Genomic DNA, 57,671 nt, shown 5'->3' on the forward strand with positions numbered 1-57,671 from the left:
GCGGAACCGCCGAGCGGTGACCTGCCCGCGCTGCTGGTGCGCGACAACGGGGCCGCGCTGCTGGTGGTGGCCACCGATCTGGTCAACCGCGAAGAGCTGGTGGCCGGTCCGGGCACCGCGCTGATGCTGCACGGCGCCGAGCACGCCGACAACGCACACGACCGGGTCGCGTGCGGAGTGATCGAGGAGCAGTAACGACCGAACGGGAGGCCCGCCGTGGAGATCCGCCGCACACCCGAAGAGCGTTTCGAGAACCTGGCGGGCTACCCGTTCGCGCCGCACTACCTCTCGGTGGCGGCCGCGGACACCGCGGCGCTGCGAATGCACTACGTCGACGAGGGCCCGCCGGATGGCCCGCCGATCGTGTTGCTGCACGGCGAGCCGACCTGGAGTTACCTCTACCGCACCATGATTCCGCCGCTGGCCGCGGCCGGGTACCGGGTGCTCGCCCCGGATCTGATCGGGTTCGGCCGCTCGGACAAACCGGCCCGCATCGGCGACTACACCTACCTGCGGCATGTGGAGTGGGTGAGCGCGTGGCTGCGGGAGTTGGATCTGCGCGAGGCCACCGTGGTCGGGCAGGACTGGGGATCGCTGATCGGGTTGCGGATCGCCGCCGAGCAGGGCGAGCGGGTGGCGAAGCTGGTTATCGCCAACGGGTTTCTGCCGACCGCGCAGCAGCGCACCCCGCCGGCGTTCTACGCCTGGCGGGCGTTCGCCCGCTACTCGCCGGTGCTGCCGGCCGGGCGGCTGGTGTCGGTGGGCACCGTGCACCCGGTGTCGCCGCAGGTGCGCGCCGGCTACGACGCGCCGTTTCCGGGGCGCGGGTATCAGGCGGGGGCGCGGGCGTTTCCGCGTCTGGTGCCGGTCTCCCCGCGCGACCCGGCGATCCCGGCCAACCGGGCCGCGTGGGCGGCGTTGGGCCGGTGGGAGAAGCCGTTTTTGGCGGTCTTCGGGGACCGGGATCCGATTCTGGGGCGCGGCGACCGGCCGCTGATCGCCCACATTCCGGGCGCGGCCGGGCAGCCGCATGCCCGCATCACCGCCGGGCATTTCATCCAGGAAGACGCCGGGCCCGAACTCGCCCGGCGGATCATCGACTGGCAGCCGCGCTGAGCGCGTTGTTGCCGAAGGGCGAGCCGCCGCGGGCGGTCCGCCACCGCAGGCGCCCCTCGTCGCTTCGGTGGCCGGACCCGCCCACGGCGGTTCGGTGCGAGACCCTGCGGTACTAGGGCTGCGGCGCCTCGCTGATCTTGCTGTCCTCGTTGCCCAGTGTCTGGCAGTAGCCGGACACCGCGGCGCGTGCCACGGACACCTTCGCGCCGCTGGGGTCGTCGTCGCCGCGGTCCTTGAGCATCGCGGTGATGGCGTCGTTCTGCTTGTCGTCGTCCTGGGTCAGGAACGTCTTGCAGGTGGTGTCCCCGCCCTGGTTGACCACACTCGAGCAGCCCGGCAACGCCAGCATGCTCAGCGCGGCGATCGCGGCGACGGTCTTGATGGGGTGCATGTCAGCCGCGTCCCCGTCCGGTGACGAGTTTGACCAGGAACAGCAGCAGGCTCGCCCCGGCCAGTGCAGTGACGAACGTGAGGATCCAGCCGAAGTCGGCCGTGGCCACACCGAGCGCCCGCAGGATGAACCCGCCGAGCAACCCGCCGATCACACCGACGACGATGTTGAGCAGCACCCCCTGCTGCTCGTCGGTGCCCATGAATTTGCTGGCGATCCAACCGGCGAGCCCGCCGATGATGATCCAGGCGATCCAGCCGATCTTGTCGAATCCGCCGGCGTGCGAGTCGGCGAGATGGGTGACGAGTTGGGTGACCATGTCCTCTGCTTCCTATTCGGGTCGGTGACTAACGGGCGGTGACGGTGGCCGCACCCGCAGCGCGTGCTTGCGGTCCACGGGTGCGGCCGGCGCCAGTTGGTTACTGCTCGGCCTGCTCGCGTGCCTCGTGGGCGGCGGCTTGGGCGCGCGCCTTCTCGGCTTCGGCTTCCTTGGCGGCCACGTCGCGCTGCGCGTCGGCCTTGTCCTGCTGGGCCTCGCCCTCGCGCTGCAGCGACTCGTTGCCGACGGCCTTGCCGGCTACCTCTTTGACCTTGCCCTTGACGCCTTCGACGACGCCCTTGATACCGGCCTCGGGGCCACTGTCCTTGTCGTTCTCGGCCATGCGATTCCTTTCGGTCATGAGACGTGCGGCGCCGCGTTGTGCGGCGAAGCGTTTCTCGGCAACGTCTCGCTAGTACCCTAACCACACCGTGTTTATGCTGTAAACTACTTCGTAAGCCGTGCTGGTGAGGCGCGATTTGAGCGTAGACCGGATGAGCTAAGCTGGCGGGCGGATTTGCCGGAAAATTCGTCGACTTGTGACGGTTTGCCGCGGCGCGGCAGGAGTAAGCAATTGGGCAAAGCAGACGCCTCCGGCGAATCGAGCGCGGCGCCGGAGAGCCGACGACCCCGTTCGCTGACCCGCGCCGAAATCCTCAAGACCGCGATCGCACTGGTGGACCGCGACGGGCTCGAGCAGCTGACCATGCGGCGGCTCGGCGCGGCCTGCGGGGTGGAGGCCATGGCGCTGTACCGCCACGTCCACGGCCGCAACGACCTGCTCGGCGGGATCGTCGATCACGTCGTCGACCAGCTCTACGACGACCAGCTCGCCGCCCGCCGGCAGGAGGACGGCTGGCAGGATTTTTTGGTCCGGCTGGCCCACGGCGTGCGTGCGATCGCCGTCGACCACCCCAACCTCTTCCCCACCCTGGCCACCCGCCCACCCGAGGCGCCGTGGGTGCGTCCGCCGCTGCGCAGCCTGCGCTGGATGGAGACGTTTCTGGACACCCTGATCGGCTACGGGTTCAGCGACACGGCCGCGGTCGCGGCCTACCGCAGCTACACCACGTTTTTGCTGGGGCACCTGCTGCTGGAGGTCTCGGCGCGCGGCGCCTCGCTCAGCCCGGTCGAAGACGACCTGCCGGCCAAGCCGGCGCGCGACCTCTCCGGCTACCCGCACCTGGAGCGGCTGCAAGGCCAGCTCAGCGAGGACCACAGCGCCGTCGAGTTCGAGGAGGCGCTGGAGGCGCTGATCGACCGGCTGGAGGGGACGGTTTAGCGGTCAGACGACCAGCGTCTGGGTGGCCAACCCCGCATCCCCCGCGGCATCGAACACCGTAGTTCGGGTCAGCGCGCCCTGCCCCGGCGTGACCAGGGTGTGGGAGTCCAGACCGACCCACTGCCCGACCGGGTCGCGGTGCAGGGTGGCCGCGACATCACAGTTGATCGCCGGGTGCCGATCCGGCGGGGCGCACATGCTGATGCCGCTGCCGGAGTCGACGACGGCGAGCACCCGCTGCCACGGGGTCATCTCCTCGCCTTTAACCAGCTGCGGCCGCGGGCGCGCCCAGGCCCGCGCCGGGCCGTATTCGGCGAAGCTGCCGGAGACGAAACACCAGTCGATCGCCGACAGGTAGCCCTCGGTGTGCATCCCGTTCGGAACCGGCACGTCGTGCGGGGTGATCTCGTGCTCCGTGTCCCGAGCTTGGTCGGCTTCGACCGGGAAATCCTCGGTCGCGGCGATCACCCGCCAGGCCCGCGCGATCGCGACCGTGCGGTCCTGCGCTTGAGCGGTGGCCTGCAGCAACTCGACCCGCTTGCCGGTGCGCAGGGATTCCACGCCGATGTGCAGGCGCCCGACCGGCACCGGAGTGAGCAGGTCGATGCTGACCCGCGCCAGCCGGTGCCCGGGCCGCGGGTTGTGGTTTTCCAGCTGGCGGGCCAGCAGTGCGGAGGGCGGGCCGCCGTGCTGGGTTTGCGGGCTCCACGGCCCGGCGGTCAGCGCGGAGCTGTCGAAGACGCCGTCGTCGATCTGGGTGTAAAACGCGCCCTGGTCCACAGGGGTCAGGTTACGGCGTTCCCGGGCCGCCTACGCTTGACCACCATGGCGAACGAGGAGCAGCAGCAGGCGTGGGCGAAGCAGGGCGTCGACTGGGTGGAGCACGCGGCGATCTTCGAGGCGGTGCTGGCGCCGTTCGCCGATGCGGTGCTGGCGGCTGCGGATCTGGGATCCGGCAACCGGGTGCTCGACATCGGCTGTGGCACCGGCGCTTTATTGGAACGGGCGGTGGAGCGCGGCGCCGATGCGGTCGGGGTGGACATCTCCGAACCGATGGTGCAGGCGGCGCAGCGCCGGGTGCCGCCGGCCACCGTGGCGCTCGGTGACGCCCAGACCCTGGATCTTGGTTCGCTCGGCTCTTTCGACCGGGTGGTGTCGCGGTTCGGGGTGATGTTCTTCGAGGACCCGGTGGCCGCGTTCACCAACATCCGCGCCGCGGCGTCTCCCGGCGCGCGGTTGACGTTCGTGTGCTGGCGTGAGGGCGACAACCCGATGTTCTCCGCCGGGGTCGACGTGCTCGCCGCGCGGCTGGAGTCACCGCCGCCGGCTCCCGAACCCGGCGAGCCGGGGCCGCTGGCGTTCGGCAACGCCGACTATGTGCGGGGGGTGCTGAACTCCTCCGGCTGGGAGGAGGTCGGTGTCGAACCCTTCGACGGGATCTGTGATTTCAGCTCGGCGGACAGCGATGGGGTCGAGGAGCGGCTGACGATGCTGTTGGCCAACCGGACCGGGCAGGCGGCGCGGGGTGAGCTGGTCGAGAGGCTCGGGGAGGATGGTTGGGCCGAGGTGGTCGAGGAGCTGCGCGTGGAGTTGGACCGGCACCGGGTGGACGGGGTGATGAAGTTTCCGGGGCGGACGTGGGTGGTGACGGGGGTTAATCCCTGATCAAGCCCTTGCTGATCCTTGCGGTTATCCCGGGAGCCCGGCTGGCCCCATCAGCACCATGGGCACCGCCCCGGGGAACTATTGCCTTCTCGATTGCGATATCACCGGTGCCATCACAGTGGCGCCGGTTGCGGTGCCTGGCTTTCCGCTAAGCCGTCGCACGCCGTAACGAACCGGCCCCACTCCTTCGCCGTCGGCCGAACCCGGCCGCCGGCCACTGCGTCGCTGCTGACGGTCAACCCGGGCGCCAGCGGGTCCGTGCTCGCCGCTAGCCGGGCGCTTCCTCGAGCGCCGAACGGATGCCGGTGGCGGTGAAGTCGTCACCTTTCCACAGCAGCGGTTCGCGGGTATCGACTGCAAGCGCGTAGGACAGGCAGTCGCCGAAATTCAATCCGGCGGCGTGGCCGCTACCTTTGCCGAAATCGGCATAGGCCTGTCGGGCCAGTCGTGCCTGCCGCTCGGTGACTGGCTCGATGACGAAACCGGCTTCCTCGACCAGCTCGTCGAGTGCGCGGCTGATGACCGGATCACGTTGGGAATCCAGGACGATTCCGCATTCGAGGTAGCTGGCCGCCGAAAGTTTCCGAGTCTCGGCGCTGACGATGGCACGGGCATAGAGCGCGGCGTCGTCTTCGGCCCGCAAGATCGCGACGATGGCCGACGTATCGGCGATCACGCCGGCAAACCCTGGTCGTCATAGAGCAGGGCCGCATGATCGAGCCGCTTGGTTTCGTCACTCATTCTGGCTGCGGCCCGACGGCCGATGGCAAGAAGCCGGTCCTGCAGCTCGTCGCGCTGCAGTCGGGCGAGCCGTTCGTGCACGGCGATCGCCACCGCCTGGGCTTGAGACTCGCCGGTGATCGCCGCGAGCTGTTTGACGGCGGCATGGGTGTTCGAGTCTTTGATGTTCAACGCCATCTTGGTACCTTTCTACCGTCATGATGGTACCAACGTTTACACCTGGTTGAATCATGTCGACGCACCCACCGGCGGCCCTACAGTGGTGGCCGTGGCGCCACACCCCGACCCGGAGAAGACCCTGGCGGCGATCCTGACCGAACACGGGCCGCTGAGCGACGGGCAGATCGCGACCCAACTGGGTCAATCCGGGGTGGCCAACCCCGAAGACGTCATCGTCGACCTACTGGAGAACTACAACGCGCCGGCCGGTCAGTTGCCCGATGAGCGCTGGGTGTGGTTGCCGACCCTGTTGGCCGGGCGGGTGTTCACCCATCGGCTCTCCGCCGACGAGATCGCCCACGATCTGCTGCCGGTCACCCCTGATCTGGACCCGGTCACCGAACTCTGCGAGCACGACGGCTACCAGCAGTTGACGAACGGCTCGCCGGTGCAGGTGGTCCTGCCAGAATTCGACGCGGCGTTGCTGGACCAGCGCGGCGTTCCGGCCGAGTTGCTCGGGTCCGGGGCCGGGCTGCTGCTGGAACCCCGGACTCTGGCAACGCTCGGGGTTGGCCCGGGGGATCTGGTCGGGGTTCGGTTGAGCGTCGACGGGCTGGTGCTGGAGCCGGTCACCGCGATCGCGCCGGCAAGCGCTGCCGAGGCGTTGGCCGCGGTGCTCGACGCCGAGGAACCGGTGGATTTCGATGCGGCGGTCTGGACGGTCTGCGCCGCCGATGCGGCGCTGTTCACCGCGGCGCAGCCGCCGCTGAGCGAGATCGCCGAGGCCCACGGGCTGGCCCGCTACGACGACAAGCTCGCGCCCGGCGGGTTCGACTTCGACCGGTGGCGTTTCGAACGCGACTGCCTGCGGTTGGCCCGCCGGCACGGCATCGATTCCGACGATGCGGTCTTGCTGAATACCCTCATCGTGGTGCACACCCAGATGGCGGCGCTGATGGAGTCGGCCGATGAGCAAGGCGGCGCCGAGCCGGCCGGTTCGATCGAATTCGATTCCCCGGACGTTCGATTCGGCGAGATGCTCCGAACGGCGGGCGCCGCCCTGACCGATCCGGTGTTGGCGGAGATCCTGGTGCAGGAGACCACCGGCGGCGCCCGACGCGACGTCGCGGCGTTGGGCATGCTCGCGGAGACCCTGGAGCCCCAGGTGCCGCGGTCGGCACGAGTGGCCGCCCGCTGGCTGCACGCGGCGGCACTGGAGCGACTCGGCGACACCGCCGGATCCGAGCGGGAGCTGCAGGCAGCGGAGTCGATGGATCCGGATTGGCCGCTGCCCCTGCTCGATCTGGCGCGCTTGGCTTCTGACCGCGGCGACGTCGAGGCGGGACTGGGCCTGCTACATCGCGCCGGGGTTGGCGCCGATCATCCGCTGGTGGACCTGCTACAACGGCATCGCGGCACACCGCGCTCCGATATCGGCCGCAATGAGCCGTGCTGGTGCGGGTCTGGCCGCAAATACAAGAAGTGTCACCTCGGCAACGAACAGCTGTCATTGCCCGAGCGAGCGAGCTGGCTGTATGCCAAGGCCATTCAGCAAGTCCTCACCGCCGACTGGCGGCCTCTGCGCATGTTGGCCGCACTGGAGCGGTATCGCTACGACGAGCAGTTCCCCGACGATCTGGCGGAAGCCGCGCTAGCCGACCCGCTGGTGGTCGATGCCCTGCTGTTCGAAGGCGGGGCGCTGGAGGAGTTCCTGGATTGTCGCGGCTATCTGCTTCCCGACGACGAGCGGCTGCTGGCCGAGCAGTGGCTGCTGACGGAGCGGTCGTTGTTCGACGTGCACGACGTCGCCGCCGGCCGCAGTGTCACGGTGCGCGACGTGCGCACCGGCGATATCGTCGAGGTCCCCGAGCGGCTGGCCAGTCGGACACTGCGGCCCGGGCAGTTGATCTGTGCGCGGGTGTTGCCGGTCGGCGACGGCGTGCGGTTCTTCGGTGGCATCGAACCGATCGCCCTGCACGAACGTGACCTCTTGGTCGACCTGCTCGACGAGGGCGCCGACCCGGTGGAACTGGTGGCGTTTCTGAGCCGGCGATTCGCCCCACCGACGGTGCTCGATGCGTTCGGTGATCCGTTCGTGGTCTGCGAGGCGCGGGTGCGGTTCAGTGATCTTGCCGCGGCGTGCGCTGATCTCGATGCCTGCTACCAGCGGAGCGATGATGACCCGCCCGGCTGGACCGACTTCTTCGACGGCGACACGCAGCGGGTGCGGGCCACCCTGAGCCTCGACGAGGACACTCTGCGGGTGGAGACGATCAGTGAGAACCGGTTGGACGGCGTGCTGGCCGTACTGCGCGGCATCGACCCCGACATGGCGGTGCTCGAGGACACCCGCACCCCGGCCAGTGAGCTGGTGGCGTCGGCCGGGTCCGAGAGCCCGCGGCCTGCTGCCGCCGAGCCAGAGGACCCGGAGTTAGCGGCCTACATGGAGCAGATGATCCTCGACTACGAGCGGCGCTGGCTCGACGAGTCGATCCCGGCGCTGAGCGGGTTGACCCCACGGCAGGCTGCCGCCGACCCGACCCGCCGCGACGACCTGATCCGGCTGCTCGCCGGGTTCCCGTCCGGCGCAGCGGCCGGGCGCGGGATGAACGCTGACCGGCTGCGGGAAGCGCTGGGACTGGACTGAGCCGCCTGAGCCGATTCGTCCGGTCGGCGGCCACGACGGTGACGGCCTCCGATGTTCAGCGGCCCTCGGCGGCGCGGTCCAGCACGGTGAACGCGGCGTCGAGGCGCCGCTGCCGTGACGGGCTGGGTTCGTGGTTGGCCTCGGCGGCAACGGCGTTGATCAGGTCGTCCAACTCATCCGGGCTTGCCACCAGCACCACACCGCTTTGGCCGGCGCGCATGGCGAAAACCAGCCGTTCACACTCGGGGTCCAGCAGTTGTAGGTCGCGCAGCGCCGCGGCGGTGTCGTCGCCGAGCGCGATCTCGCGGACCTCGGCGGCGAGGCTCAATTCGCCGCGGGGACGAAGGTCGTAGAGCGAGCCGACCCAGTTGGTGACAGTGCCAGCATCACCGCAGGCGTCGCAGTTCCAACCGATCGGCGCATCCGGTGCGGTGCGAGTGACCATGATCCGCCCCGGGCATGCCGTGCGGTTGGGGCGTCGTCGGCACCGCAGCGCGCTGCGCCACGGTTGACCGGCATCACCGGCGGTCGCCGCCCGGACAATGTCGATGATGTGCGCGGGCGGGGCCGGCGCACCAAGGGTCAGCCGGTGCAGGTCGCTCAGGTCGGTGACGCTCATCGTCGATCAGGCTACTCACAGCGCGTCGGTTCTGGCAGCCGCCAAGGGGGGTCCACGGCGCATGCGCCCGCCTTCGTGTTAGTGCCGGGCGGAACTTTGCGCTCGCCCTACGCGTCGTCGCCTACCCCCAGCGCTCAGCGATCGCCTGCGAAGACGGGTTGACTTGGCCGTAGCCGACGAGCCGGATATCCAGCCCGGCATACTCCACGATCGCCAATGCGCGCTCGATCGCCGCATCGATCCAGCCCGGGGCGTTGCCGAACACGCCGCCACCGACGCGGGTCAACAGCACAATGGGTGACCCGTCGGCGAGTGCTTGCTCGGCGGCGGCCAGCAGCGTCGCCTCATAGGAGGCCTCCAACACCAGCCGGGCGAAGGACTCCCACGCCAGCGCGGGAAGGTGCGAGTACGCCACCGGCAGCGCTGAACAAAACGCTTGAGACACATACCGGCGCGGTTCACCACGCACGTCGGTGACCTGTACGTTGCGATGCAAGCCGATCGCCAGCTGCGCCCGCAGCCGGTCGCGCAACTCCTCGTCGGCACCGGCCAGCAGGTCGCTGATCGCTGCCAGTCCGTCGGCGGTGCCCAGCGCGTAGCCATTGCGCATCTCCCATAGGTCGCCCACCGGCCGGTCCAGCTCCGCCGAGAGCGCCGCTCCCATCGGGGCCAGCGCATCGAGTTGGCGGTCGCGGGCCTGGCCGGCCTGACCGTCGACGGGCACCAGGTAGTTGCGGTAGATGGTGGCCGCCCCGGCCGCCAGCGCGCACGCCGGCCCCTGGGTGTGGTCGCCGGCGTAACCGGTGACGCCCTGCTCCGGGGTGACACCTGGCGACACCATCTCCAACACGTTGAACTGCGACGCGACCTGAAACAGCGCCCCGGCCAACTCGGGTTCGGAATGCATCGCGCGGGCATCACCGGCCACCGCGCTGACCGTGCTGCGCGACCGCCCGGTCGGATCCACCCGCGCACGCAGCTCGGCCAGGGTGGGCAAGGTCAACTCACCGATGCCGTAACGCGCCCCGGTGACCGTGGAGACCAGCTCATCGCCGTCCACGGCCAAGCGACTCCGGGTGCTCTCGTAGCCGTCCTCGCCGAACCCCATCAGATCGGCAAACCAGCTGGCGCCCATCAGGACACCACCCGCCGCGCCGCCAGCCGGCGGAGAACGCCACATTGTTCGTCGTTCTCCGGGGCCGGGTCGCCGGCTTTTCTGGTCCCGGCGCGCAACTCGCCGATGCGGTGCAGCGCGGCGTCGGCGTCGAGCCCCTCCTCGGCGATCAGCCACGCCCCAACGACGGTGGCGGTACGCCCCTTGCCGCCCCAGCAGTGCACGTACACGACCCGGCCGGCGTCGAGTTCGGCGCGGATGTGTTCGACGATCCGGTCGTAGCCGTCGTCGGCGATCGTTGACTGGTCCCGGATCGGGAGCCGCACACAGTTCGGCCGCGCGAGCCCGAGGTCATCGGCAGCTCTATTGAGGGCACCCCGGTAATCCTCGAGAACGGCTCCGCCCCAGGAGCGTTCACCGACCTCGGTCAGATCCACGATCGAGTCGACGCCGGCTTCCAACAGGACCCGACGTTTCTGAACGCCTTTCGCCTTATCAAGCGAGGCCGGGTACTCCCCGGCAAGTAGGCGGCCCGGCTGCACCCACCAGCCGTGCAGGATGTCGTCGTGCGACCAGGATGGCGTCATGGCACTCCCCCTCGGAGTATTTCCGTCGACCGACAGTATGCGCCGCCCCTCTGACATGACCCGGTGAAAGCGTGACGAGAACCGATGCAGCGCCGGTTGGGTCGCGACGGCGGGGGTGCGCGCGACGGCGCGGCCGAAACCGACGAACCGGCGCACCATGTCGGCGCCTTGGCCTATAACTAGAGGAGCTTTTAGGGGATCGGGGCGGGCACGGTGGGTGGTATAGCGGCACAGTCGGTGGATCGTCGTCGTGGGCGGTCGATGATCTGTACGCGGGGCTGGAGTGTCCGATGAGTGCCGATCGACTGCTCACCCCGTCAAAGATCACCGCCTGGCTGGACTGTCCGCACTATCTGACGTTGCGGCACGAAGTCGACGCCGGGACACGAACCGAGCCGCAGTCCACCTTCGGCGCGTTTGCTCAGTTGCTGGTGAACAAGGGCCTCGGCCACGAAGATCAGTGCCTGGCCGAATACCGGGCGCAGGGTAAGTCCGTTCTGCCGGTTCCCGAGAAACGCCCGGACGAGTCGTTCGAGGCGTGGGTGGGCCGGGTCGGTAACCCGCTGGACGGCCGATACGACGTCGTCTACCAGATGCCGTTCATCCATGATGGGGTCCGCGGGGTCGCGGACTTCCTGGAACGGGTCATCGACGGCGACGGCTGCGTGTCCTACGAGCCGGTTGATGCGAAACTGGCACGCGCTGAGGCCAAGCCGGGGCATGTGCTGCAGCTGTGTTTTTACGCCGATGCGATCGCCTCGCTCACCGGGGCACGACCGAAACACATCCATCTCTGGCTGGGATCGGGTGAGCGGGAGAGTCTGCGGGCCGACGATTTCGCACCGTACTGGCGGCGGCTGCGTACCCAACTGGTCACGGTGTTGGCCGCCGGGCCGGGCGCCGACACGGTTCCGCGTCCGAATGCGCATTGCGATTTCTGCGAGTTCCGGCCGGTCTGCGATCAGCACTGGCGGGAACACAAAGTCCTGGATCTGGTGGCAGGCATTCGGCGGCCTGAGGTTACGACGCTGGAGGACGCCGGCACCCTCACCATGGCGCAGTTGGCGGCGTTGTCCGAACCGGTCGACGGGCTGCGTCCGCTGCGGATCGAGCGGCTGGCCGGGCAGGCAGCGTTGCAGGTTCAGGCGGCCGCACAGCCCGATGATCCCCCGCCGTTCACCATGATTGCCCCGGGCGAGGATCCGACTTGGGGTCGCGGTTTCGAGCAACTCCCCTACCCCGACGCCGGTGATGTGTTCCTCGATTTCGAGGGGCACCCGTTTTGGCGGGTCGAGACCGGGTTGTTCTTTTTGTTCGGCCTGCTCGAACGTGGCGACGACGGGGCGTGGTCTTACCGGAGTTGGTGGGCACACGATCTCGATGCGGAGGCCGACGCGGTTGCTTCGCTCATCGACTACCTGCATCAGCGCCGTGAACGGTTTCCGGCGATGCACGTCTACCACTACAACCACACCGAACGCTCCCAGTTGGTGTCGCTGAGCCAAAAGCATGGTGTGGCCCAGGACAAGCTGGTTGAGCTGATCGAGACCGGGATGTTCATCGACCTGCTGGTGGTGGCTCGCAACGCCATCCAGGTCGGCACCGAGTCCTACGGGCTGAAATCCTTGGAGCGATTGACCGACTTTCAGCGCAGCCACGCCATCGACAAGGGCGCGGGTGCAGTGCTGGCCTATGAGCACTACATGGCCGACGGGGATCAGGCGGATCTGGATCGCATCGAGGTCTACAACGAGGACGACGTGCGGGCGACGATGGCGTTGCGGGACTGGTTGGTGGAGCAGCGTCCCGCTGGGTCGCCGTGGCGGGATGCATATCTTGAGCCGGAACCCGAGCTGCCCGAACTCGATGAACGAATCGCCGAGCTGCACACGTTTGATGTGCACACCCCGCAGTACCTTCTCGGTGACCTGCTCGGCTACTGGCTCCGCGAATGGCTCGTATACCGGGAGCGGACAAAGGCTCGACTCGACGACGAGTCCTCTAACCTGTTCGACGACCAGGACGCATTGGACGAGCTTCGATTTGTCGGTGCTATCGAGAAGCAGGGCAAACAACGGTATCCGGCAATGCGGTTCAGCTATCCGAGGCAGGAAGCCGGTGATTTCCGCGGCGACAGGCTCAGCGTGTGGTTCCTCGCCTCCGATGCCAATCTGCTCAACCCATCCGTCCGAGATCTCGACGCCGGTACAGGCACGGTCGACCTGGTCTGGAACAACAAAGCGCAGGAAGCGGGCGTGCTGCCGAAGCGGGTGGTGCTCAAGAGTTGGGTCTCGACTGCGACCAAATTGGCGGCACTCTCCGATTTCGCGGACCGGTTGCTCGCCAGCGGCGACATCAACTCGGCGACGTGGGCGTTGTTGAACCGCGAGACCCCCCGGTTCACTGACGGCGGCGGCCCGGCCGCCGGCGCGTTCACCGACGATCTGGACGACATGACCCGCTGGGTAACCAAGCTCGACTCCAGCTACGCAGCGGTCCAGGGCCCACCGGGAACCGGGAAGACCTACAGCGCCGCACACCTCATCCACGCGCTGGTGACGGCGAATCCTGGCCGCCGCGTCGGCATCACCGCGACGACCCACCTCGCCATCGACAACGTGCTCGAAGAGACTGTGGCGGTATTCGCGGCGAACGGCGACGCCGATTCGCTCCGTGCCGTGCGACGGGTTTCGTCGGAGCCGGCGAACCCTCTCCCCGGGGTCACCTACGCCATGAGCAACCCAGACAGCGCGGACAAGGGCTTCAATGTTGTTGCGGGGACCACCTGGCTCTTCGCCTCGAAGGAGATGCAAAAGGCAGCCGTCGATGTGCTCCTCGTTGACGAGGCCGGCCAACTCTCCCTGGCCGATGCGCTCGCCGCGTCATGCGCAGCGAGCAACCTCGTCCTACTCGGCGACCCGCTGCAGCTGCCGCAGGTTGCCCAGGCCGATCACCCCCGGAACAGCGGCCGAAGCGTGCTGGAGCACGTCCTCGACGGAAACGTCACGATTCCCGACGACCGGGGCGTGTTCCTGTCCCAAACGCGCCGCATGCATCCTGACGTGTGCAACTTCGTCTCGGCGGAGATCTACGACGGTCGGCTCACCAGCCACCCCGACTGCGCCCGGCAGTCGACGGTCGCCGGGACCGGTCTGCGCTGGCTACGCGCCGAACATCAGGGCAATAGCACCGCTTCGCCGGAGGAGGCTGAGCTGATCGCCGCCGAGATCACTCGCCTTATCGGAACGCCTTGGACCGATCAGGCCGGTATCGAAAAGCCGTTGACGGTCCACGATTTCATGGTGGTCGCCCCATACAACGACCAAGTGCGCGCAATCCGCGAGCGACTCAACGCCGATGCGGCCACGCGCGGCGTCCCGGTCGGCACCGTCGACAAGTTCCAAGGCCGTGAGGCGGCAGTGGTGTTTTTCTCCATGACGACCTCCACCGGCGCGGAGTTGCCGCGCGGCGTGGAGTTCCTCTTCTCGCGCAACAGACTCAATGTCGCAATCAGCCGGGCACGGTGTCTGGCGTATCTGGTGTGCACCGAGGAGTTGTTGAACACGCGGGCGCGCGATGTTGAAGACATGCGGTTGATTGCGACGCTGAATGCGGTCGTCGAGTATGCGTTGAGCCAAACCGGGGAGCGCGATTAGAGGTAACCAAGCCAGGGCCGCCCTGCGAGGCAGCAATCGAAACGCCCTGTGCGGTTCATTGCGGCGTTGAACCGATCGTTGCCGGCGGCTTGGGATCGGACTGATCGGCCCTGGATCGCCCTAATGAGTTGGCGCGTCGACAATGCCCAGTTTGCGCGCCAGGGCGGGTCCGCCGACCTCAGCGATGAAGGTTGGGTCACCGCAAACAACCAGCCGGTCACGCGCCCGCGACAGCCCGACGTAGAGACGCTCACGCGCCCGCTCGACCGGGCCCTTGGAGTCCACGACGAGCACCACGGCCCGGCGCTCGAGGCCTTTGAAGCCGAGGACATGGCCGTAGAAGACCTGCTCGACGTCCCAGAAGCTGTCCCAGTAGGCGTCGTTGCCTTCGGCCTGCCGGGCCTTCTGCTCGGGGTGGCGGCTGCCGGTAGCCAGCAACGCGATGTCCTCGGGCCGCCAACCCTCATCCAGCAGTGCTTCCACTTGATCGTCGCCGGCGTCCATCGCCTCGTCGGCGCTGCACGCCACGAACGTCACCTCCGCGCCGTCGGCGCCGAGGAAGCGGATCGGGTGGTCGACCAGCGGCTGGAAGGTGGTGGCGATCTGGCGGGTGTTGCGCAGGTTGCGGTCGAGCACCAGCGACACCAGCGGGACCGGCGGGATGCCTTGTCGGTCGAAGACCCGCTGGCCCTCATCGCTGAACACGAACAACCCGCCGTCTTCCGGGTCGCGGAGCGCGGTGATCAGCGGATCCCACCAGGTGTCGGCGAAGTCCTGGGCCTCATCGACCACGACCGCGTCGAAACGCTGCCCCTCAGGCAGGTCCTCGGCCAGCTCGGCCATCTGGCGGGGCAGATCGCGTTCCCAGAACACCGGTTCGGCCACCGACCCGTCCGGGGCATCCGGGGCGCCCCACTGTGCGCCGAGGCCGTGGAATTCCCCGACGTAGGCGGGGCGTTGGCGTCGCGGCCAGTTCGCGGTGATGCGTTTGAGGTAGGAGGCCAGCCCCCGGGAGTAGCACAGGAGCGCGACTCGTTGGCCGGCGTCGGCGAGCCGGCGGGCCTGCGCCATCGCGAGGAAGGTCTTGCCGCTGCCGGCGCTGCCGCGTACCTGCACCCGGTTGAGTAACCGAATGGCTCCCAAGATGACGGCCTGCTCTTCGGTCAGCGCGTCGGCGGTGTCGTCGTTGGCCAGGGCGCGCGCGACCACGTCGCGTTGCGGCAGCCCCCGCCCGCCGAGCGTGGTGCGCAGCTGGTCGATGCCGGTGGCATCCAGCAGCGGGCGATCCAGCTCCTGGTCGATGAGCACCTGCCGCAGCCGCGACACCAGCTGCGGTAGCTCGGTGCGGTCGATGACCTTCCAGCGCGGGCAGTCCGGGAGCGCGAACTCGTCGGACAGTTCGGTATGCGGTAACACCACCACGTGATCCCAGCGCAGCCGCCGAACGGTCCAGCGCGGATCGCCCTCGACGAATCTGCGCAGTGCATAGCAGGCCTCGCGAGCTTGGCGGACGGGTTCGATGCGGTACTCGGTGCCGCGGCGGCGCTACCACCATCCGGTGCCGTCATGCCAGACGTCGCCGCCCTTGACCTCCAGGCAGACGATGCCCGCGCCTTCGATGGCGACGACGAAGTCGATCTCGTGGTCTTTGAGGTGATCGGTGACCCGCTGGCCGGCGATGATCAGGTCGTGCTCGCCCAACTGGGCGAGCAGGGCGTCGTGGACGTGGCGTTCGGCGCCGCTGCCGAAGCGGGGGTTGCCGGGGAGGGTGGTGGGCATGGGTTCAGGGTGACATGGGGGTGGGACAGGGAGGTGAATTTGAGCGGGGCACTCAGCGTCTTGAGTTCGATGGCGTCGACTTGCAAAGCACTGCCGCGGTTAAGCAATAACGAAAATCTTCGATGTCCCTGGCTTGGCAGCGTTGCGGGTGTCCGCAACGCGGCGGCGACCCTGCAGCAAGTGGCGTCCAAGGAGATCGGGGCTCCTGGCTCCCTCAGATCCTCCCGTACCTGTCGGGGAGTGGGGTTATTGTCGAGGTCTCGGGCAGTACTTAAGCCTCAAAAATGATGAGCGAGGTGATTCGCCGTGGCTGACGCTTCGGCTGCATTTTTGGACAGTCTGTTCCAAAAGATGATGATCGACCAGGAGTGGTCGGTGCGGCGCCCGAACGGGTTTACCTGGTGGGGGTATCGGCTGGCCCAACACGTGGAAGTCGATCCTCCAGTTTCCCACCACGGGGTGGAAACCTCTACCGTCCGGGTCTGGACCGATGTGGTCCGGGATATCGATCCGTCGTCTGATCCCACCGAGGTCCTTGGTGCATTCAATATGCAACAGACCATGGGCGCTTACGTTTGGAATCAAGACGCGGGCACCATCAGCGAGTGCTGCACCGCATTCGTAGCCGAAGACAATGTCGGGCACATCGCGAATCTGATGACGATGGCGGCGACGCTGCAGAACGCCAGCGCGCACACGCGGGCACACACGCTTGCCGAAATATGCGGAGGTATTCCGAATACTTCCGGTCATCCGGAACATGGCGAGCGTCCGACGATGGATGATCTGCTCAATGTTCCCGAGCAGGTGATCATTCCGGCAGGCCAGCAACCGTCGAAGTTCGCCGGGCCGGCGATGGAGAACCTGCTGGACTTTCTGACCCGTAACGGGATCGTGGGCAACACGTCGCAGACTGCACTGAACTGCGCCGTGCCTTTCGCCGACCCGGACACGGCAGCAGCGATGTTTGCTGCAGCGCTGTCCGGCAGCGACGACGGACCGCCGATGTCGCGCATCGAGCTGCTCGCGGACGTTTCCCACCCTGGTGTCGGCAACGGGTTGCTGGTTTTGATGTGGCTGCCGGTCTCCGATGAGCGGGAGACGATCAGACGGGTCGCTAATGCGCTCAACCGAAGTGAAGCGGCCGGGGAGTCTTTGACCCCACTGCTGGGCGCTTGGTGCCCCGCCCCCACTGATAAAGAGGGCCGCCGCTTGGCCTACTGCAGTTTCATTCCGAACCTGTTCGCCAGACACGGCGTCATCGGCGACCAAATTCTCTATCTGCGGAACCGTTCGGCGTACGCAGCAGAGTGGTTCGCCGCCCACCTTGCTGGCTAGTCGAGGTCGATAAGCGGTGTGCAGGTGCCGGATCGTTCGCTGACTCCGCCGAGGGTAGAGCGTAGCCATACTGCCCGCGCCAACTGTGGCTATCTAAACACTGTGGATCTGAGCCGCTAAACTCGGCGGTCCTCACCGGTAATATTCGACCACACTGGTCACTAGTTAGTCATCGCCGTATCCAAATTTGACATCGGAGAAAGGATAGACATGGACCTCGTCTACCACGTCCATCGAGACCACAATGGTCCCATCGTGGTCTTCGCTGAGCGCGGGCGGGCCGAGTACATCTGGTCAATACATCGGGCGATCAACGAGTCCGAAACGTGGGGTCAGTTTCGTGCAGCGCTGCCCACAGGGGAATGGGAAAGTCACTTCCTGCCACACTTTGAGGACTGGGAGGAAGAAGTCCCAGCTGACGATGAGCCATTCAATTCGGGAGACGTTCCCGGGTACGACGATGGGGACTACCCAGGGTGGCCAGCACAAGAACAACTTGACTGGTTTCCCAAGCAGCTGATCGAGAAGTACGCTGGCAGAAAGGCGAATTCAGTCCATAGCGGCGAGTTCCTCGAACTGCCCGGCGAGCGGGCCGATGAAATTGCCGCCGAACTACGAGCTATGGGGCATACCGTCGAACGCACCGACCAGGATCTGTAGCTGGCGCCCCGATGACTGTCCAGGCGTGTTGTTGAGCCGCAACCGGATTCGCCACCGGGCCGGGAGATTGGCCGAACGGAACCTCGCTCGCTGGATCAGTCGTGATCACCGCTGCAGCGCCATGGGCGACCTCTTCGACAGTCGGTGGCACGGTCACAGGCCAGTAGCGACCACGGCCTCGCCGCTACCCGACAACTGCGGCCTGCCCGAATCAAGTTCCCAAGCCGGCGAACGGAAGCCTCATCGAGGCCGCACACCGATCTGACCCTCCTCGCGGTAGCTGCCGTTCAGATCGGGCAATAGCCCGGATCGTGGCGCCGCATCGTTGATTGGTTCGGACTGCATGAGCGCCGCGGTCTGACATCGACAGCAGGTTAGCGTTTGGTCTTCTCGAACCCCGAAGGTAACTCTCGCTGGCGGAGAGCTAGACGCCCTTGTCATTAAAACTTCGTTCCTAGACAGTCAAGACTCTGACGTTTTGAGTCCTTCCCTGAAGCATGCCAGCTGCACCGCGGCGCACTGCGCTCGCACCTCTGCAACCGTCGGTGACAGTTGGTATGCGTGCTGATGACAAAAGCCCGTCAGCTGGTGCCAGGCATCGATAAGGACCCCGCCGGCGGGTGTGGTGTCGAGGGATTTAAGTACCGCCAGCTTCGCTTTCGTCGTCCCCTCCACCGCCGCGACATCACACAGCAGTGCGCAGCGAACATCGATCAGCTCCTCCACCGCCTGACGTGCGAGGAATGCGGCCAGACGCGCCGAGTTGCCGACCGCCGCCTTGTTCGGGCGGTCGAGAAGCGCACCTGCGTGCGCGAGCAGTCGTTCGGCTGCGGTACTCACCGGTTCTCCACGATGTCGCGGACCGTGTTCCGCAGATCCGCGATAGTGCCGGCATCGAGCAAGGCGCCGTTGTGAACCCCCGAGGCGCAGATTGCCATTGTCGGAAAACGGTGGACACGGTACGACTTCCAGCCGGACAAATCCGCCGAGGAATCTCCGGTGAGGGCGAGCGCCACCCGCCTTTGAGTCGTCCTCGCCTCCTGCCACGCCGCCTCGGACTCGTGGTAGGCGGCGCCCGATTTGGCTCGGTCGCTGAAGAAACGTTGGTGCGCTGCGGCCTCGACCGCCATCCGGAATAGGCCAGGCGTCGCCCTCCGCTTGATCAGATCGTCCATGCCCTCATCGCGGATCACCGCTTCGGCATCGGCGACGTATCGGTCTGCCGGCAGGTCGTTCTCCTTCACCACAACGACAGACCCCTGCTCGCGAGTGACGTCGAGCAACTGCGCGGGCACCGAGCGAGCACGGATAGCCGCCGGCAGTCGATCGTCATGGGAGAAGACAATCACTTGACGGGTCTTCGCCAGCTCGACCAGCACGTCAAGAAACCCGCCGATCTTCGCCGGGTCCATCGCCTGGATCGGGTCATCAAGCACGATGAACCGAAACGGGCTCGCCGGAGTAGTCGCGCGTGGGATGAACAGTGCTAACGCGAGTGCGTGCAGCTCGCCCTGGCTCATCACCGATAGAGCTCCTGTAGGCACCCCGTCCACGGACCCATCGATGACCGCGCGACGACGGGTGGCCGATCCCTCCAAGGTGATGCCGCCGAGGTCGACGTTGCTCTCGTGCCGCATGCGGCCCCAAATCTGCTGGGCCTGGTCGACCATCGGGGCGAGACGGCGCTTCCGGAGCGTGTCGGAATTGGCGCGCAACCACGTCAACGCCGCTTTTACTGTGTTCAGACGATCGTCGTCTTTCCGCGCCGACCTCTCCAATTCAATCCACGATGCGATCGCCCCGGCGATCGGCGCCCAGGCGTCTTCCAACTCGGTGGCACGCTGGGCTGCCTCGTCCCGCAGCGCAGCCGCGGCTTCCGCCAGATCCGACGCGGCTACCTCGACGTGGGTCGGCAGATCGGACAGGTTGTCCGGCGCGGCCTGCGCCCTTGTTAATGCGTCATTGAAGACGGGCAGCGAGGCCAGGTCGATACCTTCGATCGGCTGCTGGCTCATGGTGGTTCCGAAGAAACCGTCAGCAGCCGAGCGAGCGCGCGCCAACCGTCGGGCCGCGACCTGGTGTTTGGCGGTGGTCACCTCGGACTCGTTGAGCCGTTCCTGTGCCGCCACCCGCCATGCGGCGTCGAATTGCCCGGTCTCGCAAACCGGGCACGGCCCGTCGCCGATGTCGGCATGCAGGTGCAGCGCCTCGCGCAACAGCAACGCGCGTGCCGCCATCGCCTTCACCGCGGAATCCGTCCCCGCCACATGGTCATCGATCGCTGCGCGCAGCTCATTCGCCACCTCGATGGCCTTCGCCAGGTTCGGGACGGCGAGCTCGGCCAGTCCCCGAAGTCGTGCGATGGCGCCCGCCTGGTCGGTGGTGGAGCCAAGCGTGGTCGCCGTGACCGCATCGAGGTCATAGGGCACACGGGCAGTGAGGTTTTTGACCTGCAAAGCACGCGGGTCGGCAGCGCGGTCCAGGGCGCGACGTAGCTGGGTCCGGCTGTCGTTGGCAGTCTTGCGTCGCGCACCCAGCTCCTTCTCGGCGTTTTTGAGCCGGGCGTCAGCGTCGGCGATCAAGTCGAGGCCGAGAAGGCGATTGAGCGCGTCGTATAGCGCTGACGGTGGATCCTCGAGTCGCCCGCCGAGCTCGTCGTACGACATGAGCGGGCGGTGTGTCTCCAACGCGTGATCCCAACCCAGCGCGGCGACCGGCGCACGTTTTTGCCCGCTGATCTGTGACCATCGTTGAGCGGCATCGAGCTCTGCACCTGCTTCCCAGTCGACGCCGACGGCGGCCGCGGAGCCGGCGCGGTCATCGTCGGGTTCCATGGCGAAGTCGATGGTGATCGCCGCCGGTTCACCCTCGTGGAGGTTGCGCCACGAGGCCTCCCAGTGTTTCGCCTTCTTGTTGGCCCACCGATAGCTGGAGCCGGTCAATGCGTACTCCAGCGCTTCGGCGAAGCTGGACTTTCCCGATCCGTTGCGGCCGCTAATCACCGTGATCCCGTAGTACGGGTTCAGCTCCAGGGTTGTGCGCGGGCCGATGCCGCGAAACCCCGACACTGTGATCGAACGCAGAAACGCGCGCAATGGTGCCGGGTCGTCGGTGGGCTCCGCCTCGGGGCGATTCGGTGCCGGAGCCTCGCCACCGAGCTGCTCGGCGAGTTCGTCGTCACCGTGCAGTGCCGCAACGACAAGGTAGGCAGCCTCTTCAGCCACTGCTTCGTCCGCGTCCAGGAGTTCCCAGACTTCCGGCTCGACCGAACCGCCAAGTTCTGCACCGTCCACCTTGACGCCCTTTCCCCGATGTACCGGCAGCTTTGCACACGGGTCCGACCAGCGGGGTGGCGCTCGGGTGTGTTGCCCTCGCTCATCCGCAACGCTGTCGGTGCAGGTCGGCATAATGCATTCATCCCCCACCCGGCGGCCAGACCCGACCCGAAAGCAAGTGATGACCTCCCCGGAGTCCCCGTTCTTTGACGTCCCGCGCGCCGAGTGGATCGCCTCCAACCGCTCAGCATTCGCCGTGTGGGACGCCTTTCCCGTCAACCCGGGCCACGCATTGGTCGTTTCACGCCGCCAGATCAGCGACTGGTGGGCGGCGACACTCGAAGAGCGCACCGACCTGATAAGCCTGGTCGACGAGGTGCGCGATCGCATTGCCGCACACCACCATCCGGATGGCTTCAACGTGGGATTCAATGCCGGAAGCGCCGCCGGCCAAACTGTCGATCATCTGCACATCCACGTTATCCCCCGCTACCTTGGCGACGTCGCCGATCCACGCGGCGGTGTGCGACATGTGATCCCCTCCCGCGGCAATTACCTGACCACGCCCACTGACACAGAGCAGAACCCGGCTCTGACATCGAGAACTCCACTGCTAGTTGATGGACAGGCGCGGGTGCTATTACCCGAGTTGGTGCGACACCTCGGCGACATCGACTACGACCGCGTTGACATCGTCGTCAGCTTCATCAAGATGTCGGGGCTGAATCTGCTGATCGGACGACTCCAGGACGCCCTGGACCGCGGCGTCCACGTGCGCATACTCACCACCGACTACCTGCACCTGACCGAACTGGCAGCACTTGCTCGGCTACACGACTTGACCGAAGACCACCCGGGCCGATTGAGTGTCCGCGTCTTTCACGATCCCGACACCAGCTTCCATCCCAAGGCGTATCAGTTCTACTCATCGCACGGCCGCGCCAAGGCCGCATTCGTGGGCAGCAGCAACCTGAGCAAAGCGGGCCTGGACGGCGGCATCGAATGGAATCTGCTCGTGGATGCCACAGATGAGTTGAAGCAGCGATTCCAGACGTTGTGGTGCGACCGGCGCAGCTTGACGCTGACCGACAAATTGATCGCCGCGTACCAACCGGCTCCCCCGTATGTTCCCGAGGTCGTCGAAATCATCGACCATCCCGAAGAGCTGCCGGAGCCTCGCCCAATCCAAGCCGAAGCACTCAAAGCGTTAACCCAGACCCGCGCCGAAGGTTTCGGGGCAGGGATGGTCACGATGGCAACCGGCTTGGGCAAGACCTGGCTGGCCGCCTTCGACGTCGCCCGTACCGAGGTGGGGCGGGCGCTGTTCGTCGCGCACCGTGAAGAGATCCTCAAGCAGAGCCGCGACGTATTCCGCCGGGTGATCCCGGACGCCTCGCTGGGCCTGTACTACGGCGGCGAAAAGCAGCCCGGTGCCGACATCGTGTTCGCCTCGGTGCAAACCCTCTCACGCAGCCTGGATGCCTTTCCAGCAGACGCCTTCGACTACGTCGTGGTCGACGAGTTTCATCACGCCGCGGCCGCGACCTACCGTCGCGTGCTCAACCACTTCACGCCGGATTTCTTGCTGGGGTTGACCGCAACGCCGGATCGGCTGGATGGCGCCGACCTGCTCGCCTTATGCGCTGACAACCTGGTGTTCGAATGTGACCTGGTCGAGGGCATACGGCGTCGCGAGCTAGTGCCGTTTCACTACTGGGGCGTGCCGGACCCGGTCGACTTCGAACCGATCCCCTGGCGCAACGGCAAGTTCGATCCGGCAGCGCTGGAAGCGGCCGTGGAGACCCAAGAGCGCGCGCAGTCGGCTTTCGACGAGTGGCAGTCGCGGCGGAGCACCCGCACGTTAGCGTTCTGCGTGTCCAAGCATCACGCGGACTTCATGAGCGAGTTCTTCGCCGCGCGCGGGGTTCGCTGCGCGTCGGTGCACAGCGGCGGCACGAGTGCACCGCGGCATGCGTCGATCGACGCGCTGCGGGAAGGAGAGCTTGAGGTTATCTTCGCCGTCGACCTGTTCAACGAGGGCCTCGACGTGCCGGATATCGATACCGTGCTGATGCTGCGACCCACCGAGTCGCCGGTGGTATTCCTGCAGCAGCTGGGCCGCGGCCTGCGGATCCTGGACGGCAAGGACGCGCTGACGGTGATCGACTTCATCGGCAACCATCGATCATTCCTGCTGAAACCGCGCACGTTGTTGACCTTTGGCCGCCGCGAGGCGCCGACGACGCTCCAGGTGTTGCAGGCACTCGAGGCGGGCGAGTTCGACCTGCCCGATGGCTGCTCGGTCGACTATGACCTCACCGTGGTGGAGATGCTGCGTGCGCTGTCGCGTACCACCGCCGGTGATGCGGTCGAGGATTACTGTCGCTCCTATCTGGCGGAAGAAGGGTTGCGGCCGACCGCGGCGCAAGCGTTTCGGGCCGGCCACGATCCAGCGATCGTGACAGTGAAGCACGGCAGTTGGTTCGCCTTCCTGCGCGCCACCGGCCTGCTGGACGAGCGGGAAGCAGCCGCCGTCGATGCGCACGGCGACACGCTGCGTGGATTTCAGATCGAGAGCATCACCAAGAGCTACAAGCTGGTGGCTATCCACGCGCTGTTACACGACGGTGCGCTTCGCACCGGAAGCGAGATTGCCCGCAACGCACACACCTCACGCGGGCTGCTGCTGGCCGATCCACGACTAGCCCGCGAAGTGCCCGCCACAGAGTTCCCCGACTTGGCCGGCGCGGCGGCCGACAAATGGACTCGGTACTGGCGCAAATGGCCGATCGCGCACCTCGCGGGCACCGGGTCGGGCGCCGCCCGACCAAACGCGTTGTTCCGCCTGGAAGGCGAGTGGATCGTGCCAACATTCGTCATAGACGACGAGCTCGGCGAGGTTTTCGACGCCATGGTCGCAGAGCTCATCGAGTACCGGCTGGCCAGTTACCTGCTCAACAAAGAGATGTCGGTTACCCGCTCCTGGACCTGCCGGTTGGCCTACGCAAACGGCCGTCCCATCATTCGCCTGGACCGCCGCCAACATCCGGATTTGCCGTCGGGCCACGTCTCGATCATCGCGGACGGCGTCGCCTACAACGCCTCGTTCGCCAAGGGCGCGATCGCCCTGGCCGCCCGGGAAGGCGTCGCCGGAAACGCGCTGCCGGGGCTGCTGCGCGGCTGGTTTGGTCCTTCGGCGGGTCATCCGGGAACGTCGCACAGCGTTGAGCTCGACCAGGTCGACGGCGGGTTCGTGTTGCGCGCCGGAGCCGCGGATTCTGCCCGGCTTGGCGTTGACCACGTGCCGCTGTTCAGCGACTACACCGTGGCGTGCGGGCCCGATGTAGCGACATCGTGGAGTGATCACGCCGCCACCGAGATCGCCATCAGGCGGCGGCAGGCCGATCAACAACTTGCACCGTCGCGTCACTTCGTGTGCTTCGCTCACGGGGATTCAATGGACGGCGGTGTGGATCCCATCCGGCACGGCGACCCGCTGCTGTTCGAGTGGATCACCGGCGGGTCAGCCCGTGACTACGTGGACCAACCGGTGCTGGTCGAAACGACCGGAAAAACAGGCGTCGCCGGCAGGCTCAAAATTCTGCGCCGGCAAGGCTCTGGCTATCTCTTGGAGTCGCCCAACCCCGCTGTGCCACCGATTGAGGGGCGCTCCGATATGCGACCTGTTGCCCGGCTGGTGTCCAAGCTGGACCAGCATGACGTCAACCCGCTGGCGTCGCAGGTCGGCGAGCAGTTCAAGAGGGGCGACGTTCCGGCGCTCTACGGTGACGTCTTCAACCCCGGTAACTGGCAGTCCGGGCATGTGTCGCTGCCACAGCATGCGATTCTCTTCGTCACGTTGGTGAAGCGTGCCGAGCGCACCCAGTACGTCGAACACTTCGAGGCTCCCGACATTTTCGTGTGGAGTTCGCAATCGTCCACAAAGCCGGAGGGCAAGAAGGGCCGGGAGATTCTCTACGCGCTGCAGACCGGCAAGTCGATCGAGTTGTGGATGCGCCGCAAATCCACCGACGGCGCGTTCACCTACCTAGGTCGGGTGGTGCCGCAAAGCCACGAGGGGTCACAGCCGATGCTGGTGACGTTCCGGCTGCTGACGCCGCTATCCGGTGAGTTGCAATCGCGGCTGGGGGTTCAGCTGCCGCCCGACGGGGCGACGGAATGACGCGGCAGGCTGCGTGCGTGATGGGGAGGACGTCATGGACCGCGACGAGCTGATTGATCGCTACCTCGCCGCGGCGCCGCACTCACGCAGCGAGGTTCTCATCCGACCCAGCCCGATTCCAGCGCAACCCGGCGTCTACGGGTGGTGGATTCGCCGGCTACCGGCCGCCATCGACGTCTCCCGCTGCGAACGTCATGGTGATCTGACGTTGCTCTACGCCGGCATCAGCCCCAGCCGGCCGCCTGCGAACGGAAAGCCAGCCAGCCGGCAGAACATACGGAAGCGGATTACGCAGCACTTCCGCGGGAATGCGAAAAGCTCGACCCTGCGCAAGACACTGGGTTGCCTGCTGGCCGACGAGCTCGGCATCGAGCTACGCCGCGTCGGATCGGGAACGCGACGCACCTTCGGCACCGGCGAGGCCGCACTCAGCCAATGGATGGCCGACAATGCGCTGGTCTCCTGGATCACGGTGGCGGAGCCGTGGGTGTTGGAGCGGGAGCTGTTTCACGCGTTGGACCTGCCGTTGAATCTTCAGGGCAACGGCCATAACCCGTTTCACGAAGTGCTTACCGGCATACGCGCCGCTGCCGAAGAGAGTGCGCGGGCGTTGCCGGTGGTTGACACCCCAGCCCGAGTCAGACACCGCTCAACCCGTGCCCGGATTGAGTAAGTTGGACTCCAACCCACCGCGAGACAAGGAGCATCCCCGGTGAAGGACGGCCGCTGGGTCACGATCGCCGACTCGCAGTTCGATCATGAAAAGGCGGGTCTAGAAGCCGTCAAGCAGATTCTGCCCGATGCTCCCCCGTTCCGCGCCTGGGCCAACTTCGAGTTCCGCGACAACCGCGGCCGCTGGCACGAGGTAGACCTGCTGGTGTTAGCCCGCGACACGCTGTACCTGATCGAGCTCAAGTACTACAGCGGCATCCTGCGCGGCAACGACCACGTCTGGCAGCGCGCCGGCCACCGCGCCGAGGACTCCCCGCTGCTGCTGGCACGCCGCAAAGCCCAATACTTCGCCTCGCTGCTCAAGGATGCGATGTACCAAGTCGGCGGCGTCGAGGCCAGACGGCGTGTGCCCTTCGTGCAGGAATTAGTCTTACTGCACCACCCGCACTTCAAATGTGAACTGTCGCCGACATCCGCGATCAACCTTTACGGCCTCGACGGCCACCGCAAAGCCACCAACCTGCCCGGAATCTCCGAGCGCCTCCTCGCGCCCGCCCACCATGAGCCCATCACCGAGCACAACAGCCAACTCATCGCCGGGCTGATGCGCAAGATCGGCCTGGCTCCCCGCCGCCAGCGCGAAATCGGCTCTTGGATTATCGACGAAGAACCCCTGTCCGACGGCGACGGCTGGCAAGACTGGCCGGCGTTTCACCACGCCAGCTCCATACCGGCACGCATCCGCTTCTACACCCTGTCGCCGGGCGCGCCCTCATCAGAGCAGCACGCCCGCACCCAAGCCGTCACCCACGAGTTTCAGCTCCTCAACCGGCTGCGCTACGACGGACTGCAAACCCCCATCGACCTGGTCCACGACGCCGAACTCGGCATCGGCCTGGTGTTCCCGCAACCCAAGGGCGACACCCCACTAGATTTATGGCTCACCGACCACAAGGACAACCTCACCCTGAAAGATCAACTCGACTTGGTCCAGGGCATCGCGGAGGTGCTGCACTACGCCCACCGACACCGCGTGGTGCACCGCAGCCTCAACCCGCGCGCCATCGCCATCCGCGAACGTGGCAACAACCTGGAACCCCAGGTCACCGACTGGGATAGCGCCGGGGTGCTACCCGCCAACCCCGACACCGCGGTCAGTCGCCTCTCGGCGGGGTCGCTGACACTGATGGCGGCCTCCCCCAGCGAAACCGCCCGGCTGTATGCCGCCCCGGAAGGCCAGCACCCCACCGATCCGGCCCGCATCGACGTTTTCGGGCTGGGTGCGCTGGCGTTCTACATCCTCACCGGCGGCAAAGCACCGGCCACCGAACCCGGCGAGTTGTTCGACCGGCTGCGCCGCGACCGCGGCCTGGATTTGGCTGCCGAGCTTCCGCAGGTGCGGAGCTGCCTGCGCCAACTGGTCCTCGACGCCACCGACCCCCGCCCGGATGAGCGCATCGGCGACATCGGCGAATTCCTCGACCGGCTGGCCGAAGCCCGCGACGACGTGCTGGGCAAAGCCACCGAAACCGACCCGCTGGAAGCCGGTCCCGGCGCGGAGCTGGCTGGCGGGCACTTCACCTACCAACGCCGGCTGGGTGCCGGTTCCACCGCGGTGGGCATCCTGGTCACCGATCACCAGGTCGGCGACGCGCAGCGGGTGCTCAAAGTGGCCAAGGACGGCGCGGCTGCCGAACGGCTCAACGCCGAAGCCGACATCCTGGGCCGGTTCGAAGCCGAAGAACGCATCGTCACCCTGCACGGAGTCGTCGACGTCGGAGGACGCACCGCGCTGCTGCTGCAGTACGCCGGGCGCGCCACGCTGGCCGAGGAACTCAACGCCCGCGGCCGGCTCTCGGTTGATGTACTGCAACGTTGGGGCACCGACCTCCTGGACGCCGTGTGCGCGTTGGAACGCAGCGGCGTGACTCATCGCGACATCAAACCCTCCAACCTCGGTGTGTACCAGCCGAATACCCGGGTGGATTCGCACCTGTTGATGTTTGACTTCTCGATGGCCGGGGTCGATCCCGGCGACATCCAAGCAGGCACACCGCCATACCTCGACCCGTTCCTGGGCACCGGTACCCGACGCCGCTACGACACCGCCGCCGAGCGCTACAGCGCCGCAGTGGTGCTCTTTGAGATGGCAACCGGGACCGTGCCCCAGTACGGTCCAGACCGTAACGCCAACCCGGCCACGGTTGACGACGACGTCACCGTCGATCAGTCGAGCTTCGAACCCGCGGTGGCCCAAAGCCTTGCCGACTTCTTCACCGCGGCGCTGTCGCGAGACGTGGCTAACCGCCCCGACACCGCCGAAGAGATGCTGCGTGCCTGGACGCGGGTGTTCGATGAGCTCGACAGGCCCGCCACCGAAACCACCGTGCAGGCAAGCGCCGCCGCCGCCGCCGAGGCTGCCGATGCCAGCACCCCCCTGGCCGCTGCCGGCTTGAGCCTGCGCGCAGTGTCGGCGTTGGAGTCCGCACAGGTGGCAACGGTCGGTGAGTTGCTGGCGCTGGACTCCACCCCGCTTAACCGGCTCGTGGCCCGGGAAGCCAAAGACACCCGAGCCGAGATCAAGGCCCGGTATCGGGCCTGGTCGAAGCGGCTCGGCAAGCAACGACCTGCGGCGGCGGCCGGACAGTTCATCAATCTCGATGATGCGGTGGCCCAACTGGTGGCGGCGGTGTCGACGCAACGCGGGTCGGCCACCCGCCGGCAGGCCGCTGAGCTGCTGTTGGGCATCACGCCCGGCCTGGATGCGTTCGCCAGCAGCACCGAGCTCGCCGAAAAACTCGGCAAAGCCCCGCAGCGCGGCACCCAGTTGATCAAGGAACTGCAGGATGACTGGTCGCAGCAGCCCGCCACCCGTGAGCTGCTCGACGCTATCGCCGAGGCCGCCCAGCGGGTGATCACTGATTTCGGTGGGGTGGCCGCGGTAGCGACACTGACCGATGAGATTCGCTCCCGGCTGGCCGAGCCCACCGCCACAACACTGAGCAGCAGCACGCACCAACGCGCCGAGCGAGCCGCCGGCGGGTTGTTGCGGGTCGGCCTGGACCGACTGACTGAGCACGAGATGCTGGAGGGCACCAAACGGCTGGTGCGCCGACGCCACGGCCGCCGCCTTGCCCTGCTGGCCACCGACGAGCTGCTACTCGCTGCCGCCGAATCAGCAGCCAAACGCGCCGACGAACTGGTATCGGCCGACCCCGAGGCGGTGATTCCAGCATCAACCGCGACACGCGAACTCGCCAGAGCATTCACCGCCGGGTATCGCGCCGTCAGCAGCACCGCGGCTAACGACAGCGCGGTAGCACTGCCAGCCGATTCCCGCCTGGTGCGCCTCGGTGCGGCAACAGCCAAACACGCCGGTGTATCCGGGCGCGGCGAGTTGCACAATCTTGAAATGTCCCCGACGACAGCGGTCGCGGTGGCGCTGCGTGGGCTGTCGCAGACCGAAACCCTGTCGCCGTCGCAGATTCGTGCGCGGGTGGCCGCACGCTTCCCGCAACTGGACAAGACGCCGACGCGCCCACAACTCGATGCGCTGCTGGAACGCACTGGCTTGCAGTTGACGTGGGACGACGCGGCTCAGGCCTACCGGTTTCGCCAGCAGCAGCCGGCCAGCGCCACCACCATGCACACCCGCCAACCCACCGCGGTGCCCCGTCCGCCAGCTACCGAGGTCGCATCTGCTGCGGCGCAGCGATCCCATCTGGTTGCTGCGCTGCGTCGCTCGGTCGATGAATGCGGCTTTCTGGTCATCGGTGTGCCGATCCCGCCGGACCGGCCCGGCGAGCATGAGCGGGTGGCTCATGAGTTGGCCGATGGCTACGACGGGCAGCTCATCGACGTCACCACTGAGTTGATCACCGCGATGCGCCAGTTGGCGGCCGAGCAGGGCGTGTCCTGGGATTTGGTACGCAGCGCCGACGCCGCCCAGCCGGGCAGCCGCGATGCCCGCGGACTACACGCAGTGATCGAGCGAGTGGTGCCGAAACTCTCGGCGCGACTGCTCGAGACGGTGTTCGACGGCCAACGCAGCGAGCGGCCGCTGATCTTGACCGAGGTGTCGCCACTAGCGCGCTACAACCATCTCGATGTGCTGGCCAAGCTCAGCGACCTGGCGGCGCCACGACGACGGCCGGTGTGGGTCGTGCTGCCGCAGTTGCGCGGCCAGACCGGGGCGCTGGTAGACCGCAAGCCGATTCAGTTGAGTTCGCCGAGTGGGCAGTTCGTGAGGTGGACGGTGAGTGCTGAGGCCGCGGCAGTCGAACACTGATGATCCAGCCACGACCCACCTGGTCACCCGATCGTGCGGCAACGCATGGATTCGGGTCGCGAGTTTCTAGTCCAGAGTCCCTAGCCTCACGCCGCTGTAGGATTCTGATCGCAGCAACACGAAGTGCCGAATGTTCTAATTTACATCGACACTTAGTTCAATGAACATAAGGGAACCGATGAGTGAACTTGTTAGAAACATTCGCGTCCAACGATTCAAAGGATTAAAGGACGTAGATTTGCCGCTCGGCACTGAACTGACTATACTCGTCGGGCCAAATAATTCGGGTAAAAGCAGTCTACTTCAGGCGATTCAATTTAGCGTATCGGTTGTCCAAAGCTTAGGCATGGACGGGATTGCGCGTTGGAACAACGAAAAGTTGACGGGGACGCTCTCGACAGATCAATTAGTGTACACCCCGCTGCGGGACATCCAGATGCTTGCGCACGGCGGGACGCTCCGACAAAATAAAGAAACAGCGATTATCGTCGCAATAAACTCCGATATTGGATCAACCGAAATATCGGTCAGCCGAGGAAAGAATAAAAACATATCAATTCAGTGCACAGGGAAGATGCTCGGACAGCGTTTAAAACAACTAAATAATCCCTTCAGCGTTATCGCCCCAGGCCTCGCGGGGATTCCTTCATACGAAGAATTCAAGTCTGAAGGGATTGTTCGGCGTGCAGCAGCACGCGGAGACGCAAACAACGTCTTTCGAAATGTTCTATGGATTCTGCGTAATGATCCCCATGGATGGGACTGGTTTCAACGCCGGCTCCATGATGTTTTCCCTGATGTCGATATTGATGTAATTTTTGATGCTGCTAACGATGAACATATCCGTGCCACAATCACACGTTCCGGAGCTATCCTGCCGATCGACGCCAGCGGAACTGGGGTTCTTCAGTTAGCCCAGGTTCTGGCCTATATTGGTGTCTACTCTCCTCAGCTTCTGATTCTGGACGAACCCGACGCGCACCTTCACCCTGATAATCAGCGAAAGCTAGTCCGACTCTTACATGATGTTGCCCGTGAAGGCCACGTCCAGGTGCTCATATCAACACACTCTCGACACATGCTCGACGCTGCTATCCCGACTGGCGCTACAGTTCACTGGGTACACTCCGGTCATATCTCCGATGCGCCCTTTGATGTAGTAAGTTCTTTGATGAACCTGGGCGCATTAGATGTCGGAGATCGACTGCGTCATGGCGATATTGGCACAGTAGTATTAACGGAAGACTCGAGGCTAGAACCAATTAGAGCTTTGCTCGCAGCTAATGGATTAACTGAACCCGAAATAGACATTTGGAGTTATGGCTCATGTACTAAAATTGACGCCGCAACTGCACTCGGACGCTTCATCTCCGAACATGCCCCAGGGACTAATATTTTGGTACACCGCGACCGGGATTATCTGTCCGATGATGACCTAAATGCAGTAATACAAAAAATATCGAATGTTGGATTATCGATGTTCACAACGCCCGGGACTGACATTGAATCTTATTTCTTGCAACAAGACCATATATTAAATATTTATTCAGATATTGATTCAGATGAAATGATCAGTCTGATTCGCCAGGCAACCGAAGATACAAGGAACGACTCCCTAGAGAGGCTGATCAACGCGAGAGTCGAGAATGCCCATCGTAATCGAAAAAATGGACAGAAGCCACCCAATACGGGAAAAATCGCGACGCAAGCTCAGATCGATCTTGATGAACATCCGGAGCGTTATCGCCATGGAAAGAGCGTTTTAAGGCGATTTAATGCGCTCGTACAGGAGCGCCTTGGACGCGTTCGAAATATTTTTACAACATCAAACTCGCTAAAGTTTGTCGGCTACACAGATGCGCGTGACAATTCAATTGCGTGATACGCAAAACGACAAAGAAATCAAAACCATGACTACGTACTCGTCACCGGTCAGTGACGTTCGAGGTGTCAGCTGGGCTGCATCGCGGATACGGCGACGCGCCTCGGCGTAGCTGATGCGGAGCCGGTCGGCGATCGCCTTGTGCGGCATATCGCCAAGCCGATCTGCGCCCTCGGCGGCGATGCTGTTCGCGACACGGTGGCTGATGGCAACTTGGCGTCGCAGCGCCGTCTCCAACTTCTCCAAAACGTCTAGCCGGGCCGCTGGGGTCAGCGCCGCGATGTCGAGGTCAGCAAGCTCGGCGACTGCGGTGTCGAGTGCACCGAGTTCACTGGTCGCCACCGAATCCATACATCGAACAATAGTGGCGCTCCTAGAGTTTTAGTCGGCGCCTTCTTGCTGTTCAGCGAAATTTCCTGTTGAGGTTCAACTACTTCGGTGTTTCGTCGGGGTAATTGAGGGACGCGCACGCGGTGTGCCTCTAGGTTTCGGGGTTACCACACCAACCTCAACCGCAAGGAACGATCCGCGTGCGCGTCAGTACTGCATTTAACCGTCTTCTGCAGATCCCCGGGGCCACGGTCACCGATGTCGTCATCGACGCCGGTGAGAGAGCGTGTCAAGTTTTCTGTGTAAGTCGTCTGCCTGGATAGTTCGGTTGTGGTGCTTATAGGTACGGCTCGATGCGGTCTGGGTAGACCAGCGTGAGCTGTTCGAGGGGCTTCTTCCAGTTGGTGACCACCTGGCCTTCCACGAGTCGTCCGGGGGCTGTTCGGCAACGTTTCTGGCCGCGTTCCTTGGCCCGCTCAGCGGCTCGTTTGTCCTCGATGTTGCAGATCGTCAGCCACAGCAACTTCACCACGGCGGCGTCGTTAGGGAACTGACCGCGAGTTTTGATGACTTTGCGCATCTGGTAGTTCAGCGACTCGATGGAGTTCGTCGTGTAGATCACCCGTCGCAGTTCCGGCGGGAACGCCAAAAACGGAATGAACTGCTGCCAGGATCGATCGAAAGCCCTGGTCACCGTCGGGTTCTTGGAGCCCAATTCCGATGCGGCGAAAGCATCGAGCTCGGCGCGAGCAGCTTCAGCGTCAACCGCGGTGTAGACCGGTTTGAGGGCGTTAGCCACGGCCTTGCGGTCGCTGTAGGAGACGAACCGCAGCGCGTTGCGGATCAGGTGCACCACGCACGTTTGCACGGTGGCTTGTGACCAGGTGGCCGCGATCGCCTCGGGGAAGCCGGTCAACCCGTCGCAGCAGACGATCAGCACATCGCGGATCCCGCGGTTGGCCAGGTCAGCACAGACCGACGCCCAAAACGCCGCGCCTTCGTTGTTTTGAACCCAGATGCCCAGGACGTGCTTGATCCCGGCCATATCGACCCCTACGGCGATGTGAGCGGCCTTGTTGCGGGTGTGGCCGCCGTCTTTGACCTTCACGATCATCGCGTCGAGGTAGATCACCGGATACAGCGGCTCCAGCGGCCGGCGCTGCCAGGCAAGGACCTCATCGGAGATCTCGTCGACGATCTTGGAGATCGTCTCATGTGAGACTTCGGTGCCGATCGTGGACGCCAGGTGAAATTGAATATCCCGCAACGTCATTCCGCCGGCATAAAGCGAGATGATCATGTCGTCGAGGCCCCCGATGCGGCGTTGGCCCTTGGGCACCAGGCGCGGGGTGAACGAACCATCCCGATCTCGAGGTACCTCCAAAGGCACCGGGCCCGCCTCTGTCAGCACCGTCTTGGGCGAAGAGCCGTTACGGGCATTGGGCAGCTCCCGCCCGATCGGATCACCCTTCTCATATCCCAGGTGATCCGTCAGCTCGGCCGTCAGCCCCCGCTCCAAGGCGAGCTTGATCAGGCCGGGCAACAAGCCGCCCTCACCAGTCAGGGCAACCTCACCAGTATCAATCTGAGCCAGCAGTTCATCCACTGCGCCAGAGGCCCGAAGCGCCTCGGCCATCTCCACCGTGGAACCAGCCTCAACCAGCTGCGGATCCACATCCTTGTCTGTCGTCACGTCCTGAGATCCTTCCGTTTCCCGGACCTACACAGACCATCTGACACCCCCCGGTGAGATCGAAGTCAGCCTCCGACCCAAGGCTCGGCTGCTGCGCTGCCCGTGCGGCAAACGCTCCCGCTCGCTTTATGACCGACGCCGCCGGCGGTGGCGCCATCTAGATCTTTCCCGTGCCCGACTGTGGCTGGTCTACGACATCCGCCGCATCGATTGCCCCAACTGCGGGGTGACCACCGAGGAATTACCCTGGGCCCGGCCCGGCGCCCGCCATACACGCGACTTCGAGGACATGGTGCTATGGCTGGCCCAACGCACCGACCGCACCTCGGTGGCCACGTTGATGCGCTGCGCCTGGGAAACCGTCACTGCAATCATCAACCGCGGCGTGGCCGAGCTGCTTGACCAGCGCCGCCTACAGACGCTCTACCGCATCGGGGTCGATGAGATCTGCTACCGCCATCCCCACCGGTACCTGACCATCGTCGGCGATCACGACAACGGCACCGTCGTCGACATCCAGCCCGGGCGCAGCGAGCAATCTCTGACCAACTTCTATGCCACCCAAACCGATTCAGCGCTCGCCCAGATCGAAGCGGTCAGCATGGACGTCTCCCGCGCCTACACCAGTGCCACCACCGCAGCGGTCCCACACGCGGTCATCTGCTACGACGGTTTCCACATCATGCAATGGGTCAACCGCGCTCTTGACCGCGTCTTCGCCGAATCGATTCGCCTCCCCGGGCACGCCACAGCCGATTGGAGAGCCGCCCGCTGGGCGCTGCGCACCGGCGAAGACAAGCTCACCGACGACAAACGCGCCCTAATCAATCAGATCGCACGTTCCAACCGTCGTATAGGCCGTGCCTGGACGCTTAAAGAACAAGCGCGTGACCTCTATCGCTACGACCACGAACCCGGCGCCGCCCGCAGACTGCTCAAAGCCTGGATCACCGCGGCCAAGCGTTCCCGCATCCCCGCCTTCGTCGCGCTGGGCAAACGCTTTGAGGTCTACTTCGACCCCATCTTGGCGGCCATCGAACTTCGCATCTCCAACGCCCTCATCGAAGGCATCAACAGCAAGATCCGCCTCATCAACGCCCGCGGCTACGGACACCACTCCGCACAAACCCTGACCTCAATGATCTACCTCTGCCTAGGAGGACTGCAGGTCACACTCCCCACAAGAACCTGAGGAGCCGCACAATAGTTCGAACACCTGTCGAGAATCCGACACTGGCCGTTCGAGACCAGGGGTTATTCACAGTCCGAGATTGCTCCACAGGCTGCCGGTCGCGGGCGGCGTGGTTTCGGCGCACGCGCCCCGATCAACGTCGGTCACGCCAAGTGTCTGCGTTGATCGGTAAGTTCGTCGCAAACTGTCAAGTCAGGTAACCGCCGGGCCAGTCGGCCTCGGCGAGTCAGCCGAGCGAACCAACGAGGAGTGCATGGTGGCGCAGTGGACCGGCGATGACCTGGTAGCAGCGCTGCGGCGGCTGGTCGGTGATGTGGAGGCCGATCTGCGTGCCCGGGTCGATGGCGTCGACGCCGATACCCGTGACGCAGGGGTGCTGGAGGCATGGCGGGCCGACTACGACGCCGCAGTGGCCGCCGAGCGGAGCGCGGCCTCCTGGCAGGCGTGGCGTGACGAGCGGGTGACCCAGGCTGCGGTGGCGTGGGTGTTGCTGACGGTGTTCGCCCGCTACTGCGAAGACAACGCCTTGGTCTCCCCTCGTTGGATCGCCGGCGCCAACGCTGATGAGCGCGGCCAGGCGCTAGATGCGCGCCGCGCCTATTTTCAGGACCACCCCGAGCACACCGACCGGGAGTGGCTGGGCCAGATCATCGAGCATTTCGACGGCTACCCTGCCACCGCCGGGCTGGTCGATGCCTACTCACCGCTGCATTTGGTCGCCCCGTCCGGGGATGCGGCGCGGGCGGTGTTGGAGTTCTGGTGGCAACAAGACGACGACGGCAACCCCCGCTACAGCTTCGCCGGTGTTGACACCCGTTTCCTCGGCGACATCTACCAAGACCTCTCCGAGCACGCCAAGAAAACCTACGCGCTGCTGCAGACCCCGGAGTTCGTCGAAGAGTTCATCCTCGACCAGACGATGGAGCCCGCCCTGGCTGACCGGCCGCTGGCTGGGTTCACCGTGATCGACCCGACCTGCGGATCCGGGCACTTCCTACTCGGGGCTTTTCACCGGCTCCACGCCCGCTGGCAAGCACACGCTCCCGGGCTGGGTGCACGCGAGTTGGTGGCCAAGGCCCTGGATGGGGTGTACGGGGTGGACGTCAACCCCTTCGCAGTCGCGATCGCCCGCTTCCGGCTGATGGTAGCGGCCCTGCACGCGGCAGGTGACACCAGCATCGAGCAACGCATCGGCTACAAGCCGCACCTTGCAGCCGGCGACAGCTTGTTGTGGGGGGCGCCGCAGCAGCTGCTGCCTGAAGACCTGTTGGCAGGACCACGGGTGCGTGCCCATAGAACCGAAGACGCCACTGTACTGACCGCGATATTGCAGCGCGAGCACGATGTGGTGGTGGGCAACCCGCCGTACATCACCGTCAAAGATGCCGCTCTCAACGCCACCTACCGCACCCTGTACAGCTCGTGTCACCGGCAGTACGCGCTGACGGTGCCGTTCATGGAACTGTTCTACCGGCTGGCCCACCCGGCTGATGGTGAGCGGCCGGCGGGCTGGGTCGGCCAGATCACCTCGAACTCTTTCATGAAACGCGAATTCGGATTGAAGTTGATTGAGCAGTTCTTGCCGACGGTCGATCTGCGGACGGTCGTCGACACTTCCGGCGCGTATATCCCCGGACATGGGACTCCGACGATGATTCTGGTTGGGCGGAATAGAGCGCCGTCGGGTGAGACCCTGCGGGCAGTGCTGGGGGTTCGCGGGGAACCTGGTCGGCCGGACAACCCGACGAAGGGGCTGGTGTGGGTCAGCATTGTCGATCACATTGACGAGCCAGGATTTGAAAACGATTACATCGGCGTAGCCGATCTACCGCGTACTAACCTCAATGCGCACCCGTGGAGCCTCAGCGGTGGCGGAGCAGTAGAACTCATCAATCGTGTCGAAGCCCAAGGTAGCGATCGCTTAGTCGACCATGTGTGCCGTATTGGTTTCCAGGCGATGAGTCATGCCGATGAGGAGTTCACTCGACCGTTGGCGTGGAAGACACGATACAAGTGCGACAGCGCTTTCTGGCCACCTCTGGGCGTCGGTACAAATGTACGTGACTACAGCGTCAAGTTCCCCGACGTTACGTGGTTTCCCTATACAGAAGGCCACCTCATCGACGGGGTATCGGCAGAACATGCTGCAACTGCGCTGTGGGCATATCGAGCAAGCCTCGAATCGCGTGCTACGTTCGGCGGACAGACATATCGATCGGCCGGGCGCCGCTGGTACGAGTGGCATCAAGTACCTGAGGACCGAGGCACATCAACATTGTCCATCGGATTTCCATCTATCGCTACGCATAACCATTTCGTGCTGAATTCCGGTGAGCAAGTGTTCAAGCAGTCGGCGCCGGTAATCAAACTGGCGGCCAGCGCGACGGTGGAAGATCATCTGCGGTTGTTGAGCGTGTTGAATTCATCCGTAGCCTGCTTCTGGCTCAAACAACACAGTCAGAAGAAGGGGGGCGGTGGTCATGGCGGCGGGTCAGCGGCCAACGCCTGGTCCCACACTTACGATTTCAACGGGACTACTCTCAAAGATTTCCCTCTCCCCGCCACCACACCCGCCGAGCGCGCCGAGCTACTCGACAACCTCGCCCACGAGCTGCAGCACCAGTCGCCCGCCGAGGTGGTAGCCCGTCAGGTGCCCACTGCCGCCGTCCTGGAAGCCGCCCGCACCGAGACGGAGCGGTTGCGCGGGTTGATGATCGCCCATCAGGAAGAACTCGACTGGGACTACTACCGCATCTACGGGCTGATCGACGAAGACCTCACCTACTCCGGCGAGCTACCCGCGATCACATCGTCCGAGCGGGTGTTCGCCATTGTGCTAGGCCGAAAACTCGCGGCCGGCGAGTCAGACACCACCTGGTTCACCCACCACAACCACCGTTTCACCCCGCACACGGACATCCCCGCGCACCTGCCGGCTGACTACCGCGAGCTGCTACAGCGCCGCCTGGACGTCATCGCCACCAACAAGCACATCCGGCTGCTGGAGCGCCCCGAGTACAAGCGCCGCTGGTCAACCGAACCGTGGGACAAACAAGTCACCGCCGCGCTGCGCCAGTGGCTGCTCGACCGGGTGGAAAACCGCGAGCTGTGGTCCGACCGCGACGGCCGGCCCACTCCGCAGTCGGTGGCGCAGTTGGCTGATCGGCTTGACCGCGGTGAGGACTTCCGCAAAACCCTGCGGCTGTGGGCCGGTGATGCCAGTGCGGCGACCGGCACCGCGCTGGCGAAGCTGCTGGCCGATGAGGCGGTGCCGTTCCTGGCGGCCTACCGCTACAAGCCGGCCGGGCTGGATAAGCGCGCCGTCTGGGAGCACACCTGGGCGTTGCAGCGCCGCGAAGACGCCGGTGAAAAACTCGACACTCCGATCCCGGTGCCCCCGAAATACAAGTCCAGCGACTTCACCAAAACCGCCTATTGGTCGCATCGCGGCAAACTCGATGTGCCCAAAGAACGATTCATCTCCTACCCCAATGCCGGACGGGACAGCGACCCCACCGGGCTACTCGGCTGGGCCGGCTGGGACCACGCCCAGCAAGCCCTCGCGTTAGCCGGGCTGATCAGTACCCGCATTGATGAAGGCTGGGACACCGCAAAACTGGTTCCGCTGCTGGCCGGGCTACACGAACTGGCACCCTGGGTACACCAGTGGCACCACCAGATCGACCCCGACTACGGCGAATCCGTAGCCGACGTCATCGACGCCGAACTCACCGCACGCCTAGCCGAACACCACCTGACCGTCACCGACTTGACCACCTGGCGGCCCGAACCGACCCGACGCGGACGAAGGAGTAAAACATGAGCACGTTGCTGCGCGATGTCATCGACATCCCGGAGCGGGTCGGCGCCGACGACTACGTGCTGCGGCTCACCGACTCCACCGACGACGACGCCCACATCCGAGCCACGCTCGACGAGTACGTGCTTACCGAGTCGCTGACCGAGAATTTCACCCAAGCAATGGATCTGGTGGCCGATGCGCTCAACCGCAACACATCACGGGCGGCGTATCTCACCGGTTCGTTCGGCTCCGGTAAGAGCCACTACATGGCGGTGCTCTACGCGCTGCTCGGTAACCACCCCGCCGCGCGCACCGCGAAGTTCACCGAGCTCACCGGCTACTACGACGGGCAGCTAGCCGGCAAGAAGATTCTGCGACTCACCTACCATCTACTCGGTGCCAAAAGCCTTGAGCAGGCGATTCTGAGCGGCTACGTCGATCAGATCAAACGGCTGCATCCCGAGGCGCAACTGCCCGCAGTGCACGTCTCGGATGCGCTGCTCGATGACGCCGAGAACTGGCGCGCCCGGATGGGCGACGACGAATTCCTCGCTGGATTGGGAGCGGGTTCCGGTGCCGGCTCAGGCGCAGGTCCCGCTGACGGCTTGCGTGGTGACGACGGCGGCTGGGGTGGGCTGCTCGGCGCGGGCTGGGACCTGCCCCGCTATCAAGCTGCACGCACCGCAGCACCGGAAGACCCGGAACGTCGGGAACTGGTCTCAGCACTCGTCGGCAGCTACTTCGGGTCGTTCGTGGAGACCGCCGACTACATCGACCTAGACCGTGGCCTGGTGGTGATCTCCGAACACGCCAAGGACCTCGGCTACGACGCGGTGGTGCTGTTCCTCGATGAGCTGGTGTTGTGGTTGGCGTTCTCGATGCGCGACACCGAGTTCTTCTCCCGCGAGTCGCAGAAGATCACCAAACTGGTCGAATCGGCCGGGCGGCACCGGGCGATCCCGCTGCTGTCGTTTATTGCTCGGCAGATGGATCTGCGCAAATGGTTTGCCGACGCCGGGGCGTCGGGCGCTGAGCAGGATGCACTGGATCGGGCGTTTCAGTACCAGCAGGCGCGGTTCGCCGAGATCGCCCTGGGTGACAGCAATCTTGCCCAGGTCGCTAAGGCTCGGCTACTCAAAGCTAAAGACACCGCCGCGCAGGAAATCCTGGACAAAGCCTTCGCGGAGCTGACCCGCACCACCGAGGTGTGGGATGTGCTGCGTGACAGTCTCAACGTCGACGAGAAACATCGCGGCGCCTCCGAGGCCGAGTTCCGACTGACCTATCCGTTCTCCCCGGTGCTGGTGTCCACGCTGCGCAACCTGTCGTCGGTGATGCAGCGCGAACGTACCGCGCTGAAGGTGATGCAACGCATGTTGGTGGATCGCCGCGACACCCTCACCGTCGATGATCTAATCCCGGTCGGTGATGCCTTCGACTACATCGTCGAGGGCGGCGAACCGATTGACTCGCACGCCGGGGCGATGTTTAAGGCCGCCAATGACCTCTACACCAACCGGCTGCTGCCTGCGCTGCTGGAAAAACACTCGGTCAGCCGCGACCAGCTCACCGAGGACCCGACATCGGTGCCGTCGGGCTTCCGCGCGCAGGAGCGCATCGCGAAAACGCTGCTGCTCTCCGCGATCGCTCCCAACGTGCCGGCCCTGCGCGACATCACCGCCTCGCGGCTGGCTGCGCTGAACCACGGCTCGATCAAAACGATGGTCGCCGGGGGCGAGGCCCGCGTCGTGCTTGGCGTGGTCCGAGAGTGGGCGTCCAAAGAGGTTCCGGAGATCACCGTCTCCGAGGGCGCCAATCCCGTAATCCGAGTTCAACTGGCCGACGTCGACTACCAGTCGATCCTGGACCGGGTGCGCGGTGAAGACAACGCCGGGCGTCGCCGCGTGTTGCTGCGTACCCTGATCCACCAGGCACTCGGAGTCACCGACGGACGCGACGACCTGACCGGGGCGGTGGCCCGCACCGTGACTTGGCGAGGTTCGCGTCGCGAGGTTGACGTGGTATTCGGCAACGTCCGCGATGCCACGTCGCTACCCGAGCAGTCCTTCGACAACCGGCCCGGCACCTTCCGGGTGGTGGTCGACTACCCGTTCGATGAGGCCGGGCACACCAGTGCTGATGACATCAGCCGGATCGACCGGCTGCTGGCCAGCGGTGACCGGCACACCATCGTGTGGTTACCGCGGTTTTTCACCGAGGCCGCCAACGACGATCTGGCGCTGCTGGTGAAGTTGGATTGGCTGTTCACCGGCAGCGGTGACCGGTGGAAAGAGAACTCCAACCACCTTTCGGCCACCGATCAGGCCCAAGCTCGCGGCATCCTGGAGAACCTGCTGCGGGGCACTATGACCAGCTTTCAAAACATGCTTAAACAGGCCTACGGCATCGAGCGGGCCGACCCGAAGCACATCGTGGCCGATTCCGAACAGTTCGAGGTGCTGACGTCGCTCAGCCGCGATTTCACTCCGTCGCTGCCACCGGCGGCCAGCCTGGAAGACGCCTTCCTGAGCGTGATCGACCAGGCGTTCTCGGCGATCTACCCGGCCCATCCGAAGTTCGAACCGTCAGAGGACGAAGTCACCGCCCGCAATTTCGAAACGCTGCGCGAGTACGTCGAAAAAGCCACCGCCCACCGCGACGGACGGGTGCCCACCAGCCCCGGAACGGACCGCAAGACGGTGCGCCGCATCGCCGGGCCTCTTCGGGTAGGTAAGGCCACCGAAGACCACTACCTGTTCGCCGAGGATTCGTTCGCCTACTGGGCCGGTGAACTTGACCGAACCGCCGCAACCACCGACCCGGTGACGGTCGGGGCGCTGCAGGACCACATCGATGCCATCACCCCGGCGTGGGGGCTACGCCCCGAGGCACGGGATCTGGTGATCAGCGCCTGGGCGTTGCTGCGCAAACGTGCTTGGTTTGAGGCCGGCAGTGCTGCGGCAGCCCCGGCGTTAGGCCGGATGCGTCCCAACATCGAGCTGCGTGCCGAGGAGCTGCCAGACCAGCAAGCCTGGGATACTGCCCGAGCCAACGCAGCCAAGCTGTTCGGCTACACCAGCCCCCGGACCTATTTGACTGGAGCCAATGTGGCCGAGTTCGCCACCGAGGTGCGTGCGCTGGCCAACGCCAGCATCAGTGACTTGGGTTCGCTGATCACCGAGTTGGAGTCTGCGCATCACCGGTTGGCTGCCGAGCCCGGCGATGACGACCGGCTCGGTATCGCCCGCGCATTGCACAGCTTCGTAGAGAAGCTGTATGCGACGTCGGGCAATGTGGCCGTTATCAACGCGATGGCCGACGTGACGTTGCCGGTGGCCGTGCAGACCGCTGGGACGATCCGAAACGACGCTGCCGCCGATGCCCGGTCGCTACGGAATTTTCAGTGGAGGCTGCTGTCGAACCTGCGAGAAGGGGCAGAGCGCTCTGGTGCGTCCGGTGACGATGCGCGCAGCATTTGGCGATCGCTGCAGGGCGCGATTTCCGTGCCGGGCCGTAACCTCAGCGATGAGCTTGCCGCCGGGCTGAATAGGGTCGTCGAGTGGGTTGCGTCGGGCAAACCCGGCCCGCCGCCGAAGCCCAAGGGCCCGTCCGGAAGTGTTGTGCTGTCCAGGCCGACCGACCTCACTGAATTGAAGGATTCGCTATCGCAGGCCAGCATTGAACCCGGCCAGCAGGTCCACGTGCACTGGTGGGTCGAGTGAGCACCCCAAGCGCCGTGAGCGCCCTGGTAGCCACCGAGCCGATCATCCGTGCGCGCTTGCACAAAGCGCACAGCAAGCACTACCGGAACGGTGTCCTCGGGTTGCGGGCCGAGCCCGTCTGGGGCGGTGGTGATTTCACTTTCGAAGGCACCGCCGTGCGGGTCGTGGCCTGCCCGTCGGTGTTGGCGCTGTGGGAGGCTATCGATGGCCGTGACCCGGACGCCTGGACAGTGGTGCTGACCGATGTCGACGACGACGAGCTCGGCGACACGGTGCTGGCCCATCTGCTCGACGGCCGGCTACTCACCCCGGATCCGTGGGAGGCATTGCGCGGCAATTTCTCGGCAACCACTATCGAGCCGGCCTTGTATCGGTCACCCAATGACCGCGCAGTGGCCAACGGGTTGCTTGCCTTGTTGTCAGGGGGCGACTATCGGCCAGCACCCGGCGGGGTACTAACACTCGATCACGCGATGGCTATCCTTTCGCGGGCGGTGCTCGGCATTGTCAAAGACACCGACGTCGAGATCGACGCCCTGGCCATTCTGGAGTGGAGCCGCTCCCAAGAGGCCGTCGACGGTCTGGTTCGGTTGAGTGCCGATGGCGGCGCCGATCTGGCCGTGGTGTTTCGCGCCTGGCTGGCCGGACGGGCCGGCCGCCTGGCCACGCCGCTCGCCGCGCTGCTGGAAGCCGGGCGCATCGCCGAACTGGTTCCACTGGGAGTGGTTGCGGGGCTGTTCGGTGCCGACAGCGTGGCCGCGAATGGCGTCGGGCTGGGGTTTTTCTTGAGTCGCTGCAGCTTGACCAGTCTCGACCAGGACGTCCTGGATGCCTGGTACACCGCAACACGGGGGCTGGTCATCAACTCGCTGGGCGAGCCGCAGCAACAGGCCGTCGTCGACGCTGCGGCCGGTATCGTCACCAGCCTCAATCTCACCGAGGTTGCCGCCGTGTCGGATCTGCTGCCGCAGGGCCTGCACGCCAGGCTCGATGTCCTCGCCGAGGCACTGACCGCGGCGGTACCGGCACCGCCGCCCCGGAATGCCGACCGCATCTTGGTCTCCGAGACGGCGCTGCGGCTCGTCGAGGACCGCTGGGCCGAGGTGCAACGGCATGTCTTTGCCCCGAAATCGACCGCGGTTGACGCCTGCGACGGCGGGGTGCGGTTGGTTCGCTGGCTCGGCACGGCGGATGGGTCCGCAACTGATTTGGCCGCTGCAGCCAACGCTTACGTGCGCTCGGGGTCCTGGGTCGATTCGGCGTTAACCAAGGCGCGCCGCGGAGCAGCCCGCCCGAGCGTGGCGGCGGGGCTGCGTGCGGTAATCGATGCTGCTCTGGCGCGACGAGGCCGCGACGATCGGCAGTTCGCCACCCTGCTAGCCGAAGCACCTGTCCCGGCGACGCCGGTCGTGGAGACTGTGCTGCCCGAATCGGTGATCCCGGTTGCCCGCAACACCCCCAGCTTGCTGATCGTTGTCGATGCCTTGTCGCTGGCGGCCGCCAACGACCTGGTAGCCGCGATCGAGCAGCACGGCTGGCTGGAGGTCACCACCAACCCCGAAGCGCGTCGCTCGTTTGCTCTGGCCGCCTTGCCGACACTGACCGGGCGCAGTCGCTGCTCACTGTTGTGCGGCGAGCTGCGCGAAGGTTCGGATAGCGCGGAGCGCTCCGGCTTCCTTGCGCTGATCAAATCGGCGGGTCTACAAGCACCCGGCGGAGTACCTGATCCGATCTTTCACAAAGCCGCCCTCGATGCAGTCACCAGCGGAGCGTCATTAGCCACCGATGTCCGCAACGCCATCGCCGACACCGAACACCAACGGTTAATCGCGGTGGTACTCAACTACGTCGACGACACCCTGCACCACACCGATCCGGGCCGCACCGACTGGAACTTGGACACCATCACCCACCTGCAGGCGGTCCTCGACGCAGCGAAAGATGCCGGCCGCGCGGTTATCCTTACCTCCGATCACGGCCACATCATCGATTACAAAACTGGTACCAAACTCGACCGCGCCGGCACTCTCGGCCAGCGAGCTCATCGCGACTTCGCCGTTGTCGACACCGAGCGTGAAGTGGTGGTCGAGGGGCCGCGGGTGCTCACCGACGACAACCGGGTAGTGCTCGCCGTCGATGAGAAGGTGCGATACGGCGCCCGCAACGCGGGGTATCACGGTGGGGCGACACCAGCGGAAGCGTTGGTTCCAGTCGTGGTGCTGGTTGCTGGTCCGGTGCCCGATTGGGCAGTTCCCGTCGTCGGGGTTGAACCGCCATGGTGGCACGCTGCCGTCGCCGCCGACGTTCTGCCGTCGCCGCCTGCGGTGCCTGCGGCTCAGGACAAAGCAAAAGCACCCCTCCCGCAGCCGAGCCTGTTCGACACCGCAGAGCCGACCAAACTTGAGCCGGCCGCCCGCCCGCTGACGCAACAGGTGCTTGCCAGCCGCGTGTACCGCAACCAACGTCAGTTGGCAGGCCGGATTGTCGTTACCGACGGGCAGATCGGCGCATTGCTTGCCGCGCTACTGGCGGCACCGGAGTTGACCACGTCGCAAGCGGCCGCAGCGCTGGCGGTACCGGTCGGCAGCGTCAACGGTGCCCTGATGCAAGTAAAACAGGTGCTCGACGTGGAGGGCTACGAGGTGCTGGGAGTCCGCGACGGAGTAATCAAACTCGATGTTGCCGCCTTGACCGAGCAGTTCGGCGTCGAGCGGTGAGCCGGATATGAGCGGAGTATCGGCCCGGCGGCGTCGCGAGATACTCGATGCACTGCGCCGCGGCACGGTGCCGTCCAACGGGCTGGATCAGTTGGCTGTTGGGCTGGGGAGATTCGAAGCAGAGCTGGATTCCGAACTTGATGTTGTCGCCGGCGGTACTGGCATGTTTAAAGCGGTCCGCGGTGAATACGGTTCGGGCAAAACGTTCTTCGCACGCTGGTTGGCTGATCGGGCGGTCAAAAAGGGTTTCGCTGTAGCCGAAGTCCAGATCAATGAGATCGACACCCCGCTGCACAAACTGGAAACGGTGTATCGGCGCAGCATCGAATCGCTGCGCACCGCATCGCTGCAACCCAGCGCGCTGCGGCCGATCCTTGACGCGTGGTTGTTCACCATCGAACATGACGCGAGCCAGGAGGGCATTGATGTCGACACGCTGCTGGAACGTCGCCTCGCCGATGTCGCCATCCGGGCGCCGTTGTTCCCGTTAGCAATCCGTGCCTACCGTCGTTTCGTTGCCGACGGTGACCACGACGGTGCCGACGGACTGGTGGCCTGGCTAGGCGGACAGCCGCACGTCGCCGCGACGGTGAAACGGCGCGCCGGCATCAAAGGCGACTTGGATCACTACCTGGCGTTGGGGTTCCTGCGCGGCCTGCTAGCGATCCTGGCCGACGCTGGCAACCCCGGCCTGCTGCTGGTGCTCGATGAGGTGGAGACATTGCAACGAGTACGCAGCGATGCGCGGGCCAAGGCGCTCAACGCGCTGCGGCAGTTGGTCGACGAAGTTCACGACGGACACTTTCCGGGGTTGTATCTGCTGATTACCGGCACCCCAGCGTTTTTCGAAGGCCGGCAAGGCATTGCCCTACTGCCACCGCTGGCCGACCGCCTGCACACGGAGTTCAGCAAAGAGCCGCGCTTCGACAACCCGCGCGCACCCCAGCTGCGGCTCACCGGGTTCGACCAGGAGCGGCTGGTCGAATTAGGCGTGCGAGTGCGTGACTTGTACGTCTCCGGCGTGGCCGAGCCCGACCGGGTGCGTTCGGTCGCCGACGATACTTTTCTGGATCGGTTCGCCACGGCCGTCGCCGGTGAGCTCGGCGGCAAGGTGGGGATCGCGCCACGGCTGTTTCTGCGCAAGCTGGTCGACGTGCTCGACAAGATCGACCAGTTCCCCGACTTCGACCCGTACAACGACTACGAAGTGACCATCTCCCCCACCGAGTTGTCCGCCGCCGAACGAGCCGAGCTAACCGCCGGTGACGTACCGCTCGATCTGTGATGGAGGCTTTCGCTGCGCTGCATCCGGGCGTGCAGTACCACCTGGCGAACACGTTGCGCTGGAGTGAGCTGCGCCCCACCCAGGCCAAGGCCGTTGCACCCATACTGGCTGGCCACGACACGCTTGTGCTGGCACCGACCGCCGGCGGCAAAACTGAGGCGGCAGCGTTCCCCCTGCTATCCCGAATGGCCGACGAGGATTGGCAGGGCGTCTCGGTGCTTTACGTCTGCCCGCTGCGGGCGCTGCTGAACAACCTGCAGCCCCGCCTGCACGGGTACGCGCAGTGGTTGGGGCGTTCAGCAGCGGTCTGGCACGGCGATGTGAGTCAGCCGCAACGCCAACGCATCCTGGCCGAGCAGCCCGACATTCTGTTGACCACCCCGGAATCTCTCGAGTCGATGCTGGTTTCCACCAAGGTTGATCCGCGGGTGCTGTTCACCGGGCTGCGCGCGGTGGTGGTCGATGAGATCCACGCATTCGCCGGGGATGACCGCGGCTGGCATCTGCTGGCGGTGCTGGAACGGCTGTCACGGATCGCCGGCCGAGAGTTGCAGCGGATCGGGTTATCGGCCACCGTCGGCAACCCGGATGAGTTGCTGGCCTGGTTGCAGGGCAGCTTCCGGGACCGTATTCAGGTTGTGATTGCTGCTCCCGAGGTGGCCGCACCCGCCGCCCCCAACATCACCGTGGACTACGTCGGCTCCATCGATAACGCCGCCACCGTCATCGCCGCCCTGCATCGCGGCGAAAAGCGGCTGGTATTCGTTGATAGCCGTCGACAGGCCGAAGAACTTGGTGCCGGCCTGCGGGAGCGTGGCGTCGAAACCTACTTGTCGCATTCGTCGCTGTCGGCTGTCGAACGGCGTCGCTCGGAGGCCGCGTTCGCCGAGGCTCGCGACACCGTGATCGTGGCGACGTCAACGCTGGAATTGGGCATCGATGTCGGGGACTTAGACCGGGTCATTCAGATTGGTTCCACCCGCACCGTAGCGTCGTTTCTGCAGCGGCTGGGCCGCACCGGGAGGCGGCCGAGGTCTTCGCGTAACTGTCTGTTCTTGTGTATCGATGACGAGCAAGTGCTGCTGGCCGCCGGGATGTTGCACCGGTGGGCCGCCGGGTGGGTGGAACCGATCGTGCCGCCGCCGCACCCGCGTCACATCGCCGCCCAGCAGATGATGGCGCTTTGCCTGCAGCAGCACCGTATCGGTGTCGGCGAGTGGGCGCAGTGGTGGGGTGATCTGCCGGTGTTCGATGAGTCTGCGCCGCAGATCGTGGACTACCTGATCTCCCAGGGTTATTTCGAGCGTGATGGCCCGTTCTTGCAGATCGGTCCGGAGGCCGAGCGGCGGTTTGGACGCCGCTACTTCTCCGATCTGACAGCGGTGTTCACCGCGCCGCCGGAGTTTTTGGTGTTGGCCGGCCGCATGGAGGTGGGCACCATCGGCACCGATCTGCTCACCGAAGAAGTCGACGGTCCTCGGGTGTTGCTGTTAGGTGGCCGCTCCTGGCAGGTGACGCACGTCGACTGGGAACGGCGGCGGTGTTTTGTCGAAGCTGTCGATGGCGGCGGAAAAGCCAAATGGTCGGGCGATTCGGGTGGCCTGTCTTATGACATCGCCCGCGGGATGCGCGACGTGGTGCTGGGCGCCGATCCCGAGGGTGTGGCCTTCACCGAGCGTGCTGCTGGGGTGCTGGCTGCCCTGCGATCCAGTTATAGCGGTACCGTCGCTTCGGATCGGTTGATCGTGCGGATGCCCGGCGATTCCGCCGGCCGGTGGTGGACGTGGGCGGGCACCGCCGCCAACCGCAGCTTGCAAGCGTCGCTGCCGAGCATCATCGACCCGCGGCAACGCCTCGATGAGAAATCAATTCGGCTGCTCCCCGGGATTACCGTTTCGGAGTTTTCCGATGCCCTTGTCAGTGTGGCCTGGCAGGATCCAGATGTCGATGCGAATGCGCTTCGCGGGCTCAAGTTTTCAGCAGCGTTGCCGACGGAACTGGCCATGCACACGCTGGGCGCCCGCCTGGGCGACGAACCCCGCGCACGCGAAGTAGCCGACCACGAACGGTCAATCATCAAAGGAGAAGGTTGACATGGTCGAGCCGGGCGTACGGAGCAGCATCAGACAGGGGGCCGCCACTAGCAAGCTGGTAAGCCATAACTCAGCCGAATTCGGTAACGTTGGTCAATTCTCAAAATTCGTCATGCTTAGCCGGCGCTAAGCGCAGAATTAGGTCATGTCGACATCGCCGCCAATCTACTTCCGTCAAGCAGAGACCAGGCGAAGAATCGCGAAGCTTGAAAAATATGTCGAAGAGAACCTCCTCCGTAAGAAGCGGTTCATCTGTGTCCACGAGACCACGTGCCGCAAATCATGCGCGCCGGGACACGTGTTCAGCCCAGGGACCATGAGCCACGTCGGACGGCACTTCGATCTATGTCGTGGTGACGTGCCGCTTCGAGTGGTGGTCGTCGGCCAGGAAGCCAAAGACTGCAAGGTGACGCTGGCGACGCGCTATCAGGAAGTTCACGACCACACCGGGCTTGAGCAGCACCAATATCGTCAGGGCGAGTATCACGGTCGCAACCCGCATATGCGGGGTACAACATGGGCCCTGCGGACCATCTTCGGGCAAGGTTTAGGGACCGACCGCGATGGTGAGTTTGTGGTCCCGGCCCGGGGCGAGAAATTCCACCTCTTCGACGGCTTCGCCTTGGTCAATCGTCTGCTGTGTTACTCAGGACCTAAGGACGGTGTCCAGGCGCGCGCTACGCGAACAATGCTCGACAATTGCACAACACACCTCTCGGCCACCCTGTCGATCCTCGAACCTACGATCTTGATTCTCCAGGGCAAGAAAGCAGCCCACGGTACCGAGCCGGTTCTGACCGCTGGTCGCACCTACAGCGACCACCTCTACGAAGCGCATCTCGGCCGTCACCGGCTGATGGTCTGCGCCTTCTCGCATCCGTCTGCGCATGACAACCAACGGTGGGCCGACCGGACGGAGTATTTAAGGAACGTGGTTTGCCCCAACTTACGCAAGGCGTTGAAGTATTCCTAAATCGATCGGCATTGATCGGGTGCTCTGGTTTACCCGGAGGGACTCGCCGGAGCCAGCTAGCTTCGTCGTCGGAGTGGCTCAGGAAGCGCCCTACTATGCACCACCACCAACTCCCTGTTCGCCCTGGTCAACGCCGTATACAACGGCCCCTGATGCCCACGGTTCTGCCGGAAAGCGGCCGGCTCCACCACGACGACCGCGTCGAACTCGATGCCACGTGCCGAGTCGGGATCGAGAACGGTGACCTCACGGCCGTCGCGTTCCCACGGGCTCGGGTCGTGCATGGAGCCCACCCAGCCGCGAGCCCGCAGGGTTCTTCTGGCCACGCCGGTATCCGGGCCGATGACCGCGACAGTCCCCAGCGGGTAGGCGGTCAACAGGCGCTCCACCTGATCGGCGATCGCGTTACCGAGTTCGGCCGGCCGGACCTTCTCGACCGTCGGCGCCGGTCCGTCCTGTTGGAACGCGGTGATCGCCCGCTCCCCTGGCGGGAGCAGCCGCGTCGCGAACTCCAGAATCGGTCGGGTGGAACGGTAACCGATCGCCAGCTGCCGAACCGGTGTGTCTTCGGCGATGGCGATCAGGTCGAGGATCTCGGGCCAATTGGTCGGCGTGTGGTCGGACCGGCGCTGGTTGAGGTCGCCGAGTACGGTCCACGTGTCGGCCACATTGATCTCATCGAGGAGCAACCACCCGAGCGGTGTCACGTCCTGCGCCTCGTCGATCACGATGTGGGTGATGCCAGCCAGATCGGTCGGCGGGTTGACTTCCCACTGGATGTAGGCGAGCAGCGGGGAGTGCGCCCGCATCATCAGGGCGTGTTTGTACTCGGGTAGCCCGCTGAGGTACTCACTCCATTCCGGATCACGGGCGATCGCTGCGCTGTTGGCGCGCATGTACTCGTACACCTGTTCCGGGGACAGCGCCGCACCGCCGTTGGACGTCCGGACCCGCCGGATGGCCGTGCGAAGAAACCGCACCAGCTTCCAGTCCACGTCGCGCGATGTGCTGGAGATGTCACCCACCGGCTGGAAGTCCAGGCCGAGGATGTGTTGCCACAGCTCGGGCAAAGACAGCACCCGGATCTGGTTCGAGCCGGGGGCGAGGCGGTTGATCACGTCGATCACATGCTTGGAATAGCCCGGGGTCGGCCCGATCAGCAGAAGATTGCCCTTGAGCTTCTTCTCGGCCGGGGTCTCGTCGTTGACCAGGTAGGCGGCCCGGTGCGCGGCGATGATCGTTTTACCGGTGCCGGGTTTGCCCTCGATGATCATGTTGTCCCGCGCCGCGACCGTCACCAGGTCGTATTGATCCGGTTGCAACGTCGCCAGAACGGAACTCAGCCCCTTGGTGCGCGGCGCCTGCAACTGGGCGCGCAGTGCCTCCTCCGCCCGGATACCCGAAGGGCCGTGATCATGGTCGTGTTCTTGGTCAGCCGGTGCATCCGCTGCCGGCGGTGTCGGCTTCGGCACATCCCGTACCGGTGGTTTGGGCATGCTCGGCGGGGCAGGGATCGTCAACCCCCGCTTGGCGAAGGGGCGGTCCGGAGCATCGGAGCGCACCACCTCGTCGGAGAGATCGATGAGCCGGCCGTTGCGGTGGACGAAGGTGCGGATGACGGCGACGTCGTCGCATAGTTTGTGGTGATCGTTGCCGCGGAAAAACGTACACGCGATCGGTGCGGTCCAACTGAAGACCTGAATGCCGTCGAGTTCGGCGTGGTGTTCGCCGATGTAGAAGTCGGACTGGCCCTCCAGCACCCATTCGTCCGGTCCGACCAACGCGACCCGGCCTGCCAACTCCCCGCTCTTCACTTCGCGTCGCGTCGGCACGCCCGCCCCGGTCCACAAGCTGTTGCGGGGTCCTTGATAGGCCGAAGAGCGCTTCGATTTCTCCCGCAGCGCGTTCGTGTACCGCTTCTGCGTGGTCCGCTCGTCCTCAAGCTCAAGATTTTTGCGCGCCGTACTCATCAATCCCTCCACTACGCCACAATCTCGATGACACATGCCGCGAGCGGCTCCAGCCGGATCTCGGGCTGCACTTCGCTGTGCAGGTCCGCGCAGAGCGAGCTGTAGCGTTCCTGAGCTCGCCGGCGCTGGCTTTCGAACAGCGCGATGGCGCGTTCGCCGCGTCCTCGGTGCCGCGCAGTGGCGATCCGGTTCTCGATGGCCGCCACCTTGCGCTGGTGCTGCTGTTCCAAGGAGATCGCCCGGGATTCCCGAAGCGCCTCGAATTCGTGACTTCACCGCTCCTGCTCCTCCAGGTGCCGACGATGCAGCTGGTTATGGGCACGCTCGGCGAGTCTCTCGAGTCGATCGATCGGCGGCAGCGGGGCGTCGACCAGCCGTCCTTCGGCGAGTGCCGCCAGGAGCGCGTTGCCCGGCCCTTCGCCCGCATCGCGGCCGGATTCGGTCACCGCGGAGCCCCAAATCTCATCTCCCCCACGCGAGGCCGATATCGCTTTGGCCATGACCACAACGTAGATACCGGGTCCGACATTCTCGGTTGCCGTCGACAGCCGCAGGGAAGCGAACCGGGCTTGACGATGTCCGGGGACCGCAGCCGCAGCCATCGCCAGGGGGCTGGTGGCGGTGAGGAGTTTTCCGCCACGGGTGCGGGCCAGCTCCTGGTCGAGGACCAGCGAGATCGGGATCTCACTGCGAAGCTGCGTGGACAGGTCACTGGTCTCCGCGCGGGTGCGTTGCGCTGTTTTGGCCAGTTCGTCGACGCGGCCGGCCATGACCGGGTTGCCGTACAGTTCGGCTGTCCGGTTGTCGGCCGCGAGGCGGATGCCCGCCGCCCCGTCCACGCGGGCCCAGTCGTCGAGCAGTTGCGCCAGCTCGTGTTGGCCGATGTAGCGACCGGTGCGAACGAGGTCGTCTTCCAAGCCGGCGACGTCGACGTCGTTGCTGACCAGCAGCGCACTGGAGGCATCCGAAACGTCTTGGAGTCCGGCGCGTTGTTCCTCGATGGCGGTTTCGACTTCGTGGATCTTCTGCGCACGCTGCTCGGCTGTCAGGGTGAAATCGAATCCCGCCTCCAGCACTTTGGGGGCGTTGGCGGCGATGATCGGTTCGAGGGCCCCGATGGATGATTCGAAGATTCCGATCCGGTCCAGGAGGCGGGACAGGATGCGTTCGTCGATGGTGGCGTCGTTGACGAAGTTCACGACCAGCATGGTTTCTTCGACCTGACCGATCCGGTCGATCCGCCCGATCCGCTGTTCGATTTCCATCGGGTTCCACGGCAGGTCGTAGTTGATCACCGCCGAGCAGAATTCGAAGTCGAGGCCCTCGCTGGCGACGCGGTTGGCGAGGACGAAATCGTAGCCTCCGCTGCGGAAGTCGGCCATGATGCGCCGACGCCGCTCCCGGTTGACGCCCCCGTGCATGACGGCGACCCGAAAATCGGCCTCGAGCCGACCCATCAGGTAGGCCAGCGTCGGTCGCGAATGGGTGAACACCAATGCCCTGCGACGCTGCTGGTGCAGCGTGCTCAGCACCCGGTGCAACTCATCGAATTTGGTGTCGACGTCCTCGGGGAGCCGGCGTGCCGCAGCGAGCAGTCCGGCATGCGGTTCCAGACGGACCGCGGGCGCGTCGGAGTCGGCGTCAGCGATGGTTCCGAAAGTCTGCGGGTCGAGCACGGCGCGTCGGGCCATCGGCAGGCAGGCGCTGGCAAGCCGCAGCGGCATCTGCATCGCGAAGTGCAGGGGCCTTCCCATCGCGACCGCGCGGTCCTTGCACCACTGCAGGTACTCGTCGTAGAACTCGACTTCCGCCGGGGCCCAGGTGATCGGGCGACGGTCCAGAGTTCGCTTGGATTTCCGGTCGTCGACCTCCACCTTCTTGGTCCGCGTGATCACCGTGGACAGCGTGTTGAGGTCGGCCAGATAACGTTTCGCCTCCACGACATCGCGGGGAGTCAACCGTTGCTTGTCCAGGAGGTCTTTCAGGAGTCCGAATTCGGCCCGCTGCATCAACGGTGCCCCGAGCGCTGTCGTTCGGAGTTCGTCGAGTTTGCCGCACAGCTCACGGCCATCGACGCCCTTGTCGACCAGGCGCGTCGCGACGGCGTTGATGATGCGGTTGGGCTCCAACCGCAGTTCGAGATCGCGGATATCACCGTAGTCGCCCGGCGCCAGCAGCTCCAGCAGGTTCAGCAGGTCGTCTTGGCGTAGGTTGATCGGTGTCGCGGTGAGGAAAACCAGGTTGTCGGCCCAGTCGGTGAGCCGTGTCCCCAACGCGTAACTCTTGGTGTCTTGGTTGCGCATGGAGTGCGCCTCATCGACGATGACCAGATCGAATTCCGGGGGCAGCTCGTCCAGCTCTTCGATGCCCGCCCAGGTGCGCAACCGCTCGATGCTGCAGATGTAGGCCTGCCGACGCGGCAGGCGGTTCTGGCGGTGCTTTTCCAGAAAAGTTCGCAGCGTGCTGCTGTCGAGTTCGGTCAGGTCGAACTCGAAGCGGTCGTCCATCTCCTCCTTCCACTTGCCGACCAGGCCTGCCGGGCAGACGATCAGTACCCGATCGGCCTCCCGGCGTGCCTCCAGCTCCGTCCAGATCAAGCCGGCTTCGATGGTCTTGCCGAGACCGACCTCGTCGGCGATCAGGATCCGGGCCTTGCCGGTTTGCAGCAGTTTGAGCACCGGTTTGAACTGGTAGGGCCGGAAGGTGGTGCGGGTGGCTCGAAACGAGAACAGCGTGTTGGCGAACTTGCTCTGCAACTTCGCGCGGGTCAGTGTGGCGCCGAAGCGGCGCGCCGGCGTCGGCTCGCGGGTGACCCAGGCGCGCGGATCGTCGAGCTCTGGGCGAGCCTTCAACGACGACTCGATGACGCTCTGCTGGTGGCCCTCGATGATCACCGTGTAGGACCACTGGCTGGACCGGCCACCGAGAAACACCCGATCCCGGATCACCACGTCCGCATCGCCCGGGTGGGTCACCGCCGCCTCGTTGATCGCAAACCGTGGCGACGGGACCGCATGGCCGTCCAGCCAAAACTTCTCGGCCCACCCGTACGCCGCCATCAGCGGGTGGTCGTCGGTGAGCTGGTCGAGCGGCGTGACCGTCGCATCCCCCGGCAGCGCGCCGTGCGCGACCTGCATGACCAACGCGCCGCCGTCGATACCCTCAAACCAATAGAGCCCCTCCGGCAAGTCGATCTCGGGCTGGCCCAGAACCCGACATTCGCCGGCGAGGGAGGCGAGCTCGCGGACCGGTCCGTCCAGGACGAGTGCCCGCGGGAATTCACCGCGATCGAATGCGACGTTGGGCTGCTCCGGGTCCGGGTGGTAGCCGAACGACGGCGAACCTTCCGGTACCGATGTGGGGCGACTACCGAACACGGTTGAGATTCCCGGTTTCTGAAGGGGTGTCGGCGATGTGGATCAACCCGCCGGCCTGGCGTGTCAGCGCGCCGTTCCCGAGCACCCTCTCCAACGCCTCCCCCAGCCGTTTCCCGATCGCCTGCGTCATCCGCTTACCCCCGAACAACCCCAGCGCCTCCCGCTTCAACTCCTCCGCCTCGATGCCCCCGGTCTGCTCGGCGACCACCAGCATCGCGTTGCCGATCTCGATCAGGCTGACCTCGTCGAGCACCCGGCTCGCCCCCTCGGCGGGGCAGCGCACCGCCCGCCAGGTTTCCGGGTCGAGCTCGCTCGGCCAGTAGAAGCGCTCGGGGTCCGAGCGGCGGCGATACTCCGCCGGGACCAGTTGACGAATGGCGCGCCGGCGACTCTCCGCGACGCGGTTGAGCCTGAACGCCCCGGCCACGAGCTTGGCCAACCGATCCGGGTGTACCGGGCCTTCGGTGGCAACCACCTGGCGGATCACCTCGAGCACTTGCGGCTTGGCGTAAGCCATCGCGATGTCATCGAGCACACCGACATCACCGACGACCACCGGCGACCACTCGCGGAAAATCTGCAGCATCGGATGCCGTTTCGGTTTCGGCGGCGGCGCGGCCGCCACGGCAGCGCTGGTCGGTGCGAAACGCAACGGCGCCAGCTGCTGCGGCTCCGTCGGAACCGGCTCCGCCGCCACAGGTGCGGGCTCGGTGGCCACCGGCGCCGGTTCGGGCTCGGCTTGCCGCTCGCGCGCCTCGGTCACCGCACGCTGCAGCCGGGCGATCACGTCGTCGCGGTCCTGCAGCCACTCCGGCAGCCACACCCGCTCCACGGCCGGCCAGCGCAGCAGCCCGGCCAGCACGTCGACCGGCAGCGCATCCCGGTCGGCGACGGTACGTCGCTGGTACCAGGCCGGGCTGTCGAGGAGCACCGCCACCAGCGGCTGCTGCGGTGCCAGCGGGTCAGAGATCACCAGATCCACCCGGAATTCGGACAGCCCGACATCGGCGGCCACCGGCAGGTCCGCGCCCCGCAGCGCCTCGGCGATGTCGTCGTGGTGGCGGTCGATAACCGCTTGACGCTGCCCGTCGCCGTTGATCGCCTCCGCTCCGCGGGCGGCCAACTCCAGGTAGGCCTTCAGATGTTTGGTGCCGACCTGGGTGGTTTCCTCGGCGCGCAGCCGGTGCGGGTCGAAGCTGGCGTAGAGCACCACTTCGCGGCGAGCGCGGGTGATCGCCACGTTCAGTCTGCGCTCCCCGCCCGGTTTGGACAGCGGCCCGAAGTTCAGCGGCACCACGCCTTTGTCGTTGGTGCTGAAGGCCACCGAGAACAAGATCGTGTCGCGTTCATCGCCCTGCACGTTCTCCAGGTTCTTCACGAACAGCCCGTCGGGCTCATCCAAGGCGTGCAGGAGCCGGTCGTCGCCGGCGTCGCGCAGCAGGTTCTCGATCAGGTCACGCTGCTGGGCGTTGAAGGTGATCACTCCCAGTGACGGCGCGGCTGCCGGCGAGGCGGCGAACCGCTGCCGGATGTCGGCGACGATCCGATCGGCTTCGACCCGGTTGGTGCGCAACGTCTTACCCTTGCCGGCACGTTCGAAGACCCCGTCGACCCGCACCAGCGACACCCCGTACCCGTCGCCCACCGTCGGCGCCGGGAAGGAGGCCAGCTTGCCCTCGTAGTAGTGGTGGTTGCTGAACGCGATCAACGCTTCGTCTTGGCTGCGGTAGTGCCAGGACAGCCATTGCCGCGGCACCTGGGCCTGCACGCATTCGGTGAGGATCGACTCCTCGTCGAGCACCACGCTCGGGTCGTATTCCTCCTCCTCGTCGATGCTGACACCGGCTTCGGCGAAGCTGGTCGGCGGCATCTGTTTGGAATCGCCGACGACCACCACCGAGTGGGACCGCCCCATCGCGCCGACGGCGTCGGCCACCCGGATCTGGGAGGCTTCGTCGAACACCACCAGGTCGAACAGACCCGCCTTGGCGGGGAAGAACCGCGCCACCGAGTCCGGGCTCATCAACGTGCACGGCAGGATCGCGGTGATCAGCTCACCGAAGTTGTCGATCAGGGTGCGAATACCCATCCCGCCGCGGCGACGTTCCAACTGGCGGCGCAGCGCACCGACCTGCCCGGCCTCG

35 protein-coding genes and 2 pseudogenes (2 of these 37 cut by a window edge) are annotated in these 57,671 nt (G+C 65.3%); 19 read left to right on the forward strand and 18 right to left on the reverse strand.

Going from position 1 to position 57,671, the window contains the following annotated elements:
• Window positions 1–195, forward strand: the 3' portion of a protein-coding gene (locus A5643_RS07980) for a superoxide dismutase family protein (RefSeq protein WP_502686226.1). The gene continues 399 nt to the left of window position 1, outside the view; the window shows 195 of its 594 coding nt (coding positions 400–594); its start codon lies off the left edge, out of view; it ends in the stop codon at window positions 193–195.
• Window positions 196–216: 21 nt separating this feature from the next.
• On the forward strand, window positions 217–1,116 hold the full coding sequence (locus tag A5643_RS07985; protein ID WP_066853697.1) for a haloalkane dehalogenase: 900 nt from the start codon (window positions 217–219) through the stop codon (window positions 1,114–1,116).
• A gap of 112 nt (window positions 1,117–1,228) precedes the next feature.
• On the opposite strand, the gene A5643_RS07990 is transcribed toward A5643_RS07985, so the two are convergent.
• The 3 genes from A5643_RS07990 to mbp1 form a co-directional block, all read right to left on the reverse strand.
• Window positions 1,229–1,507, reverse strand: coding sequence for a hypothetical protein (locus A5643_RS07990; protein ID WP_066853699.1), 279 nt, complete (start codon window positions 1,505–1,507; stop codon window positions 1,229–1,231).
• Between the two features lies 1 nt (window position 1,508).
• The gene (locus A5643_RS07995; protein WP_066853701.1) at window positions 1,509–1,826 is read right to left on the reverse strand and encodes a GlsB/YeaQ/YmgE family stress response membrane protein; all 318 of its coding nucleotides are present in this window, start codon (window positions 1,824–1,826) and stop codon (window positions 1,509–1,511) included.
• A 100-nt stretch (window positions 1,827–1,926) separates the two neighbouring features.
• Complete coding sequence (gene mbp1, locus A5643_RS08000; protein WP_066853703.1) at window positions 1,927–2,169, reverse strand: microaggregate-binding protein 1; 243 nt, start codon at window positions 2,167–2,169, stop codon at window positions 1,927–1,929.
• A 231-nt stretch (window positions 2,170–2,400) separates the two neighbouring features.
• Here mbp1 and A5643_RS08005 point away from each other — a divergent pair, with 231 nt between their 5' ends.
• A complete protein-coding gene (locus A5643_RS08005) occupies window positions 2,401–3,108 on the forward strand; it encodes a TetR/AcrR family transcriptional regulator (protein WP_066853705.1) in 708 nt (235 codons plus the stop codon).
• 3 nt (window positions 3,109–3,111) lie between these two features.
• Here A5643_RS08005 and A5643_RS08010 read toward each other — a convergent pair whose 3' ends face one another.
• Window positions 3,112–3,888, reverse strand: a complete 777-nt coding sequence (locus A5643_RS08010) for a thioesterase family protein (RefSeq protein ID WP_066853707.1) — start codon at window positions 3,886–3,888, stop codon at window positions 3,112–3,114.
• A gap of 45 nt (window positions 3,889–3,933) precedes the next feature.
• On the opposite strand from A5643_RS08010, the gene A5643_RS08015 reads away from it, so the two are divergent.
• Entirely contained in the window at window positions 3,934–4,773 is an 840-nt protein-coding gene (locus A5643_RS08015; protein WP_066853857.1) for a class I SAM-dependent methyltransferase, read from the forward strand.
• 268 nt (window positions 4,774–5,041) lie between these two features.
• On the opposite strand, the gene A5643_RS08020 is transcribed toward A5643_RS08015, so the two are convergent.
• Together A5643_RS08020 and A5643_RS08025 are read right to left on the reverse strand one after the other, a co-directional pair.
• Entirely contained in the window at window positions 5,042–5,449 is a 408-nt protein-coding gene (locus A5643_RS08020; RefSeq protein WP_066853709.1) for a type II toxin-antitoxin system VapC family toxin, read from the reverse strand.
• Window positions 5,446–5,691, reverse strand: a complete 246-nt coding sequence (locus A5643_RS08025; RefSeq protein ID WP_066853711.1) for a type II toxin-antitoxin system VapB family antitoxin — start codon at window positions 5,689–5,691, stop codon at window positions 5,446–5,448. Before A5643_RS08025 ends, A5643_RS08020 begins: the two co-directional genes overlap by 4 nt.
• A gap of 82 nt (window positions 5,692–5,773) precedes the next feature.
• Here A5643_RS08025 and A5643_RS08030 point away from each other — a divergent pair, with 82 nt between their 5' ends.
• Window positions 5,774–8,320: an SEC-C metal-binding domain-containing protein gene (locus tag A5643_RS08030; RefSeq protein WP_502686227.1), complete on the forward strand. Its 2,547-nt coding sequence runs from the start codon at window positions 5,774–5,776 to the stop codon at window positions 8,318–8,320.
• Between the two features lie 55 nt (window positions 8,321–8,375).
• Here the strand turns inward: A5643_RS08030 and A5643_RS08035 are convergent, their stop codons facing one another.
• From A5643_RS08035 to A5643_RS17700, 3 genes are all read right to left on the reverse strand, one after another.
• Complete coding sequence (locus A5643_RS08035) at window positions 8,376–8,939, reverse strand: hypothetical protein (RefSeq protein ID WP_066853713.1); 564 nt, start codon at window positions 8,937–8,939, stop codon at window positions 8,376–8,378.
• 121 nt (window positions 8,940–9,060) lie between these two features.
• Complete coding sequence (locus A5643_RS08040) at window positions 9,061–10,074, reverse strand: hypothetical protein (protein WP_066853715.1); 1,014 nt, start codon at window positions 10,072–10,074, stop codon at window positions 9,061–9,063.
• Entirely contained in the window at window positions 10,074–10,799 is a 726-nt protein-coding gene (locus A5643_RS17700) for a protein-tyrosine phosphatase family protein (protein ID WP_231995492.1), read from the reverse strand. The genes A5643_RS08040 and A5643_RS17700 overlap by 1 nt, the downstream gene beginning before the upstream one ends.
• 131 nt (window positions 10,800–10,930) lie before the next feature.
• On the opposite strand from A5643_RS17700, the gene A5643_RS08050 reads away from it, so the two are divergent.
• Complete coding sequence (locus A5643_RS08050) at window positions 10,931–14,296, forward strand: TM0106 family RecB-like putative nuclease (protein ID WP_082948813.1); 3,366 nt, start codon at window positions 10,931–10,933, stop codon at window positions 14,294–14,296.
• A gap of 120 nt (window positions 14,297–14,416) precedes the next feature.
• Here A5643_RS08050 and A5643_RS08055 read toward each other — a convergent pair.
• A pseudogene (locus A5643_RS08055) lies at window positions 14,417–16,075 on the reverse strand (NERD domain-containing protein).
• A gap of 306 nt (window positions 16,076–16,381) precedes the next feature.
• Between A5643_RS08055 and A5643_RS08060 the strand changes: the two are divergent.
• The gene (locus A5643_RS08060) at window positions 16,382–17,413 is read left to right on the forward strand and encodes a hypothetical protein (RefSeq protein WP_066853717.1); all 1,032 of its coding nucleotides are present in this window, start codon (window positions 16,382–16,384) and stop codon (window positions 17,411–17,413) included.
• A gap of 210 nt (window positions 17,414–17,623) precedes the next feature.
• Complete coding sequence (locus tag A5643_RS18110) at window positions 17,624–18,073, forward strand: hypothetical protein (RefSeq protein ID WP_156628638.1); 450 nt, start codon at window positions 17,624–17,626, stop codon at window positions 18,071–18,073.
• Between the two features lie 462 nt (window positions 18,074–18,535).
• On the opposite strand, the gene A5643_RS17705 is transcribed toward A5643_RS18110, so the two are convergent.
• The gene (locus A5643_RS17705; protein ID WP_082948814.1) at window positions 18,536–18,913 is read right to left on the reverse strand and encodes a hypothetical protein; all 378 of its coding nucleotides are present in this window, start codon (window positions 18,911–18,913) and stop codon (window positions 18,536–18,538) included.
• Complete coding sequence (locus A5643_RS08065) at window positions 18,910–21,366, reverse strand: AAA family ATPase (protein ID WP_066853719.1); 2,457 nt, start codon at window positions 21,364–21,366, stop codon at window positions 18,910–18,912. The genes A5643_RS17705 and A5643_RS08065 overlap by 4 nt, the downstream gene beginning before the upstream one ends.
• Window positions 21,367–21,529: 163 nt before the next feature.
• On the opposite strand from A5643_RS08065, the gene A5643_RS08070 reads away from it, so the two are divergent.
• The 4 genes from A5643_RS08070 to A5643_RS17710 all read left to right on the forward strand — a co-directional run bounded on the left by A5643_RS08070 (window position 21,530) and on the right by A5643_RS17710 (window position 32,373).
• Window positions 21,530–25,531 (forward strand): DUF3427 domain-containing protein, encoded by a 4,002-nt coding sequence (locus A5643_RS08070; protein WP_066853721.1) that lies wholly within the window; start codon window positions 21,530–21,532, stop codon window positions 25,529–25,531.
• Between the two features lie 34 nt (window positions 25,532–25,565).
• Window positions 25,566–26,204, forward strand: coding sequence for a GIY-YIG nuclease family protein (locus A5643_RS08075; RefSeq protein WP_066853863.1), 639 nt, complete (start codon window positions 25,566–25,568; stop codon window positions 26,202–26,204).
• Between the two features lie 39 nt (window positions 26,205–26,243).
• Window positions 26,244–30,491, forward strand: coding sequence for a BREX system serine/threonine kinase PglW (gene pglW / locus A5643_RS08080; protein ID WP_066853723.1), 4,248 nt, complete (start codon window positions 26,244–26,246; stop codon window positions 30,489–30,491).
• A gap of 178 nt (window positions 30,492–30,669) precedes the next feature.
• Window positions 30,670–32,373, forward strand: coding sequence for an AAA family ATPase (locus A5643_RS17710; RefSeq protein WP_082948830.1), 1,704 nt, complete (start codon window positions 30,670–30,672; stop codon window positions 32,371–32,373).
• Here A5643_RS17710 and A5643_RS08085 read toward each other — a convergent pair.
• Window positions 32,362–32,724, reverse strand: a complete 363-nt coding sequence (locus tag A5643_RS08085; protein ID WP_066853725.1) for a DUF222 domain-containing protein — start codon at window positions 32,722–32,724, stop codon at window positions 32,362–32,364. The two genes, A5643_RS17710 and A5643_RS08085, sit on opposite strands and share 12 nt — an antisense overlap.
• Window positions 32,725–33,040: 316 nt before the next feature.
• Window positions 33,041–34,396 carry an IS256 family transposase gene (locus A5643_RS08090; protein WP_066853727.1) on the reverse strand — a complete coding sequence of 452 codons (1,356 nt, stop codon included), beginning with the start codon at window positions 34,394–34,396 and terminating at the stop codon, window positions 33,041–33,043.
• Between the two features lie 55 nt (window positions 34,397–34,451).
• Here A5643_RS08090 and A5643_RS08095 point away from each other — a divergent pair.
• From A5643_RS08095 to A5643_RS18115, 7 genes and pseudogenes are all read left to right on the forward strand, one after another.
• A pseudogene (locus A5643_RS08095) lies at window positions 34,452–35,588 on the forward strand (ISL3 family transposase); the annotation flags it as partial.
• Window positions 35,589–35,841: 253 nt separating this feature from the next.
• Window positions 35,842–39,411, forward strand: coding sequence for a BREX-2 system adenine-specific DNA-methyltransferase PglX (gene pglX, locus A5643_RS17715; RefSeq protein ID WP_082948815.1), 3,570 nt, complete (start codon window positions 35,842–35,844; stop codon window positions 39,409–39,411).
• Window positions 39,408–43,112, forward strand: coding sequence for a DUF6079 family protein (locus A5643_RS08105; RefSeq protein ID WP_066853731.1), 3,705 nt, complete (start codon window positions 39,408–39,410; stop codon window positions 43,110–43,112). The genes pglX and A5643_RS08105 overlap by 4 nt, the downstream gene beginning before the upstream one ends.
• A 14-nt stretch (window positions 43,113–43,126) precedes the next feature.
• Entirely contained in the window at window positions 43,127–45,829 is a 2,703-nt protein-coding gene (pglZ, locus tag A5643_RS08110; protein WP_066853733.1) for a BREX-2 system phosphatase PglZ, read from the forward strand.
• A gap of 7 nt (window positions 45,830–45,836) precedes the next feature.
• Window positions 45,837–47,114, forward strand: a complete 1,278-nt coding sequence (brxD, locus tag A5643_RS08115) for a BREX system ATP-binding protein BrxD (protein WP_066853735.1) — start codon at window positions 45,837–45,839, stop codon at window positions 47,112–47,114.
• Window positions 47,114–49,207 carry a DEAD/DEAH box helicase gene (locus A5643_RS08120; RefSeq protein ID WP_066853865.1) on the forward strand — a complete coding sequence of 698 codons (2,094 nt, stop codon included), beginning with the start codon at window positions 47,114–47,116 and terminating at the stop codon, window positions 49,205–49,207. Before brxD ends, A5643_RS08120 begins: the two co-directional genes overlap by 1 nt.
• Before the next feature lie 145 nt (window positions 49,208–49,352).
• Complete coding sequence (locus tag A5643_RS18115) at window positions 49,353–50,180, forward strand: uracil-DNA glycosylase family protein (protein WP_156628657.1); 828 nt, start codon at window positions 49,353–49,355, stop codon at window positions 50,178–50,180.
• 56 nt (window positions 50,181–50,236) lie between these two features.
• Here A5643_RS18115 and A5643_RS08130 read toward each other — a convergent pair whose 3' ends face one another.
• The 4 genes in view from A5643_RS08130 to proA are tightly spaced (at most 42 nt apart) and all read right to left on the reverse strand, a layout consistent with a single transcriptional unit that may run on beyond the window.
• Entirely contained in the window at window positions 50,237–52,150 is a 1,914-nt protein-coding gene (locus tag A5643_RS08130; protein ID WP_197497680.1) for a helicase domain-containing protein, read from the reverse strand.
• A gap of 11 nt (window positions 52,151–52,161) precedes the next feature.
• Window positions 52,162–52,380, reverse strand: coding sequence for a hypothetical protein (locus tag A5643_RS08135; protein WP_066853741.1), 219 nt, complete (start codon window positions 52,378–52,380; stop codon window positions 52,162–52,164).
• A gap of 42 nt (window positions 52,381–52,422) precedes the next feature.
• Entirely contained in the window at window positions 52,423–55,527 is a 3,105-nt protein-coding gene (locus A5643_RS08140; protein WP_066853742.1) for a DEAD/DEAH box helicase, read from the reverse strand.
• Window positions 55,517–57,671, reverse strand: partial view of an anti-phage protein ProA gene (gene proA, locus A5643_RS08145; RefSeq protein WP_066853744.1) — the final stretch only. 4,244 nt of this gene lie beyond the right edge of the window; the window shows 2,155 of its 6,399 coding nt (coding positions 4,245–6,399); its start codon lies beyond the right edge, outside the window; it ends in the stop codon at window positions 55,517–55,519. The genes A5643_RS08140 and proA overlap by 11 nt, the downstream gene beginning before the upstream one ends.

Source organism: Mycobacterium sp. 1274756.6 (genome assembly GCF_001668625.1).
Lineage (GTDB): Bacteria > Actinomycetota > Actinomycetes > Mycobacteriales > Mycobacteriaceae > Mycobacterium.

Bases quoted from the DNA above. Each gene is read 5' to 3' on its own strand.
- A5643_RS07990 (WP_066853699.1), bottom strand. From the start codon at position 1,507: ATGCACCCCATCAAGACCGTCGCCGCGATCGCCGCGCTGAGCATGCTG.
- A5643_RS07995 (WP_066853701.1), bottom strand. From the start codon at position 1,826: ATGGTCACCCAACTCGTCACCCATCTCGCCGACTCGCACGCCGGCGGA.
- mbp1 (WP_066853703.1), bottom strand. From the start codon at position 2,169: ATGGCCGAGAACGACAAGGACAGTGGCCCCGAGGCCGGTATCAAGGGC.
- A5643_RS08015 (WP_066853857.1), top strand. From the start codon at position 3,934: ATGGCGAACGAGGAGCAGCAGCAGGCGTGGGCGAAGCAGGGCGTCGAC.
- A5643_RS08025 (WP_066853711.1), bottom strand. From the start codon at position 5,691: ATGGCGTTGAACATCAAAGACTCGAACACCCATGCCGCCGTCAAACAG.
- A5643_RS08035 (WP_066853713.1), bottom strand. From the start codon at position 8,939: ATGAGCGTCACCGACCTGAGCGACCTGCACCGGCTGACCCTTGGTGCG.
- A5643_RS08040 (WP_066853715.1), bottom strand. From the start codon at position 10,074: ATGGGCGCCAGCTGGTTTGCCGATCTGATGGGGTTCGGCGAGGACGGC.
- A5643_RS17700 (WP_231995492.1), bottom strand. From the start codon at position 10,799: ATGGTGCGCCGGTTCGTCGGTTTCGGCCGCGCCGTCGCGCGCACCCCC.
- A5643_RS08050 (WP_082948813.1), top strand. From the start codon at position 10,931: ATGAGTGCCGATCGACTGCTCACCCCGTCAAAGATCACCGCCTGGCTG.
- A5643_RS18110 (WP_156628638.1), top strand. From the start codon at position 17,624: ATGGACCTCGTCTACCACGTCCATCGAGACCACAATGGTCCCATCGTG.
- A5643_RS08070 (WP_066853721.1), top strand. From the start codon at position 21,530: ATGACCTCCCCGGAGTCCCCGTTCTTTGACGTCCCGCGCGCCGAGTGG.
- A5643_RS08075 (WP_066853863.1), top strand. From the start codon at position 25,566: ATGGACCGCGACGAGCTGATTGATCGCTACCTCGCCGCGGCGCCGCAC.
- A5643_RS17710 (WP_082948830.1), top strand. From the start codon at position 30,670: ATGAGTGAACTTGTTAGAAACATTCGCGTCCAACGATTCAAAGGATTA.
- A5643_RS08085 (WP_066853725.1), bottom strand. From the start codon at position 32,724: ATGGATTCGGTGGCGACCAGTGAACTCGGTGCACTCGACACCGCAGTC.
- pglX (WP_082948815.1), top strand. From the start codon at position 35,842: ATGGTGGCGCAGTGGACCGGCGATGACCTGGTAGCAGCGCTGCGGCGG.
- A5643_RS08105 (WP_066853731.1), top strand. From the start codon at position 39,408: ATGAGCACGTTGCTGCGCGATGTCATCGACATCCCGGAGCGGGTCGGC.
- brxD (WP_066853735.1), top strand. From the start codon at position 45,837: ATGAGCGGAGTATCGGCCCGGCGGCGTCGCGAGATACTCGATGCACTG.
- A5643_RS08120 (WP_066853865.1), top strand. From the start codon at position 47,114: ATGGAGGCTTTCGCTGCGCTGCATCCGGGCGTGCAGTACCACCTGGCG.
- A5643_RS18115 (WP_156628657.1), top strand. From the start codon at position 49,353: ATGTCGACATCGCCGCCAATCTACTTCCGTCAAGCAGAGACCAGGCGA.
- A5643_RS08130 (WP_197497680.1), bottom strand. From the start codon at position 52,150: ATGAGTACGGCGCGCAAAAATCTTGAGCTTGAGGACGAGCGGACCACG.